57 protein-coding genes and 1 riboswitch (1 of these 58 running past the window's edge) are annotated in these 57,671 nt (G+C 53.5%); of the genes, 12 read left to right on the top strand and 45 right to left on the bottom strand.

Features of this window, described 5'->3' with window-relative positions; genetic code table 11:
• Together RC73_RS00325 and RC73_RS00320 are read left to right on the top strand one after the other, a co-directional pair.
• Positions 1-821 carry the 3' portion of an alpha/beta hydrolase gene (locus RC73_RS00325; protein WP_052247893.1) on the top strand. The gene continues 250 nt to the left of window position 1, outside the view, so only the last 821 of its 1,071 coding nucleotides appear in the window; the start codon falls outside the window, past its left edge; the stop codon is at positions 819-821.
• A 562-nt stretch (positions 822-1,383) separates the two neighbouring features.
• Positions 1,384-1,608, top strand: a complete 225-nt coding sequence (locus RC73_RS00320; protein ID WP_039032764.1) for a hypothetical protein — start codon at positions 1,384-1,386, stop codon at positions 1,606-1,608.
• On the opposite strand, the gene RC73_RS00315 is transcribed toward RC73_RS00320, so the two are convergent.
• Complete coding sequence (locus RC73_RS00315) at positions 1,602-2,528, bottom strand: class I SAM-dependent methyltransferase (RefSeq protein WP_039032763.1); 927 nt, start codon at positions 2,526-2,528, stop codon at positions 1,602-1,604. The two genes, RC73_RS00320 and RC73_RS00315, sit on opposite strands and share 7 nt — an antisense overlap.
• A gap of 27 nt (positions 2,529-2,555) precedes the next feature.
• The gene (locus tag RC73_RS00310) at positions 2,556-3,635 is read right to left on the bottom strand and encodes an AI-2E family transporter (RefSeq protein ID WP_039032762.1); all 1,080 of its coding nucleotides are present in this window, start codon (positions 3,633-3,635) and stop codon (positions 2,556-2,558) included.
• A 67-nt stretch (positions 3,636-3,702) separates the two neighbouring features.
• Between RC73_RS00310 and folX the strand changes: the two genes are divergently transcribed.
• Both folX and RC73_RS00300 read left to right on the top strand, forming a co-directional pair.
• Positions 3,703-4,071 (top strand): dihydroneopterin triphosphate 2'-epimerase, encoded by a 369-nt coding sequence (gene folX, locus RC73_RS00305; protein WP_039032879.1) that lies wholly within the window; start codon positions 3,703-3,705, stop codon positions 4,069-4,071.
• Positions 4,072-4,117: 46 nt separating this feature from the next.
• Positions 4,118-5,011, top strand: coding sequence for a TIGR01777 family oxidoreductase (locus RC73_RS00300; RefSeq protein ID WP_039032761.1), 894 nt, complete (start codon positions 4,118-4,120; stop codon positions 5,009-5,011).
• Between the two features lie 90 nt (positions 5,012-5,101).
• On the opposite strand, the gene RC73_RS00295 is transcribed toward RC73_RS00300, so the two are convergent.
• From RC73_RS00295 to RC73_RS00235, 13 genes are all read right to left on the bottom strand, one after another.
• The gene (locus tag RC73_RS00295; protein WP_039032760.1) at positions 5,102-7,939 is read right to left on the bottom strand and encodes an ExeM/NucH family extracellular endonuclease; all 2,838 of its coding nucleotides are present in this window, start codon (positions 7,937-7,939) and stop codon (positions 5,102-5,104) included.
• Positions 7,940-8,193: 254 nt separating this feature from the next.
• Entirely contained in the window at positions 8,194-8,712 is a 519-nt protein-coding gene (locus RC73_RS00290; RefSeq protein ID WP_071475967.1) for a GDYXXLXY domain-containing protein, read from the bottom strand.
• Positions 8,709-10,925, bottom strand: a complete 2,217-nt coding sequence (locus RC73_RS19755; RefSeq protein WP_052247892.1) for a DUF2157 domain-containing protein — start codon at positions 10,923-10,925, stop codon at positions 8,709-8,711. Before RC73_RS19755 ends, RC73_RS00290 begins: the two co-directional genes overlap by 4 nt.
• A 232-nt stretch (positions 10,926-11,157) precedes the next feature.
• A complete protein-coding gene (locus RC73_RS00280; protein WP_039032758.1) occupies positions 11,158-12,405 on the bottom strand; it encodes an ABC transporter permease in 1,248 nt (415 codons plus the stop codon).
• Positions 12,402-13,622, bottom strand: a complete 1,221-nt coding sequence (locus tag RC73_RS00275; RefSeq protein ID WP_039032757.1) for an efflux RND transporter periplasmic adaptor subunit — start codon at positions 13,620-13,622, stop codon at positions 12,402-12,404. Before RC73_RS00275 ends, RC73_RS00280 begins: the two co-directional genes overlap by 4 nt.
• Entirely contained in the window at positions 13,619-14,782 is a 1,164-nt protein-coding gene (locus RC73_RS00270) for an efflux RND transporter periplasmic adaptor subunit (RefSeq protein WP_039032756.1), read from the bottom strand. Before RC73_RS00270 ends, RC73_RS00275 begins: the two co-directional genes overlap by 4 nt.
• On the bottom strand, positions 14,769-15,845 hold the full coding sequence (locus RC73_RS00265) for an HlyD family secretion protein (RefSeq protein ID WP_082014192.1): 1,077 nt from the start codon (positions 15,843-15,845) through the stop codon (positions 14,769-14,771). The genes RC73_RS00270 and RC73_RS00265 overlap by 14 nt, the downstream gene beginning before the upstream one ends.
• On the bottom strand, positions 15,835-16,515 hold the full coding sequence (locus RC73_RS00260; protein WP_025887136.1) for an ABC transporter ATP-binding protein: 681 nt from the start codon (positions 16,513-16,515) through the stop codon (positions 15,835-15,837). The genes RC73_RS00265 and RC73_RS00260 overlap by 11 nt, the downstream gene beginning before the upstream one ends.
• Before the next feature lie 271 nt (positions 16,516-16,786).
• Complete coding sequence (locus tag RC73_RS00255) at positions 16,787-17,194, bottom strand: hypothetical protein (RefSeq protein WP_039032755.1); 408 nt, start codon at positions 17,192-17,194, stop codon at positions 16,787-16,789.
• Between the two features lie 52 nt (positions 17,195-17,246).
• Positions 17,247-17,651 carry a hypothetical protein gene (locus RC73_RS00250; RefSeq protein WP_052247891.1) on the bottom strand — a complete coding sequence of 135 codons (405 nt, stop codon included), beginning with the start codon at positions 17,649-17,651 and terminating at the stop codon, positions 17,247-17,249.
• 55 nt (positions 17,652-17,706) lie between these two features.
• Complete coding sequence (locus tag RC73_RS00245; RefSeq protein WP_039032754.1) at positions 17,707-18,162, bottom strand: GNAT family N-acetyltransferase; 456 nt, start codon at positions 18,160-18,162, stop codon at positions 17,707-17,709.
• A 44-nt stretch (positions 18,163-18,206) separates the two neighbouring features.
• Positions 18,207-18,821, bottom strand: coding sequence for a GNAT family N-acetyltransferase (locus RC73_RS00240; RefSeq protein ID WP_039032753.1), 615 nt, complete (start codon positions 18,819-18,821; stop codon positions 18,207-18,209).
• Positions 18,822-19,137: 316 nt separating this feature from the next.
• On the bottom strand, positions 19,138-20,394 hold the full coding sequence (locus tag RC73_RS00235) for an adenylosuccinate synthetase (RefSeq protein ID WP_039032752.1): 1,257 nt from the start codon (positions 20,392-20,394) through the stop codon (positions 19,138-19,140).
• Between the two features lie 216 nt (positions 20,395-20,610).
• On the opposite strand from RC73_RS00235, the gene RC73_RS00230 reads away from it, so the two are divergent.
• Positions 20,611-21,498, top strand: a complete 888-nt coding sequence (locus RC73_RS00230; protein ID WP_039032751.1) for a LysR family transcriptional regulator — start codon at positions 20,611-20,613, stop codon at positions 21,496-21,498.
• A gap of 81 nt (positions 21,499-21,579) precedes the next feature.
• Here RC73_RS00230 and RC73_RS00225 read toward each other — a convergent pair whose 3' ends face one another.
• The gene (locus RC73_RS00225; RefSeq protein ID WP_039032750.1) at positions 21,580-22,203 is read right to left on the bottom strand and encodes a 2OG-Fe(II) oxygenase; all 624 of its coding nucleotides are present in this window, start codon (positions 22,201-22,203) and stop codon (positions 21,580-21,582) included.
• Between the two features lie 339 nt (positions 22,204-22,542).
• Between RC73_RS00225 and RC73_RS00220 the strand changes: the two genes are divergently transcribed.
• Together RC73_RS00220 and RC73_RS00215 are read left to right on the top strand one after the other, a co-directional pair.
• Positions 22,543-23,151: a hypothetical protein gene (locus RC73_RS00220; protein WP_039032749.1), complete on the top strand. Its 609-nt coding sequence runs from the start codon at positions 22,543-22,545 to the stop codon at positions 23,149-23,151.
• Positions 23,152-23,163: 12 nt separating this feature from the next.
• A complete protein-coding gene (locus RC73_RS00215; RefSeq protein WP_039032748.1) occupies positions 23,164-23,904 on the top strand; it encodes an MBL fold metallo-hydrolase in 741 nt (246 codons plus the stop codon).
• 67 nt (positions 23,905-23,971) lie between these two features.
• Here the strand turns inward: RC73_RS00215 and RC73_RS00210 are convergent, their stop codons facing one another.
• The 11 genes from RC73_RS00210 to hinT all read right to left on the bottom strand — a co-directional run bounded on the left by RC73_RS00210 (position 23,972) and on the right by hinT (position 32,595).
• Complete coding sequence (locus RC73_RS00210) at positions 23,972-24,520, bottom strand: NAD(P)H nitroreductase (protein WP_039032747.1); 549 nt, start codon at positions 24,518-24,520, stop codon at positions 23,972-23,974.
• A gap of 91 nt (positions 24,521-24,611) precedes the next feature.
• A complete protein-coding gene (locus tag RC73_RS00205) occupies positions 24,612-25,223 on the bottom strand; it encodes an HvfX family Cu-binding RiPP maturation protein (protein WP_052247890.1) in 612 nt (203 codons plus the stop codon).
• Between the two features lie 228 nt (positions 25,224-25,451).
• A complete protein-coding gene (locus tag RC73_RS00200) occupies positions 25,452-26,297 on the bottom strand; it encodes a DUF6279 family lipoprotein (RefSeq protein WP_039032746.1) in 846 nt (281 codons plus the stop codon).
• Between the two features lie 52 nt (positions 26,298-26,349).
• On the bottom strand, positions 26,350-27,444 hold the full coding sequence (locus RC73_RS00195; RefSeq protein WP_052247889.1) for a phosphotransferase: 1,095 nt from the start codon (positions 27,442-27,444) through the stop codon (positions 26,350-26,352).
• Complete coding sequence (pnuC, locus tag RC73_RS00190; protein ID WP_025011200.1) at positions 27,441-28,091, bottom strand: nicotinamide riboside transporter PnuC; 651 nt, start codon at positions 28,089-28,091, stop codon at positions 27,441-27,443. The genes RC73_RS00195 and pnuC overlap by 4 nt, the downstream gene beginning before the upstream one ends.
• Positions 28,092-28,094: 3 nt before the next feature.
• Positions 28,095-28,355, bottom strand: a complete 261-nt coding sequence (locus RC73_RS00185; protein ID WP_039032745.1) for a hypothetical protein — start codon at positions 28,353-28,355, stop codon at positions 28,095-28,097.
• Between the two features lie 63 nt (positions 28,356-28,418).
• The gene (locus tag RC73_RS00180; RefSeq protein WP_082014191.1) at positions 28,419-30,575 is read right to left on the bottom strand and encodes a TonB-dependent receptor; all 2,157 of its coding nucleotides are present in this window, start codon (positions 30,573-30,575) and stop codon (positions 28,419-28,421) included.
• 55 nt (positions 30,576-30,630) lie between these two features.
• A riboswitch (TPP riboswitch) is annotated at positions 30,631-30,740 on the bottom strand.
• 145 nt (positions 30,741-30,885) lie between these two features.
• Positions 30,886-31,275, bottom strand: a complete 390-nt coding sequence (locus RC73_RS00175; RefSeq protein ID WP_039032744.1) for a YcfL family protein — start codon at positions 31,273-31,275, stop codon at positions 30,886-30,888.
• A 17-nt stretch (positions 31,276-31,292) separates the two neighbouring features.
• Positions 31,293-31,745, bottom strand: coding sequence for a PaaI family thioesterase (locus RC73_RS00170; RefSeq protein ID WP_039032743.1), 453 nt, complete (start codon positions 31,743-31,745; stop codon positions 31,293-31,295).
• The gene (locus tag RC73_RS00165) at positions 31,742-32,242 is read right to left on the bottom strand and encodes a PaaI family thioesterase (protein ID WP_039032742.1); all 501 of its coding nucleotides are present in this window, start codon (positions 32,240-32,242) and stop codon (positions 31,742-31,744) included. Before RC73_RS00165 ends, RC73_RS00170 begins: the two co-directional genes overlap by 4 nt.
• Positions 32,239-32,595, bottom strand: coding sequence for a purine nucleoside phosphoramidase (hinT, locus tag RC73_RS00160; RefSeq protein ID WP_039032741.1), 357 nt, complete (start codon positions 32,593-32,595; stop codon positions 32,239-32,241). Before hinT ends, RC73_RS00165 begins: the two co-directional genes overlap by 4 nt.
• A gap of 241 nt (positions 32,596-32,836) precedes the next feature.
• Between hinT and RC73_RS00155 the strand changes: the two genes are divergently transcribed.
• On the top strand, positions 32,837-34,591 hold the full coding sequence (locus RC73_RS00155) for a M61 family metallopeptidase (RefSeq protein ID WP_039032740.1): 1,755 nt from the start codon (positions 32,837-32,839) through the stop codon (positions 34,589-34,591).
• A 513-nt stretch (positions 34,592-35,104) separates the two neighbouring features.
• Here the strand turns inward: RC73_RS00155 and RC73_RS21340 are convergent.
• Positions 35,105-35,236 carry a hypothetical protein gene (locus tag RC73_RS21340; RefSeq protein WP_260853010.1) on the bottom strand — a complete coding sequence of 44 codons (132 nt, stop codon included), beginning with the start codon at positions 35,234-35,236 and terminating at the stop codon, positions 35,105-35,107.
• A 183-nt stretch (positions 35,237-35,419) separates the two neighbouring features.
• Here RC73_RS21340 and RC73_RS00150 point away from each other — a divergent pair, with 183 nt between their 5' ends.
• Positions 35,420-36,160 carry a cytochrome b/b6 domain-containing protein gene (locus RC73_RS00150; protein ID WP_039032739.1) on the top strand — a complete coding sequence of 247 codons (741 nt, stop codon included), beginning with the start codon at positions 35,420-35,422 and terminating at the stop codon, positions 36,158-36,160.
• 97 nt (positions 36,161-36,257) lie between these two features.
• Here RC73_RS00150 and cctA read toward each other — a convergent pair whose 3' ends face one another.
• Both cctA and htpX read right to left on the bottom strand, forming a co-directional pair.
• Entirely contained in the window at positions 36,258-36,605 is a 348-nt protein-coding gene (gene cctA / locus RC73_RS00145) for a tetraheme c-type cytochrome CctA (RefSeq protein WP_039032738.1), read from the bottom strand.
• Between the two features lie 304 nt (positions 36,606-36,909).
• Positions 36,910-37,776, bottom strand: coding sequence for a protease HtpX (htpX, locus tag RC73_RS00140; RefSeq protein WP_039032737.1), 867 nt, complete (start codon positions 37,774-37,776; stop codon positions 36,910-36,912).
• Between the two features lie 286 nt (positions 37,777-38,062).
• Between htpX and pepE the strand changes: the two genes are divergently transcribed.
• Positions 38,063-38,773, top strand: a complete 711-nt coding sequence (pepE, locus tag RC73_RS00135) for a dipeptidase PepE (protein ID WP_039032736.1) — start codon at positions 38,063-38,065, stop codon at positions 38,771-38,773.
• Positions 38,774-38,819: 46 nt separating this feature from the next.
• Here pepE and bioD read toward each other — a convergent pair whose 3' ends face one another.
• From bioD to bioB, 4 genes are read right to left on the bottom strand one after another with little or no spacing between them, the layout of a single operon-like run.
• Positions 38,820-39,509 (bottom strand): dethiobiotin synthase, encoded by a 690-nt coding sequence (gene bioD / locus RC73_RS00130; RefSeq protein ID WP_039032872.1) that lies wholly within the window; start codon positions 39,507-39,509, stop codon positions 38,820-38,822.
• A gap of 37 nt (positions 39,510-39,546) precedes the next feature.
• Entirely contained in the window at positions 39,547-40,338 is a 792-nt protein-coding gene (locus RC73_RS00125) for a methyltransferase domain-containing protein (protein WP_039032735.1), read from the bottom strand.
• Positions 40,335-41,459, bottom strand: a complete 1,125-nt coding sequence (locus RC73_RS00120) for an aminotransferase class I/II-fold pyridoxal phosphate-dependent enzyme (RefSeq protein WP_082014204.1) — start codon at positions 41,457-41,459, stop codon at positions 40,335-40,337. The genes RC73_RS00125 and RC73_RS00120 overlap by 4 nt, the downstream gene beginning before the upstream one ends.
• Positions 41,460-41,481: 22 nt before the next feature.
• Positions 41,482-42,546 (bottom strand): biotin synthase BioB, encoded by a 1,065-nt coding sequence (gene bioB, locus RC73_RS00115; RefSeq protein WP_039032871.1) that lies wholly within the window; start codon positions 42,544-42,546, stop codon positions 41,482-41,484.
• A gap of 174 nt (positions 42,547-42,720) precedes the next feature.
• Between bioB and bioA the strand changes: the two genes are divergently transcribed.
• Entirely contained in the window at positions 42,721-44,037 is a 1,317-nt protein-coding gene (gene bioA, locus RC73_RS00110) for an adenosylmethionine--8-amino-7-oxononanoate transaminase (RefSeq protein ID WP_039032733.1), read from the top strand.
• Positions 44,038-44,149: 112 nt separating this feature from the next.
• Here bioA and RC73_RS00105 read toward each other — a convergent pair whose 3' ends face one another.
• The 3 genes from RC73_RS00105 to cobB form a co-directional block, all read right to left on the bottom strand.
• Positions 44,150-46,183: a multiheme c-type cytochrome gene (locus RC73_RS00105; protein WP_039032732.1), complete on the bottom strand. Its 2,034-nt coding sequence runs from the start codon at positions 46,181-46,183 to the stop codon at positions 44,150-44,152.
• A gap of 352 nt (positions 46,184-46,535) precedes the next feature.
• Positions 46,536-47,015 carry an AAA family ATPase gene (locus RC73_RS00100; protein ID WP_039032731.1) on the bottom strand — a complete coding sequence of 160 codons (480 nt, stop codon included), beginning with the start codon at positions 47,013-47,015 and terminating at the stop codon, positions 46,536-46,538.
• On the bottom strand, positions 47,015-47,749 hold the full coding sequence (gene cobB / locus RC73_RS00095; protein ID WP_039032730.1) for a Sir2 family NAD+-dependent deacetylase: 735 nt from the start codon (positions 47,747-47,749) through the stop codon (positions 47,015-47,017). The genes RC73_RS00100 and cobB overlap by 1 nt, the downstream gene beginning before the upstream one ends.
• A 260-nt stretch (positions 47,750-48,009) precedes the next feature.
• Here cobB and fur point away from each other — a divergent pair, with 260 nt between their 5' ends.
• Positions 48,010-48,441, top strand: coding sequence for a ferric iron uptake transcriptional regulator (fur, locus tag RC73_RS00090; RefSeq protein ID WP_025011008.1), 432 nt, complete (start codon positions 48,010-48,012; stop codon positions 48,439-48,441).
• Positions 48,442-48,495: 54 nt separating this feature from the next.
• On the opposite strand, the gene RC73_RS00085 is transcribed toward fur, so the two are convergent.
• The 8 genes from RC73_RS00085 to RC73_RS00050 all read right to left on the bottom strand — a co-directional run.
• A complete protein-coding gene (locus tag RC73_RS00085) occupies positions 48,496-48,777 on the bottom strand; it encodes a hypothetical protein (RefSeq protein ID WP_039032729.1) in 282 nt (93 codons plus the stop codon).
• A 91-nt stretch (positions 48,778-48,868) separates the two neighbouring features.
• Positions 48,869-49,282: a nucleoside diphosphate kinase regulator gene (gene rnk, locus RC73_RS00080; protein ID WP_039032728.1), complete on the bottom strand. Its 414-nt coding sequence runs from the start codon at positions 49,280-49,282 to the stop codon at positions 48,869-48,871.
• 505 nt (positions 49,283-49,787) lie between these two features.
• On the bottom strand, positions 49,788-50,660 hold the full coding sequence (gene sucD / locus RC73_RS00075) for a succinate--CoA ligase subunit alpha (protein ID WP_025011011.1): 873 nt from the start codon (positions 50,658-50,660) through the stop codon (positions 49,788-49,790).
• A complete protein-coding gene (sucC, locus tag RC73_RS00070; protein WP_039032727.1) occupies positions 50,660-51,826 on the bottom strand; it encodes an ADP-forming succinate--CoA ligase subunit beta in 1,167 nt (388 codons plus the stop codon). Before sucC ends, sucD begins: the two co-directional genes overlap by 1 nt.
• 77 nt (positions 51,827-51,903) lie before the next feature.
• Positions 51,904-53,100, bottom strand: coding sequence for a 2-oxoglutarate dehydrogenase complex dihydrolipoyllysine-residue succinyltransferase (gene odhB, locus RC73_RS00065; RefSeq protein ID WP_039032726.1), 1,197 nt, complete (start codon positions 53,098-53,100; stop codon positions 51,904-51,906).
• Between the two features lie 30 nt (positions 53,101-53,130).
• Positions 53,131-55,953, bottom strand: coding sequence for a 2-oxoglutarate dehydrogenase E1 component (gene sucA / locus RC73_RS00060; RefSeq protein WP_039032725.1), 2,823 nt, complete (start codon positions 55,951-55,953; stop codon positions 53,131-53,133).
• Positions 55,954-56,147: 194 nt separating this feature from the next.
• Entirely contained in the window at positions 56,148-56,855 is a 708-nt protein-coding gene (locus RC73_RS00055) for a succinate dehydrogenase iron-sulfur subunit (RefSeq protein ID WP_039032724.1), read from the bottom strand.
• A gap of 12 nt (positions 56,856-56,867) precedes the next feature.
• Positions 56,868-57,671: FAD-binding protein (locus RC73_RS00050; protein WP_039032723.1), on the bottom strand; the 804-nt coding region annotated here is incomplete at its 5' end.

Genomic DNA, 57,671 nt, shown 5'->3' with positions numbered 1-57,671 from the left:
ATTATCTGGCTTCGGGGGTAAATCCTGCGATACCTGAAGGCGTCATAGTTGGCATCATCAACCGTAACCGTATTCGGGACTTCACTGCGGTGAAACTGGAAACACTACCCGGTGGTAGACCCGCAGGATCGCTTTATCAGCAATCGGGCAATGCCGGCGCTTTTCTCGACTTTCTCGACCAGGAACTTAACCCCTGGCTGAATGCCAGACTTGGGCAACCCGGCCCTACTGTGCTTATTGGTCACTCTTTTGGAGGCTTGTTGGCACTGGAGGCGCTGCGCCGACAACAGCCTATGTTCAATGCTTACCTGGTGCTGGATGCCAGTCTCTGGTACGACAGCCCAACTTATGCCGATGAGCTCGAGCAGGCACTCACTCAGGGCAAGCTAACAGGCAAGCCCCTGTACATGGCGATAAGTAACCAGGCCACCACCCCCGGACTTGGCCGCAATGACTACCACAAACAGCGAAATCTGGCGCTGGCCAAACATCTGTCGGCGCAGCCGTCTCAGCAACTTATATTTCACAGCGAGTTCTTCAGTGACGAAGATCATCACTCCCTGCCTCACATAGGTGTCTATCAAGGTATTCGCTGGCTGATGCACTCGCAACAGTTGGATATTTACGCCGAGGATTTCAGCGTGACGGAAGTGGTCAGTCGCTTCACGCACTTGAGCGAGAGCCAGGGAATTGAAATCAAGCCTCAGTATCATGCACTCAAAGGCTTGCTGCGCCAGACACAAAGACAAAAGCTTGCTCAACAGCAGCGGATATTGACCCAGCTTGTCGAGCATTATTACCCCGGCTCCACCCTCGAATGACTCATACGTAATTCAATGGCAACAAAAAAAGCGGCAACCCTGAGGTTGCCGCTTTTTCAAGATTTGAGCTGCCTGGCTGAGGCCTAATCCAAAAACGCTTCTTCGTCTTTCTCTACCGGAAGTGATTCAATCACTTCATCCTGCAGTTGGTAGTAAGCATCTTGGTACTCATGAATTTCCATAACAACTCCAGTCTATTCTGTAGGGTACAGGGCGTATCTTTTTCTTGGATTCCTGTTAAGTTCAGGTTCCGACGACACTTTATGCCCGATTCCGGCTTTTCGGAGCCTTAGGTGTTTCCCCTAAGGCGGTGCCAGTATAACAGGGCTAGAGAAGGAGTTACAGAAAACTTTCACTTTCGTTACCCCAAACTGGTAAAACCACCTTCAAAAGCTCAGATACCCACCAGTTATGTAGGAAGCACTGAAAGACTTTCAGTTTTTTATGCCCCTGGGTTTTGAGGCGAAATTTTTTAAACACATTGGGTCTAGCGGCGGGCGCTGCAACTGCTATAGCTTAAAGGAGGCCTCCCCGGCCCGTAAATCAGCAAGAGGACGACGCCATGAATCATATTGTCGACTTTGAAGCACGAACTCTCGCCACCCTGCTGGCCAGTGGCGATATATTGGGAATGCGCATGTTTATGGAAAGGATGCAGATGCCCTTGGATGTCCAGGACAGGCTACTGCATCAGGCATCCTGCTTGAGCAGTTTTGATGTCGAAGGCATAGCCGCCCTGTTGGAAGAAGGCGGCCAATCCCTGATCTCTGAACGGCTCGGTTATTGAGTGTTAGAGCCCGGTTCTCCCTCATAGCGATACAGCAACACCTTCAATGCCCTGTCAGGATCCCGGTCTGCAAAGGCCGGTGGGTTATCCAGCTGTTTAACAAACTCAAGTTCTGGTGCGGCGTCACTGACCTGGTTCTGTAAAAAAGCTCTGTCCAGCTCAGGTGCATTAAGACAAAGCAACAGCTCGGCCCCCGGGTTCAAGAGTTGCGGCAGATGACGCAGCAATCGCAGATAGTCTTTGGTTGCCACAAAGCTGCCCTTTTGATTGCTGGGCGGATCGACAATCAGCAAGTCATAGGGCCCGAGTTTTTTAAGTTTGCCCCAGGACTTGAAGATATCATGCCCCAGAAAGCGGGCACCGGCAGTAAGGCCATTGAGCAAATGGTTTTGCTTGCCGATGGCCAGCGCCCCTTTACTCATATCCATATTGACCACCTCATCGGCGCCGCCCTTGAGGGCCGCCACCGAGAACGCACAGGTATAGGCAAACAGATTCAATACTTTCCGCTGAGCACTGTTGGCCATCACCCACTCGCGGCCGTTTCGCATATCCAGAAATAAACCATGATTCTGGCCACGCAGCAGATGCAACTGATAACGGCAACCAAGCTCGCTGGCCAGATGTAGCTCGGGGATCTCGCCGGCAATGAGCTCGGTGCGGGTCTGCCCGGCGGCGCGGTATTGATAGACCAGATTCAGTGCCAATCCCAAAGCTTGCCAGCGTAATTGCAGACGCTCGGTAACCAAGGCCAGTTCTTCCGGCGTCAGGGGTTTAAAGGTGGTCAGCAACACCACAGGCTCAAACCAATCCAGGCATAAGTGCTCGGCGCCGGGATAACGGCCGCCGCGACCATGAAACAAACGGCCACACTCATCGCCTGGAGTCAGGTCGGTGATGGCTTCCAAAAATAACTGCATGAAATCCTCAACTTCTTATTTCTGCCTTTATTCGGCATCGGCTGCCGCTTCATTATCGGCATTTTCCCGCACGGCAATACTGGCCTCGTCCGAGAGCAAGATTGCCAACCAGTTGCCACTCTGGCTCGATTCCAGAGCTATCTTGACTATCATGGTAAGCGGCACGGACAGCAACATGCCGACCGAGCCCAGGAGCCAGCCCCAGAAGATCAACGACAGGAAAACCACCAGAGTAGATAACCCGAGGCCACGTCCCATAAATCTGGGCTCTACCAGATTGCCCATCACCATGTTGGTCGCCAGATACAGGGCGGCAACCCCACCGGCACCCGCGGTGCCCAGCTGCACAAAGGCCAGCAGTACGGCAGGAATGGCGGCGATGATAGAGCCGATATTGGGAATATAGTTAAACAAAAAGGCCACTACGCCCCAGAGCAGCGCATAATCCACCCCCATCAGTGCCAGACCGACACCGACAATAATACCGGTTGCCAGGCTGACCAGGGTCTTGATCACCATATATTGGTTCACCGAGTGCAAGAAACGCTCAATCTGGGACAAACGCATATCAGGGTCATCCAGCGCCAGATGCACCTTACGCGGCAAAGATTGTGCCTCAAACAGCATAAAGACTATGGTGAGCACTATCAGAAACAGGTTGGCCATCACATTGCCCACGCCGGAGAGCGTATTGGTGGTCAAAGACAAGGCCATGCCGGGGTCCAAATAGGTCAACACCTTGTCTTTGGAGATATGGATATTCAGCTCCTTGAGCTTGTCCAATATCCAGGCAAATTGCTCCACCAGCTGTGAGCGGTATTGCGGCAATTGCTGGGAAAACTCATTGATGGAACTGCCCACTACAGAAGCCAGCCAGAGCCCGAGCAACAAAATAATCGCCACCAGCACAAATACAGCCAGGGCGCGGGGCACGCGATAACGGCTCAAGGCATTGATCGCCGGGCTGCAGATAACCGCAATAAAAGCCGACAACACAAAGGGCACCACTATGGCGCTGGCGGCCTTAATTCCAGCCAGTACTATGACCAGGCAAGCCATGATAGCGAATCCTTTCAGCGCCATGGACGGACGGTAGGCTGATGACATAATTGAAATTCCTTGTTGTTCTCTGTCACAATCAGCCGTTGCATCAACAACAAAAAGTAGTGACATGATGAAACCCGAACTAGCTATTATACGCATTAAAAACCTGCGCCTGCGCACTTTTATCGGTATCAAGGAAGAGGAGATCAACAACCGTCAGGATGTGATCATCAATGTTTGCATCCATTACTGCGCCGACAAGGCGCGCAGGAGTGATGATATGGAGCACGCGCTCAATTATCGCACCATCACCAAGGCGATCATTAACCTGGTGGAGGACAACCGTTTCTCCTTGCTGGAGCACCTCACTGGTAAAGTGCTGGAAATAGCCAGCGAACATGAATGGGTAGAGTACGCCAGCGTTGAAATCGACAAGCCTCACGCCTTGAGGTACGCCGACTCGGTTTCACTGCAGCTGAACTACCGTAAACCGGCGTAAGCCAGTCTATACTCTGGAGAAACATTCAATAAGTCAGGGAGAAGGCATGAATATTTTGCTCACAGGTGCAACCGGATTTGTCGGTTCAGAACTGGCGCAGCGGCTGGCAAAACGTCATAGGCTGACTATTTTGAGCCGCAACCCCGCGGCGGCAGAGCAAAAGCTGGCGCTGGCACAGACCCGGTACATAGATTCGCTGCAAACACCAGGACTGCTTGAGGAGATAGATGCCATCATCAACCTCGCCGGTGAACCCATAGTTTCTAAACGCTGGAGCGATAAGCAGAAACAGCGGATCTGCCACAGCCGCTGGGACATCACAGAGCAGTTGGCTAGGCTTGTCCGCAACAGCCAAAAGAAACCCCAAGTTTTTCTCAGCGCCTCGGCGGTGGGTTTTTACGGCCGTCAGGGGCCGGAGCCCATAGACGAAAACGCCACGCCCCATGATGAGTTCAGCCACAGGGTCTGTGCCCAATGGGAGCAAAAAGCCCTGGCGGTTGCCGATCTCACTCGGGTCTGTATCTTTCGCATCGGCATAGTACTTGGCAAAGATGGCGGCGCCTTGGCCAAGATGCTGCCGGCCTTCAAACTGGGCCTGGGCGGCCCGATTGGCCATGGTCGTCAGGGAATGAGCTGGATCATGCGCGAAGACTTGCTGCGCCTTATTGAATTTCTGCTGGAAAATGAAGCCTGCCGCGGCATATACAATGCCACCGCGCCGCAGCCTGTCAGCAATCGCGACTTCAGCAAGGCTCTCGGCAAAGCGCTGCACCGCCCCGCTTGTCTGCCGGCACCGGCATTGGCCCTGCAACTGGCAATGGGTGAAATGTCGACCCTGCTGACCGAAGGCCAGTTTGTATTACCGGTTCATGCCCAGGCCGATGGTTTCGAATTCAACTACCCGGAAATCAACCACGCGATGAAGAACTTATTCGATTAGCACTGACAAGGACTAAGGTCAACGTATCCTCAACCTTTGAATTCACCAACAAAAACGCCCGCTGCTGCGGGCGTTTTTCATCTTAAGCGGTTAAAAGCTCAGGCTGGTGCTGGCCTTTTGTTTATCATTGTCGGTCACGGTCAAGGTCACTTCATTGGCACGACCGCCAATACGCATGGCAACCGGGCCGTTGAATCTTCGCCCATCGTTGAAGCGCCACTGCTGCTTTTTGATATAACCGTCAGGATCATAGCTCTCGGAGATAAACACCTGCAGCAACCAAAGATCCAGATGGCGGATAACCGCCACAGGCTCGGTCGGCTCAGGGGCTATCTCAACGGTCACCTCACGGCTGACACTGTGCTGGGCACCTTTGTCGTCAGTCACGGTCAAAGTGATGAGGTAGACGCCGCTTTGCTGGTATTCATGACTCACCTGCTCGCCAAAGGCTTGAGTACCATCCCCCAGATCCCACTCCTGGCTCACCAACTCACCGTCGCTATCACTCGACGTGCTAGAGAGCGCCACCGCAGCACCATTTTGCTGCACTGAAAACTCGGCAACCGGTGCCTGATTGGCCGCGGCAAAGTCCAGGGCGATGATCACAGGGTCGTGATCCGATGAACGGAAGGCATCGTTGCTGTAGAAACTTTGCAGTTGCTCCGGCGTCTTGAACTCAGTGTTATAGTCCAGCACTCTGGGTTCATCGGTATTGATATGCCAATCGGTAACATCACGAACATTGGTCAGCATGGCTTCATTGGCCAGTGCATGATCTAACTGTCCCGACTCACCTGAGAACACATAGGAGTATGCTGAAGGCTTACCAAGCTCGCCAAACAACTCGGCGTAACCGGCATTGGCCAGGGTTGTCAGTGGATCTTCCTTGGCATAGGCATTGAGATCCCCTATCACCAGTACCTTGTCACCCTGATATTCAGTCTGCAGGAACTGGCCTATCGCCATGGCAGCGCGGGTTCGGGTCAAATTACAGTTACCCTGGCCGTCGTTCATGTCGGGATCGCCCAGCGCATTACAATCACTGCCCTTGGACTTGAGGTGGTTGACCGCCACCACAAAGTTATCCTCACTGTCGTTGACGCTAAACTTCTGGGTCAGCATGGGACGGTTCTTGCCATCGTTGAACAGCACCTGACCATTGTCATCCAGCGCCGAATTACTGCTGTCCAGAATCGCCGCTACCCCTTCCGGGGTGACTCTGTCCTGACGATACAGAATACCGACGCTGATCTCATCGTTGCCAATGCGATTAACCTGTGGCGCCAGATAGCGATAGCTGTCAGTGCCAATGGCGTCGTTGAGACCGCGGGCCAGATCGGCAATTGCCGAGTTACTGTCGAAACCATCGTTCTCGATTTCCATCAAACCGAAGACATCGGCGTTAATGGTTTTCATCGCCGCGATTATCTTGGCTCGTTGGCGCTCAAACTCCGCTTGAGTATCGGCGCCACGGGAGGTGGGGAAACCGCCGCCCTGGCCATCGCCGTTAAAATAGTTGAGCACGTTGAAACTGGCAACTGTCAAGGCATCGAGACGATTCAACTCAGGCTCGGACGCTCTGGGATTGGCGGCAACAAAGTTGACGGTATCGACCGGCATCAAACGGTAAATACCAAAACCGTAATGCATCACCGCGGTGAGGTTTGTGACAGTATCACCGACTCTGAGCGGGTTAGCGGCGCTCAGACCCGGGGCCGGATAAATAACAGGATCCGGATTTTGTGCCGTCAGGCCATCGTCAAGCACTATGGAATCCAGGGCATTGGCTGCCGTAACCGCCAAGGCATCGGCGCCGGGATTGGCTACCTGAGTACCGATAAAGTGACGGCTTGAACCCAACAACACCTCACCATAACGGCCAAGGTTGTAGACTTCGTTTACCGTAAGATGCTGCTCAAAGCTGACCAGCATGCCTTCGAAGGCTTCAAGTGCACTGCTGTCATTGACCGGCAGGCTCACTCTGGCTGCACTCGGCAGAGGTTGTGATGTGGCACACAAGGCCTTGGCACTGACATTGGTCAGTTCGGTCAAGCCTTGATATTCAGTGACCTGAGCCCGCACCCGAATTCGGTCGCCTGCCTGATAACCACTGGCGCTATTGCCTGTGTACAGGAACACCCCTTCCGAGGTTAAAGGATCGGCATCCGCTTCGGCATCGGCCATCTGCAGGAACAATCCCTTGAGACCCGCTTCCTGGTTACTGGTGACTATTGCTTCCACTTCCAGGGTTTCACCAGCCAATGGACTGGCCTCGCCGCTACCCTGCAATGCATGAATGGGTGTAGCCGCATCGCCGCAAACCAGGGCGCCATTACCGGGATCTGTCGGCTCACCCGGCTCGCCGGCATTACCGCCAAAGGCCCCCAGATCGTCGATATTATCGATGGCAAAGCCGTCCCAACCACTGAGGTCGACCGCATCGAAGGGGTCGAGATCCGCACTCAAGTTGTCCAGCTTACGCCTTATGGTATTGTTTTGAGTGGAAACATCACCGCTGCCCCACTCGGAGCCTGGATCCACCCCAACCTGGCCCAGGCTGTCGACCACCTCACCATTACGGCTCAGCACCAGGGCATCATCACCGTTGAAGAAACTGGCGCTGCTGGTTTGCTGCGCCAACGCCAGGATTGCAGCGTCGGCATCATTGTCGGCCAATACATGAGTGCCACCGGCGGCCAGCATGCCGCTCAGGGCAATGCTGCTGCCTGCACTGCTACTGCCATTGAAGAAGATATCCAGCTGATACTGGCTGAGATCGACAGCTTGACTGCCGGTGTTAAAGAGCTCGATGGCCTTATTATTGCCTGAACCTTCAACGTATTCGGAAATGATCACTTGCTCACTCGCCTGAGCCTGGGCAGCAATACTGCCCACGGCCAGGGCAAGCAGACTTGCCTTGGTTAACATATTGACCCCTGAAATATATCCTGATTATAGTGATTTTCTTATTTATCAATAAGTAATGTTATTTCCACATCTCCGCATCCGGAGAAGCAGCCACTATAAAGGCCACAGGTTACAATCAAGTTGCAATATGTAAAATATTTATCAAACTTTAGTGTTAGTTAATTAGTCTTATCAATGAGTTAGCTTGGAGTAAACCGTAAAAAAACCTAAGTCACTCTAGTGGTCTAATGAACACGGCCTTACCACTCTTAGGTTCAAAGCGGTTTAAGTTGGCCGTCACGCAGGCCCACTAACATCAGCTCCCCGTCAGTGCCCAATCTAAGCTCGCCATAACGTCCCTGACTGAAATGCTCCGCCTGGCCCTCCTCAAAGAAAAAAGCCTGGCTCGCCAATTGCACATCTCCCTGACGGACTTTAAACGGCAAGCGTCTTTGCTGCTGCAACAAAGGAGCCTCTGGGTCACTCTCCAGCGCCACAAAAGCGGCGCGCTGCTGCTCATCGAGACTCACTCTGAGCCAGCCCTGCATATTGTCCTGAAACTGCCCTTTTGCGCGCAGCTCATTGGCCAATTGCCGGGCCAATTTATAGTCGAGTTGCATATAGTCCCCCTGCATCAGCGAACGGGGATCCACCGGGGCCAGCTCAAGTAAGATGGGCTCACCGTGCTGCCAGAGTTGCTCTTTCTGCCACACGGAAATGTTGATGACCAGCAAACAAAGCAGCCCCCACACGAGGCACAACCCCATGATTTTGGGCGTCAATTTGGGTTTCACCACTGCTCACCCCCATTCTGCGCCGCCAGCCACTCAGGCCTGTCGCTCAAAGGCTTCAGCGCAAACCAAAGCAGTAGCAGGCTCACGCCAAGCAGCATCAGCAGCAAGGATTTTTCCAACAAGGTTTGCTGCAACGAGTAATAGTAATAACCGCAGTAAACCGGCATCGCCAGTACCCCGAGCCAGAGCAGCAAGCGCTCGGCCAGCACAAAGCCGAAAACCGCCACCAATGCGCCGGCGATAAGCCCGGGGATCCACCAAAACCAAACCAAGGCCGACAGCAGTCCCAGTAGCAACAGCATCTGCGAACGCCCATCCAATTGATGCCGGATTGCGTTCATTCGACTGCCGAAAAGACGCCAAAGTTGCCACAGCAGCAAAGCTTCAAGTAACCATTGCGCGCCCTGCAACATAGCCGGGCTCATACCGGGATCCTTTAACTCCCAGACGCCTTCCAGCCAAACCAATTGCGGCGTTTGACAAAAGAGCAGTGCCAAGGTCATGGCCATGGCAAGGGAGCGCCAGCGAAGCGGCGCCTTGCCCCAGTCGGCCTCATGGCGCCAGAGCAGCACAAAGCCCAGTAGCAGTGCCGGCGTCACCAAGGGTAATAATAAAAGTGTCTGCAGCAGCGCAATCAAGGCCAATAATGCCAGCAGCGCGCAACTGGACCGGGTCAAATAAGGTGGCAGCAGATACCAATGAAGCGAGGCCGCCAGAGCCAGCATCAACCACCAGCGCCAGGAAGCCACTTCAAACAGCAGCTCATCAAAGGCGATGCCATAGAGCACCAAGGCGGCCACGGCAAAGCTCAAGGCAAACTGAGAGATAAACAGTCCACTTTGACCTCGGCTCAAACCAAAGGCCACTGCAGATGCCGCCAGCGCGAGGCTCAGCAGCAACCCAGGCTGAATATCGTCCAACAATAACGCCAGGCCGGTGCCGATGAAACCCAGCAAACAGATCCCGGCTAACCAGCCAAACAGGATAAGCATCGCCTTGAGATACCAGGGACTTTGCAACTCTGGAGTCTCTTGTGCCACATCCCCCGAGACAATGCCTGCCTGCTGCAGCCGTTGCCAGAAAAGGCTGTCCGCATTAGGGACGATTTGCTCATCCTCCCTAGGCTCTGTGTCGGCAGTCGCATCTTTGTGTTTTTGGGCCTGTTGCTCCGGTACCGCGGCCAGATAGTCAGCCTGCAAGCGCTTTAGCAGCAAGGCGGCGACTGAGGCACTGAGCAGCACGCAAAGCGTCATCAGGGCAAACAGCAGTACCACGGCATCACCGTCAAACACTTCAGACAGCAAGCGCAGCAACCAGAGATCAAACAGCGCTGCCGTGCTGAAAAGCCCGAGCGCCATGCCGTAGAGTTTACGCCTTGTGTGGTAGCCTCGTATCTGCGCCGCGGCAACCACCCCGTAGAGAACCACAGCAATAAACTGCTCTGCGCTCAAGGAGTCGAACAGTGTCCAACAACTCGCCAGCAACAAAAAGCCCCAACCGAGCAACCCGCTGGTTACCTCGCTGAGGGGGATGCCTTGCTTGTCTGTCAGCGCAAAACGAAGCAGGCATTGATGCAGCAGCCAATTAAGCGCAAACAGTGACCAAGGGATGGCGAGCCTGTCATCCCCCAGCAAGCTAAACAGGTCTGCAAACGGCAATGAGGTTATCTGCAATAACAAGTACAGGGTCAGGTTCAACAGCAAGATAAGCAGCAGATAACCGGCTTCCAGTTTCAAAAATACCACCCAGGGCAGAATAAGCAGTGCCCACACGGCAAACAACTGCCAGTTGTCGGCCTCTTGCTGATAGCTCTGGCCGATAAAGGCCAGCAAGACGCCGACAAACACACAGGCCACAAACAGGAGCCAGGGCAAAGCGGCTTGTGCCTTGTCGGCAAGGGGTGACTTTAACCATCGGCTCAATGCAAAGGCCAGCAACAAACAGCCCAGCAAACCGGTTTCCAATAACGCCAACTTGCCCATGCGCGGCAAAGCGGCCCAGTTGTAGGCAAAAAAGCAGATAAGCGCCGAAGCAAAACAGAGCGCAGCACACCCCAGCAGCAGAGGGTTAAAAAAGCTCAGACTCTGCTTGGCCCCTGGTGATGGCAGCAATCCCAAAGCTTTGCGCCACGCCGTCCCCGAGACAAGATGTTGCGAATGCCATAAATAGAGTCGCTGCTTGGCCTGGGCTCTGTGTTGTTGCAAAGCATCCATGAAATGACCTGCCCACTTTCCTTGAAAGAATTAGGTTCCTATATTTAATCACAAGATCAAACAGATCAGCACAGTTGTAGGCAGAGCCTGTGTGCCGACAGTTTCTATCCAGAGGAACATCGACACAATGACAATAAAGCGCCTGTCTAACCGTTGCCGCTTTTGCAGAACACGCCCTTGCGAGCGCCGGCCATGGCGCCAAAACCTCTGACAGCGAAGAAAGAAACCTCTGTCAGTCCCGTTGCAAGGCAATTATGGGATCCAGTTTGGCCGCCTTCTGCGCCGGATAGAGGCCGAAGCCGACCCCGATACTCATACAAACCCCGAGCGCCAGCAGTATCGCAAAGGGAGACCAAGCCACAGGCCAACCGGCCGCTGTTGAAATAAGCAGCGCCAGTCCCAGCCCCACAACTATGCCAAACAGACCGCCGGTAGCAGAAATAGCGATACTTTCAATCAAAAACTGCCGGGCGATATCCTTGCGCCTGGCCCCCAGCGCCCGCAGCAAACCTATCTCGGCGGTACGCTCCAAAATGGTGGCCAGCATAATGTTCATAATGCCAATCCCGCCCACCAGAAGCGAGATCCCGGCGACACAGGCCATGACGATATTGAAGATCTGTTGGGTCTTCTGATGTTGGGCCAAAAGGTCGGCCGGCACCACTATGTCATAGTCCTTCTCACCGCCATGACGGCGCTGCAACAAATGATTCAGGCTCTTGGCCGCCAGCGAAGGCTCAACCTCTTCCCTGAGCGACAGCTTGATCATGTCCAGCTCATCTTCAAGCGCCTTGAACTGCATCTTTTTCAGGGCGCTCGACAGTGGAATGAACACCTGATTGCGCTCGCCCCCAAGCTTGACGCCCTGGATTTTAGACTTACCGCGATTGGCATCGGCCAAGATACCCACCACGGTAAACCATTGATGATTAATCTTGATGTGCTTGCCAAGGGCGTTGCCCTTGGGAAACAGGCTGCGAGCCGCCTCTGGTCCCAACACGGCGACCTGGCGGTAGTAGACCTCATCCTGCTCGGTAAAAATCTGCCCTTCATTGAGCTTTAGCGACGTCAACCCAAAATAGCTGGGAGTCACCCCCATCACACTGGCATCGCTACGCCCTTCGGCGGAAAACAGACTGAAGACTTTTACTTCCTTGGCGGCGCCCCAATCCTGAATAAAAGGCAAGGTGTCTCTGGCACTGTCGATATCACGCAGGCTCAGGCCGACACTATGTTCACGAATCGATTTCAGCGCCTCGCCGTCATTGCTGCGGCTGTTGACCACCAGATTGCGAACCCCCATGGATTCAATCATCTTCAAGGCTTCACGCTCGGCACCTTCACCGACGCTGAGCATGGCTATAACGGCGCCGACACCGAATATCATCCCCAGCAGTGTCAAGGCGGTACGCAGTTTGTGGTGGCGCATCTCATCGAACGCCTGGGTAAATCCTTGCCATAGTCCTATTATCGAACTCATAGCTGACTCCTCTTGGGTGGAGTTGTCAGGGCTATTACATCACCGGGATTGAGCCCGGCGATAATTTCGGTGCGGTTAAGGGATCTGTGCCCCGGAGTCACATCCCGGCGCATAAAGCCGCCGCCCTGCTTAAGATACACCCAGTAGCGGCCGTCTTTTTGAAACAGGGCCTGATTGGGCACAGTCAATACATCATTGAGATCCAGCACCTGCACCTTGGCATTCACTTGCCTTCCCGGCTGCATAATGGCCGGCAGAGTTTGCTCCAGGCTGATGGTGAACTGGAAATAGTTCACCGGGCTATCTCTGTCTTTGGGCTTGGCCAGCGCATCGACCTGGGTCACAGTGCCGCTAAAGGGTCGCTCAGGATAGGCATCCAGAGTCACTGTGGCCTGCTTGCCGATGGCCAGCCCCACAGCTTCCGATTCAAGCACATAGACTCTTGCCTGCATCACGGAAGTATCCGGCAATATGCCTATGGGGAATCCGGACCAGATCATGTCCCCCACCACGGGAAAGGCGCCATCCCAGCCTGCCTGATAGACAAACAGCCCGTCGTGCGGCGCGATAATCTCCATCTGTGTCAGATTACCCTGATACCTGTCAATCTTGGCCTGATGGCCTTTCTGTTTCAGCTTGATAAGCGCCTGCTCGGCATCGGCCTGCGCCTGGTGCTGAGTGCCGCCCCACTGGAAATAATCCAGCTTGGCATCCAAATATTCCTTGTTGCGCATCTGATCTATGATGTTGATTTTGGTGTAAACCCGCTCATCCGCACTGAAAAAGCGCTCGGCCAACTGCCGCTCATTACCTGTGACCTTGCTTCCCAAAGTCAAACTCTGGCTCAAGGTGAGATCTTTCTCTGTCTGGATCTTGGCATCCTGCGCCAGGCGCTCAAAGTCGAAGGCTTCCATCTGCAAGCGAAACGACTCCCTTGTATCATCGAGCCTGGCCACCACATCACCGGCCTTGACCTGGGTAAAGTTGTTCTGGATCCAGGCCAGGGACTGAGGCCCACGTAACCCCGTGGGCACCACAACGGGAGTGGACTGCGCCGCTTCCAGCTCACCGCTGGCGGGGATATTAACCTGAAACTCGCCACGGCTGACTGTCATGGTGAGCACACCATCATTACTGCTCGGTTGGCAGCCACTCAAGGCCAAGGCTATCAAGGCCTGCATTATCAAGGCAAAGGTGATTAGCAAATGATTCTTCATGGCAGCAATACCTCATCGCCCACTTGCAAGCCGGTGAGTATTTCAACCTGATCGCCCCCCATGGCACCGACCCGCACCGACTGTTTGCGAGCCCCCAAGAGCCCGTCCAGCAGCACATAAGGATGACCGGCCTCGTAATGCACCGCATCCTGAGCCACCAGAGTACGCTGACTGTCATCGGCAATTTCTATGCTGATCTTGGCGGTCATTCCCGGGCGCATCAACTCGGTATCCGGCTCGTCTATACTGGCAACCGCATCGAACACCACCAGAGGAACCTCCTGGCTTTTGTTACGAAAAACTGCACCCAACTCTTTGATTTTTCCTGTAAAGACTTTATCAGGATTGGCATCCAGACGGATCTTGAGTTGCTGGCCCAGTTTGACTCTGCGGGCTTCTACCTCAGGGATCGCCATATTGACCTGCATGCTGTCGAGATCAGGAATGGACAACATCACATCACCGGCAAACACAGATTGGCCCTCTTTGAGCTTGTTGCCCTGAGGATCGTTGCCATAGACCACCATACCGGCACGGGGCGCCACCAAGGTCATCGAGGCGATACCCTTTTTCAGCGCCGCCACTTCGGCGGCGAACTTCTGCCTGTCTCCGTCGAGCATGGCTTCCCGTTGCCTGGCGCTCTGGGCCTCCAGTACCAGTTGCTGCTGCACCAGAGCCACCTTGTCACGGGCGATCACCGCGTCACGCTGGTACTTTTCTTTATCCAGCGCCGCAACAGTGTCATCAGAGAGGGCAAACTTACGCTCGGCCTTGTCCAAACCCATTTTGGCCTCAGCCAGTTGCAACTTGAGCTCCTCCATCTTCTTGGCATTACGCAGCTTGGAGGTCTGCAAGTCCTGCACCGTAGCCTCAAGCTCGGCCGATTTGACCGACAGCCTTTGAGTCAGTTCCGAGGTATCCAACTGAGCCACCATCTCGCCACTTTCCACCTCGCTGCCTTCCGGCGCCAGCTGCTTGACCTGGTATTGCCAGATCCGCCGCATTACAGGCGGCATTAAAGACACGGTATCGGCCGCCACCAGCTCGCCGGTGACTTCTATTTTTTGACTCAAAGGCCCCTGCACTACCTGAGTGCTCACCCCATCACTGCACGCGCTCAGCGCAAGCAGTGCCAGCCAGGCCAAACTAAAGCGCTTCATGTTTGCCTCCGGTTTCCACCAGTACACTCATGCCGGGGATCATGGCGATATCATCAGGCGCCTTGAAACGGATCCCCACTTCAAACCAGTTACTGCGGCCCCAGGCCGGTAGATTGATGGCCTGGCGACCGATACTAGCAACTTGTCCGGGAAAGGCGCGCTCAATTTCCGCATCCAGACGCATGATCACGGCTTGCCCGGGTTTCAGGCGATCCACATCCACCTCATTGACCCAGGCGATCACTTCCAGATCTTCCATAGCAGGCACAGTGGCGATTTGTCGCCCCACTTGCACCGTATCTCCCACCTCGAATTTTTTATTGCTCCAAGGCTCCCGTCCAAGCAGCAAAGGGCCGGCGATTTCGGCTTTCAGCTCCAGGCTGTCCAAGTCCTTGAAGGCCTGGGCCAACTCGAGCGCCGCCTTTTCCTTGTCAATCTTCAGCTGTGCCAGGGTCGCCTTCTCGGTATCCAGAGCTTCGGCCAGTGCCTGCTTGGCCTTGGTCACCTCGGCATTTAGCTGCAGCAGCTTGAACTGATTGTCGGCGTACTCCTTGGCAGCGATAAAATCTGCCGGCACGGCCGCCACCAGTTGCGCCTTTTCCTGCTCCAGTAACTGCTTTTTCAGCTCGAACCTGGCTTGCAATACCTTGGATTTGAGCTCTATGGTCTGGCTTTGCTCCTGCGCCGACACCCTGAGCATGCTGGCTTCCAACTGTTCTATCTGGTTGGCCACCTGACTCTTGTCAAACACCACCACCACTTGCCCGGGAGAGACCAAAGAGCCCTCGGGTAACATCCACTGAATTTGATAGCGCCAGGCATCACCGGCCTTGGGGACGCTGAAGGTCTGCGACTTGGCGGAACTGACTTTACCTGTCAGTAGCAGCTGCGCGGCAGGCGGCGACTTGGCATCCGCTCCCTTGTCCGTTAAAGGCTCCAATGGAGAAGCTATCGAAGAAGACGAGCCGGCCGCCGCCGGTATCGCGATTTCTGAAACAGCCAAGCTTGAAAAAGTCAGGCCAGAGACCGCCAGGCTCAAAAGTAAAAGAGAATCAGGCCGCATTAGCCCTCCTGTCACTTTGCAGGCAACCATCACGCATACGGATAACCCGCTGGGCGTAAGCGGCCACTTCCTCTTCGTGGGTCACCAAAATGATGGTTTGCCCTGCGGCATGCAGCTCGGTAAACAGCGCCATGATCTCAAGCGAAGTCTTGCTGTCCAGCGCCCCGGTGGGCTCATCGGCCAGTAAAATGGCCGGGCGATTGACCAGGGAGCGAGCTATCGCCACCCGCTGACGCTGACCGCCGGAGAGTTGGTTGGGCCTGTGATCCAGTCGCTCTCCCAGTCCGACACGCCTCAGCAATTCTATGGCGTGGGTTTCATCGCCCTGCCCTTCTGGGCTGTATCGCAGCGGCAGCATCACATTTTGCAGCGCCGTGAGTCGCGGCAAGAGGTGAAAACTCTGGAATACGAAACCTATCTGGCGGTTACGCACCGCAGACAAGGCATCGTCATCCAGTTGTCCCACCTCTTCGCCATTGAGCAGGTAACTGCCACTGCTGGGTTTATCCAGGCAGCCGATGATATTCATCAGCGTCGACTTGCCTGAACCTGAAGGCCCCATAATGGCCACAAATTCATTGGCTTGAATGTCGAAACTGACTTCATCGAGCGCTCGCACACAGGCGTCGCCCATCTGATAGGTTTTGCAAAGTTGTTGAAGCTTTATCATTGCTCTTGTGGGTATTGCGACAGGCGCTCAACCACTCCTTGTTATTGTCTGCAGCTTTGAACCTTGGATAAAGGTGCAAGTTCCCTATTTAATGCCAAATTCCAGCGCCGGGCCGCAAGCTAATTGTAAGCTGACATTTCAGCGCCCGAGAACCAATGCTGTGATGCCCTCAAACAGCTTGAGGCCGATGCAACGCTTCTTGGTGTAATTCGGGCCGGGCTCATGAATTCTTGCCTAGGAATCGGGCTTAGGGCCTGACTTACGGCTTGACTTACGGCATAGCCCCTATCCAGGCAAACAGGGCCGCAAGGCCGTAAAGCAGCGGCGGCAACAGGCTCTGGCCACTTTTTTGCCCGCCAAGCAGTCTGGCATAGAGATGCCAGACCATCAACAGCAGTAGGTTGAGAACAATAAAGAGTATTAAACCAAATACATAAGTTTCCGGCATCAACTCAAATGCGCAGGCTATCAAGGCCAGACTGGCAGTAAGCAGGAAAGGTGTGAAACTGAGATCCGCAAAGCATCCTTGCTGTTCACGCCCGCTGGCGCGGCTATGGTTTTCCAGTGACCACAGGCCGCCTTGCCGGCGTTCGCGGGCAGAGGAGCGGATCCTGGGCCAGAACTCAATCGCGAGCGCGAGCAAGATGATAAAAGCGGCCAGTAACAGACTCAAAAGCATATTGCCTCCCTTCCTTGGACAAAGAGACAGGCGGCGGCCGCATTTTATTGCATCACATGTTAGCCATTATCCAGTAGTCGAGGCGCTTTTGCGGCTCGGCCAAGATGGTTTTACAGCTGTCTTTGTATTGGCTCATCAAACCGCCCAAACTCTTGCTGTTGCCCATGGTTTCCAGCATTTCGGCACGGGCTGCTGCCACGCCTTTCTCGGCATCTTGCGCCGAACTGTACTGGGCAGCTAAAGCTTCGGCATCCTTGGCGGATTGCTTGAGTCTATCTCCAACGGCGGCCATCTGAGGTGCATTCATTGCCCCTATGGCTTCAGAACTTATCTGATAATAGGCGGCGCATTGTTGCAACTCGGCGCTAAAGGCCTCCTCGGCGGGGCCGGCGAGCACATTGGCACTGGAAAACAAGCCGATGGTGGCAAAGACAGACAAAGCAGTTTTTTGGGACATCTTGGTGATCCTCTTGATATCGATGAAGGCAAGCTACTTTAGTGCCTAATGAATTTCAAGGTTTTAGAGTCAGACTGTAATGGAAAAATTCATTGTCCCGGACAAAACCAATGGACTCATAGAGCGCCTGCGCCCTGACGTTATTACGCAGGGTTTCGAGGATCAACTCATCAATGCCCTGCGCTTTGGCATAATTCAGCGCGGCATCGAGCAGCGCACGACCTATGCCGACACACCTGGCATGTTGAGTAACATAAATATCATTGAGGATCAGCAGCGGCGCCGCCCGCAGCGAAGAAAAGCCGGGATAGAGCTGCACAAACCCCAAAGCCTGGTTTTGCTCATCCGGCAGATAAAAGATCACGGATTCATCCCGCTTAAGCCTTTGGCTGATAAAGCTTAACGCCAGTTCGGGCTCGCTGGGATAACCATAAAACTGACGATACTCATCAAACAGCGGTGAGATAATCTCGGCATCCTGTGACTGTGCCCGAATAACTTGCTTTAGCATGAATGGTTTCCCTTCGATTCAATATTGTCCTAAGTGGCGCTTACTCACTGTGCGAGTTCGACACGGTACTGATCACTGTAAAATGCCAGCCTGTCCTTGAGGCCTTGCTTCACCTCTGGCCATTCGCTGTCAATGATGGAATAAACCACTGTATCCCTGACGCTGCCGTCCTTGAGCAGTCTGTGATTGCGTAAGATGCCATCTTGCTTGGCCCCCAGGCGGGTGATGGCCTCCCGCGAAGCCTGGTTGTGAAAATGGGTTCTGAACTCCACCGCCATCACATCCAGGGTCTCGAAGGCGTACTCCAGCAACAACAGTTTGGTTTCGGTATTGATGGCGCTGCGCTGCACGCTCTTGGCATACCAGGTATACCCAATCTCCAGCCGTCGGTTGGCTTGATCCCAGTTGCAAATGCGGGTACATCCAACGATTGCACCGCTGTCTCGGCTACGTACTGCAAAGGCCAAGGCTTCACCGCGCTGCTCACTGTCCAAAGCCTGCTGGATATAGTCCTTCATCTCATCCGGATGCGGCACGTTGGTGTACCACAAGCGCCACAACTCACCATCGGCAACCGCCAACGACAGCGACGGCAGATGATCCTGACTCAAAGGTTCGAGGATCACATGTTCTCCGGTCAAGCATGCTTCCAGTCCCATGATTTGCCTCCCTAATAATGCAAGATAATGATTTAACGCTTGTTTAAATACCAGACTAACATGAATAAATCATTAAACCAGATTAAATGTTAACAAATGGTTTCTTTCAAAACGACTGTAAAAATCAAAGCCAATGATAACAGCAGGTCAGTTCAAAGGGCACGGCAATAAATTGAAATGCGGAGGGGAAATAGCTAACAGCAAAGAAAGCACAATGACCCAAATAAAGCTCGGTCAATTAACAAATACTATGATGCCCAAGCCTCCCTAAACTATGTCACACACGGAGAGACTTGGGCATAAACAGGCAACCTTGTTAACGCAGGATCATCTGCGCCCGCTCTGGGCCAACAGAGATCATTTTCACCGGAACACCCATCAGCTCTTCAACCCGCTGCACGTACTTTTGTGCCGCCAGTGGCAGGCTCTCAAAGGTGCGGCAAGCCGTGATGTCTTCGCTCCAGCCTTCCATCTGCTCATAAACAGGCGCCAAAGCAGAGGTTTGTGGCCAAATCGGGTTTTCGCTGTGATCGCCCTGATAATCGATGCAGATTTTCAGATCCTGCATCCCACTCAAACAATCCAGCTTGGTCAGCGCCACTTCGGTCGCCGCCTGCAGCTCGACACCGTTGCGGGTGGCCACAGCATCGAAATAGCCCATATCACGGGGACGCCCGGTTACCGCGCCGTACTCATTGGCGGCTTCGCGGAAGTTGTCCTGCTCTTCCATGGCGGTGATCAAGGTGCCGGTTCCAACGGAGGAGCTGAAGGACTTGGCTACCGCAATCACCCGCTCGGGGCGCAGTGCCGGTAAACCACTGCCAAGACCGGCATAAGCAGCGGTCACGTTGGAAGAAGTGGTCCAAGGGTATTCACCGTAAACCAGATCACGACCCGCGCCCAACTGGGCTTCAAACAGCAGGTTTTGATCTTTTGCCTGCAGCGCTTTCAGCGGCTCACTCACGTTGCAGATGGCATCACGCCAAGGGGCAGACACTTCCAGCAACCAGGCGGTCATCTCTTCTGCGGTTTGCGAAAATTCAAAAGAGGGATACAGCGCCTTAAGCTGCGGCAGTTTCCAGTCCAGCATAAACTGGATACGTTCACGCAGTACTTCAGGCTGCTTCAACCAACCCACCAGAATGCCTTTTTTCATTACCCGGTCACCGTAAGCCGGGGCAATGCCCTGGCGGGTAGAACCATAAGCGCCGTCACCGAGACGCTCTTCTTCCAGAGTATCTTCAATGGCGTGGATTGGCAGGCACAGAGTCGCCCGGTCGGAAATGCACAGATTGACATTGACGCCGGCGGCTTTCACCTCGGCAATCTCTTCGGAAAGTGGCGCCGGGCTTATCACCATGCCAGGGCCCAATACCGCCAAACAACTTGGATTGAATACGCCGCTAGGCAGTTGATGCAGTTTGAATGTACCAAAGTCATTCACAACTGTGTGGCCGGCATTGTTGCCGCCCTGAAAACGTATACTCGCCGCCGCGCTATCTGCCAGATAGTCCACGATACGGCCTTTACCTTCATCACCCCAGTTTGCACCAACTACAACAATAGACGACATTTCCAGTTCTCCTAAACAAAAACCTGTCTATCCTATGACCACGGCATGAATAAGAAAAATTAATAATCATTATAAGCTTGATAAGAAATCCATATCAGGATATTTTGCATCGGAATCGAAGATAGTGGGCAATTGCCATGACCAAGCCGCCAACCATAAAGCGCCTGCCCCTCAAACGTCAAAAGTACCGTTTAAAAAACCCTTAAAGAGGCTGCTATGCTCGAACTCCATTGGCTTAAGACCTTTGTCACCCTGGCCCGCCTGGAACACTTCGGCAAGGCAGCCAATGAACTGCATATGACCCAACCCAATGTCAGCTTGCATATCAAGCAGTTGGAGCAAACCACCCGGGTAAAGCTGATTGAGCGTAATCCATTTCGGCTGACCCAAGCCGGTGAGCGCTTGTTAAGGAGTGCACACAACACCCTGATGGAGCTGCAAAGCTGCCAGGCCGATCTCAACGCCATCAATGATCTGTGCCAGGGCACCATGACCATAGCCGCCAGCGATATCATTTCCAGATGGCTGCTGATAGGCCCTTTTCAGTCGTTCAAAACCGAATTCCCCGGCATCGACCTGACGTTGCTGAACACCACCTCCTCCCAGGCAGCAGACCTGGTAAAAAGTGCCAAGGCCGATCTCGGCTTTGTTATGGCGCAAAAAGAGAGTCAGCCGCTGCATTTTACCGAGCTGAAACAAGTAAAATGGTACGCCTTGGGCAATGATCTCAAGACCTGGCAGAAGGGTAAAGTCCCAAGCCCGCAGGAAGCACCTACCTTGATACTGCTGGGACATGATACCCGCACCCGGGATCTGATTGACCCGGCGCTTCCCGAGCTCAAACTACCGGAATATCGCATCATGGAAGTGGGCAGCGTGGATGCCCAAATAGACTGGGCCGAAGCCGGTTTCGGTATTGCCATAGTGCCGGACTTTGCCCTGCATCCCAAACTCAATTTGCAGTCCTGCATGACGCCACTGCCCAGTTTCCCCTCGGCCAGCCTGGGATATATAGTGCGCCAGAACCAAGTGCTATCCAAAGCCATCAAAAAACTGCTCCATTGGGTAGATGAAGAGATTCTGCGCTCACCGAGTGTTAGCTGAAGCTACTGCATAAGCCTGATGCCCCTGGATTTAGCTTGTGCTCAAAAATACCGCCCAGAGGCAACATGCCAGTAGTGTTATTTATGGTAGTTCATAGCTACCGGCTACCCGAAACCAACCGGCTATGCTGGCGCGATCTTTATGGGTTGGCAGTACTTCATGGGGGAAACGCTCGCTCAGGAAGATCACCAGAGTGCCCATTCTCGGCGGGATCTGCTCAAGCAAAGCGTCGTCCTCTTCATAGAGCATCAGCTCACCGCCATCACCCTGTTGCCAATCGGGGTTCAAAAAAAATACCGTGGTCAGGATCCGGTTGCGACTGCCCCGCAGCGCATCTAAGTGTTTACGGTAAAAAGTACCAGGGCGATAAAAGGCGTAATGGCTTTCATAATCGAATAGCCCCATAAACAGGCGCTGGTTAAGCCCATGACGCAAGCAGGCCATGTATTCCAAATAGTCGGCATCCGGTTGCTGTGCTTCATGCAACCAGCGGATCCTGTCTGAACGTATCTCCTGTTCGCGAACACGCTCATTGCCACGGCCGATTTCAGCCCAGCGAAAACTCTCTACCGGCGAGTGGTTAACCTTATCCAGCAACGCGCGGCTCAATGTCTCCGGCAGCACATCCTCAAGCACTATGTATCCCTTGTCCGTAAGTGCATCGGCAATCCTGTCCAATAGTTCATCATTTAACAGCGAAACCAAATGGGTATCCTCTCTGAAATGCTGCGGCTGTTGTTGCCTGCGTACTGACAAAGCCACAACCTAAAAAGCCCCCACTAGAATAAAGCAGGGGCTGGTTCTGATAGTTGCGGATACTAGAGCATTCGATTTAGGCTGACAATCAAAATAAAACCTTTAATTCATATAGTTACAACACTAAGCATCTATTCTCAAAGCGGTTCTTCAAGCTAAACAAGGTGCAAATTCAAGCGCTTGAGTTGTAGCTTGAATCCATTGACGGGAAAAATCGGCTCGCGCCGGTTGGGAAGTGAATTATCTTCTATACTCTCAAACAGGATTATGACTGTAAAACAGTGAATTATGGGATCAGAACGTCAACCAACGCGTCAGTTCTATGTTCGTGCCGCCATCATAGCCGCCGAACTGGAAAAGACTCAGGGCCACTGTAAAGAGATCAATATTATCGCCAGCAATGCCCAGGCGGCATCGATTCGTGCCGGCAGCATGGCACTGGGCTTCAAGGCGCTGACCCACTCCATCGACGAACTGGCGCATTTCACCACCCACTCAGCCGCGAAAATCAATCATCTGGCGCAGACCATCAGCCGCCTGACCAGCGAGCAGACCAGAGTCCGCAAGGCGATGCTGCAATTTGCCCGCGCCAGGGAGAAAGCCCGCAAAGCCCGTTATGGCGACAGCATCATGCCGGCGCTGGAGAAGAACAGCCAACACTTTACGGCCCTTGAGCAGCAGTGCAAACGCCTGAGCCTGGACATTGAATTGCAATTGGAAGAACTCTGCCAGCAGCTGAAAACCGCTAAAGTGCTGGCCTCGCTGTGCCGCATCGAAGCCTGCCGGATAAAACCCGCCGATCAGGCCACTTTCAACCATGTTGCCAACCGGGTCGATGCTGCTGCCGGCGCGATCCGCACTCAGGTAGATAAGGCGATTCAATTACTTGAACAATAAGGGAGTACAGGGATGAAGAGCCAACTCTTGTTGGAAACCCATAGCCACAAATGGATCTATTTTGGCCGGGATCCGGATAAACCCGACGGCATCATAGACACCAATCAATATATGTTGGTCACTGCCGAGCAGGCTTTGCTGATGGACCCGGGTGGTATAGAGCTATTTGCCCCCATGCTGGCCAATGTGGTTTGTCACATCCCCATAGAGCAACTCACCCATCTATTCGCCTCCCACCAGGATCCCGATATCATCTCCTCCCTGGGGCTGTGGGATCAGACGCTGGAGCAGGCCCAGCTGCACGCACCCTGGATTTGGGAAGGTTTCATCCGCCATTTCGGGATGGAGCATATCCAATACCAGGCCATTAAAGATCAAGGTGGCAAGCTGACGCTTGATGGCGTAGAGGTGCAGTTTATCCCGGCCCATTATCTGCACGCTTCCGGCAATTTTCATGTCTACGACCCTGTCGGCAAGATACTTATGTCAGGCGATATAGGTGCGGCACTGGAAGACACGGATGCCGGGCTGTTTGTCGATGACTTTGGCCGTCATACCGAGAAGATGCGCTTTTTCCATCAAAGATGGATGCCCTCCAACCGCGCCAAGCAGGACTGGATAGCCAGAGTGAGAGAGCTGGAGCTGGACTATTTATGTCCGCAGCACGGACGGATATTCAGGGGCGAGCAGATACCTGAGTTTCTCGACTGGTTCGAGCGCCTGGAAGTGGGGGTTGCGGTCACAGGCAACTGAATACAATAGCTTGATGCCATGAGCTTAGCCCATGGCAAGTTTTTCACCATTGAGTGTCCTGCAGCAATCAGAGATAGCGGGCAAAGGCGCTGCCCTCTTTGGTGGCTTTGAGCGGCGCTTCAACCACAGGGGTGCCCAGATAGAGAAAGCCCACTATCTGATCGCTGCTATCAAGCCCCAACGCCGTATTGACAGTAGAGTCAAAGGCAAAGGCACCTGTGCGCCATATTCCGCCAAGTCCCTGGGCAAATGCGGCCTGTTGCATCGCCATTACGGCGCAGCCGGCTGCCAATTGCTGCTCCAGCTCAGGCACCTTGGGATGATCTTTGGTCTTGGCAACCACGGTTATCACCATAGGCGCCCTGAGCGGCATACCGGCAGCCTTGTTGATAAATCCCTCGTCGGCACCATCTGCTGTGGCAGCCGCCACAAAAATATCCGCCAGGCGATTGAGTCCTTCACCGGTAGCAATAATAAACTCCCAAGGCGCCAAGCCACCGTGATCCGGTACTCTGGCCGCGGCATCCAGGATAATTTTCAGTTGCGCCTCATTCGGCGCCGGAGCCTGCAGTCGTGGACATGATTGTCGGGTAAGAAGAAGAGTAAGTGCGTCCAATGCGCGATCCTCAGCTGAGATATCAATGACTTCACAGGATACCAAATCCGCCCCGGATCGCCAGAGTTAAAAAACCGGGACTCAGCAACAATCAGCCGACGTTAGCGGTTTTGGGCAGCCATTTACGGCCAATAAAATAGTCCACACTGGTGTAACGGCCGCCGCCCATAAACAGCAATACCAACAGCATAATGAAATAGGTGGCCGCAAACTCAATGCCGTTGTTGAGGATCACCAGGTTACCCGAACTGGTCAGCCAGTCGTAATTGCCGTGTTGCTGCAGTATCCCCTTGGCCCGCTCAAGCTTCTCCACCGAAGCCATCACCCTGTCGTTTGCGAGCCAGGATGAGGGGTCGGCAATCGCCAGCCAGCCGTTGGACCAGTGCACACTGAAGGCCGCCACCAACATGGTAATACTCATGGGGATAGCCACCAGCCGAGTGGCCAACCCGAGCAGAAGCAGCAAGCCACCAAAAAATTCGGTCCCGGCGGCCAGCGCCACCATCACTTCAGGCATGGGCAAGCCCAGCCCCCAGTCCGGATTACCGAACCAGGCCGCAGTGTCACTGAAGTGGCTGAGTTTGTTGTAACCGGCCTGCACCAGCACCGGCGCCAGATAGAGCCGCAGCGCCAAAGGTGCCAGGCCATCGAAGTGGCGCAGGGATTTGAAAAATGCCGCATAGGTTTGAATGATGGCTTGCATGAAAACCTCCTTATTCGGGGGAGTATTCCTGTCATGTTGCAGTTGACCCGACAATAAACGATTTTATTTCAGTCTTTACTTTAGGAAGCTGCAAACAAGTCCCATGCCTGCTCTGCGTCCGCTTACGGGCCTGGATGCAAGGCGTGGTTCGCGGGCAAATGCCCCTTCTACAGACCAAAGACTCGCTTTACGACCCCATAAGCTCAGGGCTATGTCTGCCTCATAAGCTCAGGGCTGTGCCTGACTCAGTTCATCCAGATCGTCAATCAAGTTGCCCAGCTTACGCTTGAAGTGTTTTTGCTGGCGCTCACTCAGGCTCTGGTGCAGTTGCAATAACAGCATGCCGAAGTTTTCCGTGTTCTGCGCCAATTTCTGCTTGTGCACATCTGACTTGAGCTCATCGGGCGTTGTTATCAGCAGCCGCAAGCGCTGCGCCAACAAGTCAGAATCACTGCGTTGCAGCAAGGCTTGTTTGAACTGCCGGAGCCACTCGTGACGATACTCGAGCCACATATCCAGGGTCGCCAGTCGGCGGCTGTTGTGCTCATGGATCAGGGCCTTTTGCTGCTCACTCAAACGCCCCAGCCAATCGGCAAACAGCTCCTCCAGCCGTTCATCCGCATCTTCAATCAGTTGTTCCTGGTTCTTGTCCTTGTATTCATCCACCAGCTCCTGCTCATCGGCCTCCAGTTTGGCAATCACCTGGGCGACCTGTTGGTCACTCAAAGAAGCGATAAGGGGCAAAAGATCGTCAAACACCTGGGCAAACAGCCGAAACCAGTGATCTCTTGCCGTATCCACATGACGACGCCAACTCTGTGGCGTTAAAGTGCCATCGGCAAGCTCGGTTTGCAGCGTTTTTAACTGGGCACTGTATCTGGGTAACTCCTGGCTGCGATGCCAGGCGAGAAAAGGGTCGAGAATAGCGTCAAACGCCTGCTCCTGTTGCCGGTCGAGAGTGACATAATCTTCCAGCTGCCACTCTATGGCCCAATCGAGGAAATAATAGCTGACCTTGGTGGAGCAGGCACTGAGCGCAATAAGCAGCGCCAGGGCAATAACAATGCGTTTCATCCATTAAATACTTTAAGTTGGCTAAGGCCAGGCGACCGCTTCCCTGCCTGACTCATTGATGCTTTACAAGATGCCAGAAGTCATCAAACCAGTCGAGATAAGACTGCTGCTGATTGTCCCAGGCCATCTGCAAGGCCCAGCAGCAGGCAAACAGCCAGTAGACATCGACGGCTGCAGCCACGGCCAGGTGGGCATCGTCGGTTAAATGCGGATGCTGCTCAAGATAGTGATAAATGAGCCACTGCTGCCCCTCGGCGCTCAGTTGATGGGATGACAGCACCCCGGCCAACTCAAACAGCGGGTGGGAAGCGCAGGCATATTCAAAATCGACGCACTTGAGTCCATTCTCGGCCAGCAGCAAATTATGAGGATTGAGATCCCTGTGACAATACTGCGGCCTCAGCAGACAGGCCTCCAGCCGAGTGTTGCACTGCTCGAATAACCCTTGGGCCGAATGAAGTTGCATGAGCCGTTGTTGCCAGCTTGAAGGCTGCCCCCGGCTCAGTGCCATGTCATCGAGCCGCTCCAGATAGATGCGCCACTGCTCGGCAACACTGATTTCGAGCTTGGGGGCCGGCAATGCCCTCAGCCCCAGCAGCAACTCCAGCAGTAAGGCCTGAGGTGATTTGCCTTGCCTGGCTCCCAATACAGCGCCTGAGCCAACTTCATGTTTAGGCTCATGTTTAGACTCATGTTTAGAATCATATTTAGGCTCAGGCAGGTCAGAGAAGCTGTTGCGATTAACAAAGGCATTATGAGCCGCGCTTGCGATCTCGGCCGCGCCTTTGGATGCGAGTAACTGCTGCCAGTTGGCTTGCGGCGCTTGTTCGATAAAGCGGCTCAGATATAACCCCTTGTCAGCGCTGACCCAAATCAGCCCTGGTGCCAAATTCGCCTTCTCGGCAACCCGCCAACATGCCAGTTCGTTGTTTCTGTCGCAGATACGGTCTGAGCCCGGGGAATTGACTCTCAGCACCATTGACTCGCTACCGGCTTGCAAGAGCCAGTTTTGGTTGCTTAGCCCAAGGGTGAGCGGCTTGGCCCCCTCAAGCGGCCACAACTGTAGCCGCTTGAGGGCGGCGTTGAGCTCGCAGCTTAAACCTTCACCCAGACTGGCCTCAAGTTCTGTCAGCGGTTTGCCTTTCATGCCGCGCCGCTTTCAAGCTGTGAGGAGTCGCGACCGCGGGATTCCTGGGCTCTGGCGCGCCAGATAAAGTATCCGGCTACCGCCATCCCCACGTAGAGCACAAACAAGAGTGAGGTCAACATCAAACCCTTGCTTAAATAGAGATAGATGGACACCAGATCGATAACCACCCAATAGAGCCAGTTTTCCAGCACTTTGCGCGCCACCAGAAAAGTCGTCATCACAGCAAAACAGCTGGTTGCCGCATCCAGGTAGGGGAAGGCTGCCTGAGTGAAAGTCGCCATCATATGACCGACAAACAGAGACACCAACCCAGTCAACAGAATCAGTACCAGGTGCCGCTGCCAGGGCCAGGAGGTCACGGCCACTCCTTGATGGTTTTCCCCACCCCGGCGCCAGAGCCAGTATCCGTACAGCGCCATCGCCATGTAATAGACGTTGAGCACTGACTCCATCAGCAGCGCGACTTTCCAGAACAGCACAGTGTAGATGGCGGTGCTGGCAAAGGCTGCCGCCCAACACCAGATATTGGCTTTCATGGCCAGCAGCAGATAGGCCAAGGCCAATACCACGGCTACCGCTTCCCAGGCGCCCATGCCCTGGGCCTGAGAGCCGGCCTCGGCGAGCCAGTGCCAGAATTCACTCATGGGTTATTCCCTGTGGCCCAAGTTCAGCTCACCGCCGATAAATTTACAGACAAACACCGCCTTGCCAAATTTCTCGTGCGCTGCCTGCATCTCAGTGGCCAGCATGGTCATCACCTCGGCATAATCTCCGCACACCTGAGTCGCCATGGCATTGGTGGTTCTCTCAATGTTGGCATAACTGTCCAGGCGCTTGATAAACCATTGAATAGGTTCCAGATACTCATCGTGGAGCGGATACATGCTGATTTCGGCAGTTAACTTCATTCTACATCTCCTGTAATGAACCGGGGCGCTGCAACACGCCCCGGCCGACAACGGCTTATGCCATCAGATAAATTTGACCTTGAAGGTCACACCAATCTGGCGTGGGTCCCCGTAGCGGATATATTGCTTCTCGGCCCAGTTTTGATCCGGCTCATTGCCGAAGTAGAAACCGCGCACGCCGTATTTTTCATCGAACAGGTTGCGGCCCCAGAGGTAAACCGACCACTTGTCTGCCTCATAGCCCAGCTTGGCGTTGACCACTTGATAGTCTTCAGAGCGAGAGTCATTGCTGTCTGAGTAGTAGAACGCACTCTTGCCACTGCTGTTGAGGTTGGCAAACCAGCCCATGTCATTGCGCCAGGTCATGCCGAGACTATAGGTCCATCTCGGCGAGTGGGCCAGTTCCCGGCCGCTGAGATCCACAGGGTTGCCATATTTATCCTGATACAGGTAATCACCATATTCTGTCTGCAGATACCCAAGGCTGGTGTAGAACTGCAGTGAATCTGTGGGATACCAGTTGGCTTCCAGCTCGGCGCCATAGTTATTGGAGCTGCCGGCGTTTTCGGTGAACAGAATAAAGCGCTGGGGGTCGACAGGATCCTGCAGCGAGGCCGCTACCTGCTGATCTTCCCTGTCCATAAAGAACAGTGCCAGACGAGTATCCAGCAAGCCATCGGCCCAGCTGGATTTCAGCCCCAGTTCATAGTTGTAGAGGATTTCGGTATCGAACTCTTTCTTGTCGGCCAGCTCCTGGGGCAGCGTCATATTAAAACCACCGGCCTTGTAGCCTCTGGCTATCCGAACATAGGCTTCATGGTGTTCAGCCAGCGCCTTGGATAGGGCGATATGGCCGCCCCACATGTTTTCCGATGGGCTAAAGGCATCACCATTGCTGTCGCTGTAGTCACTCTCACGTCGCTCGATACGAGCACCGATAGACAGGCTGTAGCCCGCCCCCAGATCTGAGTCCAACTGGGCAAACACCGCATAGTTACTGGCGCTGTAGCGGGAAGTCAGCACTTCATCCGGCCCGCCGTTGTATTCAGAGTAGAGATCATTGTCCTCATCGAGATCCATAAAATAGAGCCCGGCCAGCCAGTCGGTGCTGCCGCCGAAAATCCGCCCGGCCTCGTTGGAGCTGAATCTGAACTCCTGTGACAGAGTGCGCCGCTCGCCACGCTTATCCCAGGTGTAATCGTACTCACAGGGTGCGCCGCCGCACTCTTTTCCGGCCCAGTAATCCGGGTTGGCCCAGTCACCGTCGTAACCGTGGTGATGATCTGTGGCGGCATAGCTTGACAGGGACACCAGCTCAAAAGCCTCAAAGCCGGTATAACTCAGCTTGAGGCTGGAACCCGTGGTGCGCTGTTTGTCGACGCCCGGCGCATCGGTAATGGTATCGAAGCCGTTATTGTCCAGAGTCCAGGCATCATAACCATTGTCAAAATCGGCGTGCAGTAGAGTGAAGTCTGCCTGCAACTTGTCGGTGGCGTACCAGCGCAGCTTGATACGGCCGCTGAATTCATCACGCTCATTGGTATCGTCACGGCCCAGATACAGGTTGTCGCGATAACCGCTCTGCTTGTGTTGCTGCAGCGCCACACGATAGAGCAGCTTGCCGGAATCTGTCACTGGGCCGGAACTGAAGCCGCTGAAGGTTTGCAGATTATCATTACCGAGCGAGACTTCGGCGCCGTGCTCGAATACGTCTGTGGGATCATTGCTCTTGAGATAGATAAGACCGGCCAGGGCATTGGCACCATAGCGGGTGCCCTGAGGGCCGCGCAGCACTTCAAACTGCTGCAGATCGTACAGGCTGGAAACGCTGCCCAGCCCGGAGAGATCGATATCATCGATAATAAAGCCCACAGAGGAGTTGGGCGCTCCCTGGTATTGCTCCTGCTCACCGACCCCGCGGATCTGGAAGTATCTTGGCCGGGAGCTGGCACCTGACCAGTTGAAGTTGGCTACGTTACCCAGCATATCTTCGAAATGCTCGGCGCCTTGATCTTCAATGCGCTGCTCATCGATAACAGTCACGCTGGAGGGCATCTTCTCCAGCGTCAGGCCACGAAAGTCGCCGCTGACGACTATCACTTCCATGGCTTGTTGCTCATCTTGCTTTTCAACGCCGGGATTATCGGCGGCATGAACGGGTGCCCACAGCAGCATCTGAATGGTACTGGCGAGCAGAGTAGGTACGGTAAACTTGGACATAGGACCTCAAATATTCACAGTTTGAGATCCGGCAATAAGAAAGCGAGTTGAAAGTGCACGAATTGTGGCCCATTCCTACGCCGGTACTAGCCGGATCAGGTTCTAAGGGTTCGTCATACGACATCTCAGTCAACCGCAATGCGGTAAACACCCCTTGGCGAGGGCCAGTATACACGAGTTACCAACAAAAGTGAGCCAGGTTGCCAAATTGTATCTGAGGGGATAAAAAACCGCCCACTCCATTAGTCCCATTCGTTGAGCATCAACTGGAATAATGGTTCGGGCGGCAGTGGTGCCGAGGTTGCAACTTTTAGTTTGAAAAGGCCTCGCGCACATAGATCTCAAAACGACTGGCAGTCGGATTCGGCGCCACGGCGCTCACCTGCAACTGCTGTTTGCCATGTAGTTTGACCGACTTCCAGGACACACCTTCATCATCCAGGGTATAACCGCTGGCGTCATACCAGGTGAATTTGTACTGAACACGCATATCGGTAGCGACTTTGCTGCTGATGGTGGCAGTACCTCTGAGCAAACCGCCCTCACCTCTGGCCATAAGATCACCCACACTCACCGAGCGGGCAAAGCTGCTGTTGTCGATGCGACTTTCACCGGTCGAGCTGGCATACACCCCGGCCGTATGGTTGGCGCAGCCTGCCAGAGCCAGCAGGGTTGCTGCTATTACCAAGACTTTTTTCATCTGCCAATCCCTTATTCTCAATCAATCAAAAAGTGTGCCCGGGCGGTTGCAATCAGCTGCTTGCGGTTGGTTTGCCAGCAGTCGATATTGACATTGGCCACTCGCCGTCCCTGACGGGTTATTCGGCACTCGGCGAAACTATCCTTATGATAACCGGCACGTAAGTAGTCGATGGAAAAATCAACCACCTTAGGCACCTTACTGGTTTGCATAAACACCATAAGCTGGATGATGGCCGACATCTCCATAAACCCGGCTATCACGCCGCCATGAATGGCCGGCAGTACCGGGTTACCTATGTTGTCATCTTTGGCCGGCAAGCGAAATACCAGCTCATCGCCAAACCGTTCTACCAACATGCCAATAAAGCGGGCGTAGGGAACATGCTCAAGTAAATGACTGAAATCATTGGTTTCTGTCACTTTGGCAACTATGCTTTTTACATCCAGGGATGCCTTGGGATCTGTCATTTCGTCTCCTCACCCATCAGTGCCTTACGGAAAGTGTCCCCAATCATTTCAGGGCTTATCCGCATAAAGGAGCCAACCGCATGGGCGATGGGGTCGTCTATGCTGTCCTGATAGGCGATGGCCCGGGTAAACGCGACGCTGGATGACAACTTATAACACTCGGCAAAACCATACACCGGCTTGTGGGGCTCGGCGGGCTTCATATAGTCGACCCGCAGATCCAGAGTCGGCGAGATCTCCAGCGAACCGTATTTGTCCTTGATGGCACAAACCACGGCGCAGCCACTGGCAGTATCCATCAAAGTGGTGATAACCCCACCATGGATAACTCCGGTTTCAGGGTAACCCACCAGCTCAGTGCTGTAAGGCAACTCTATCAGTACATGGTGTTCACTGCCCTCATGCACCTTGAGCCCGAGGCGACGACACTGGGCCAACTGGTTGACAAAACGGCTCGCCAGGGTCGTCAGCGGGAAAAACTCCGGATTGACTTTCATGACGCTGAACTCACCATAGGCCCCAAGGCTTTACCGCCAAGCAGATGCATGTGGATGTGGAACACTTCCTGGCCGCCATGCTCATTACAATTAATGATTAAACGATAGCCATCCTTAGCGATCCCGGCTTCGGCGGCCAACTTGGCGGCCACTGTCACCATACGGCCTATGGCCTGCTCGTCGGAAGCCTTGGCGTCATTGACTGTGGGGATCAGATGATTGGGCACTATCAGCACATGGGTGGGAGCCTTGGGATTGATATCCCGAAAGGCAGTCACCAACTCGTCCTGATACAGTATGTCCGTGGGTATTTCACGGCGAATAATTTTGCTGAATATGGTTTCTTCGGCCATTTTGCCACTCTCCGGTGTATCGGTTCAGACTCGGCCCAAGGGCCAAATCACTGTGTTCTTGGCAGTATAATACCATTCGGCCCAGAGATGTAATCGGCCGCGGCGATTTGCCCCCCAAGCCTGTTAAAACTCGGCAAGTAATTGCCGCGGCCTGGCTTTTTTGGCAGCATTGTCGCCATGCTCAGCCGGAGATGAACCAATTTGGCTCCCGGCACTCGCCAACGATTCATACGGATATCAGATGATCAGTTATCAGATTTGCCCCATAGATCCACACGCTCACCTGTTCGAGGTCAAAATCACCATTCAGGCTCCGGCCCCGAGACAGGAACTTTGGTTGCCATCCTGGATCCCAGGCAGCTACATGGTTCGCGATTTTTGTCGCAATATCATAGATATTCAAGCCTTTGATGAGCTGGAGCGTCCACTCAGCATTACTCAGCTCGACAAGCAGCGCTGGCAGATAAATTCCAATGCCGAATCACTGCAACTGCGCTACTCGGTTTATGCCTGGGATATGTCGGTGCGCAGCGCCCACCTGGATCAGACCCACGGCTTTTTCAACGGCAGCAGCGTCTTTCTTGCGGTGGCCGGCAAAGAGCTTGAGCCGCTGGAGCTGGAAATTCTGCCTCCCAAAGAGGAAGCCAACTGGCAACTGGCAACAACCCTGAGTCGAATCGAAGGTGAAGAGTGGCAGTTCGGCCGTTTCAGCGCCGCCAACTATGATGAGCTTATCGACCATCCGGTGGAGATGGGCACTTTTACCCACGGCAGCTTTGAGGCCTGTGGCGTGCGCCATGATGTGATACTGACCGGGCGTCACCGCTGCCACATGCCCAGGCTGCTTGACGATCTCAAGGCTATTTGCGAGAGCCAAATCCGCCTCTTCGGTGAAGCGCCGTTTGAGCGCTACCTGTTTATGACTCAGGTATTGGGCAATGGCTTTGGAGGGCTGGAACACAGAGCCTCCACCGCCCTGCACTGCTCCCGCAAAGATCTGCCGCTGAGTATGGAGATGCCGGTCAATAAGGATTACCGCACTTATCTGTCGCTCTGCAGTCACGAATACTTCCACAGCTGGAACGTCAAACGCATTAAGCCGGCCAGCTTTATTCCCTACGCGCTGGAAGCCGAGAGCTACACCCGTCAGCTGTGGGCTTATGAAGGCATCACTTCCTACTATGATGACCTGATGACACTCAGAGCCAACAGGGTTTCCAGTGAGCAATATCTGGAGATGCTATCCCAGACTATGACCCGGGTGTATCGCATGCCGGGCAGGCAGTTGCAGAGCCTGACAGAATCAAGCTTCAACGCCTGGACCAAGTTCTACAAACAGGATGAAAACGCCGCCAACGCCATCGTCAGCTATTACACCAAGGGAGCTTTGTTTGCCCTGTATCTGGACTTGACTCTGAGACTGGAAACCCAGGGAAAATACACACTGGATAACCTGATGCAAAAGCTGTGGCAGGCCTTTGGCAGCCAGGGGATAGGCACTGAAGATGACTCCCATCGCCGCCTCTATGAGGAGCTGCTTGGCCGGGATGCCAGCGCAGAATTTGCCTTTCTGGATAATACCCAAGAGTTGCCACTGGCGCCCCTGCTGGCGCAATTCGGAATCGAGATGCAGCTTCGCAGTGCCCAAGGCGCTCAGGATCAGGGCGGCGGGGATGTTGAGGGGCAAAAAATCGGCTTGGGAGCCCGCTACAAGGCTGAAGCCCTGGGATTAAGGATTGTAAGTGTGACCAACGGCAGCGCGGCTCACAGCGCCGGGCTCGCGGCTCAGGATTTGCTAATCGCCGCCAATGGTCTGCAGGTCGGCGCTCAATTTGAAAATGAACTGCAACAATATGAGCCCGGCGATAGTCTGGAGTTGCACTTCTTCCGCCGTGATGAGCTGATGACAGGCCTGCTGCCTATCAAACCGGCGGCAATAGATACTGTGTCACTCAAGCTCACCGAACCAGCCAAAGCCAAGGCCTGGCTGGGTTAAGGAAGGTGCGAACAAGTCCCATGCGTGCTCTGCGTCGGCTTACAGGCCTGGATGCAAGGCGTGGTTCGCAGCAAATGGCCCTAGTCCTTTGCAAGAAGCATAACACAGCAGGCAGGCCTGTAAGCCACGCCCTTTGGGGCTTTCACAGCAACCGGCTCTCTACGTTATCCGACTTCGACAGGCCCCGGCATGCCTTCAGTCAGATGCCTTGAACGCCAATTGCTGTGTAAGCCAGAGTGCCGCGAGGACTTATTCGCACCTTCCCTAACTCTCGGCCACAGCGGCCATCAAGTGACGCTGGGCCCAGGTCATCACCTGGGCCCGGTTGCTTAAATTCAGTTTGCGAAATACCCGCTAAAGATGGTTCTTGACCGCAGACGGCAACAGCAGGCATTCATACTCCACCCTTTTGGGGATACCACTTTGCGACCGCGACTCCTGGCGACCTGTTTAAGAATCTTATAGCCCAAGGCCAACGCCACTGTAACCAAATCCAGCAACAGAGTGTCGACATCACATCAGTGTCCATCTATCGGGAGATAAGCAGGACAAGCGTATCAGAAACTCCTGCGGCCAAGGGATATTCATCAGCTCGGTCAACAGAGCAGTTCTGGAAACCACCAGCCACTGCATCACCTTGAACATAGGTTGCCCTCAGCTAAACACCCGCGAAATTTGCATTAACGAAACATAAGCATCAAATCAGACAGCTGCTTGAAACGGAAGTACAGATCTCTGCCAAAAAACTCAAAATGAATAAGAGTTAACTGAACAAGCGCCGCCCCAGGCATTAACATAAAGGGGTAAAACAGATCTGGGGGATCAAACATGGAAACAAATACTGCGGGCGAAGTGCGCCTGTCTCGCTATAAGGCCTGGGATCTTCCCACTCGCCTTTTTCATTGGATAAACCTACTTTTGGTGCTGCTGATGATGACCATCGGCGGGATAATGATGTTCAAATCTAACTTTGGGATCAGTGGTCTCGACGCGAAAATCGGCTTAAAGACACTGCACGTCTGGATAGGTTATGCCTTTGCCATCAACCTGGCATTCAGATTGTTGTGGGGATTATTCGGCCCCATCAAGGCGCGTCTAGGTAAACTACTCCCAAAGAAAGGGGAATTGGCAGGCTATCGCGCAGCCCTCAAGAAAGGCGAAAATCCACAATATCTCGGCCATAATCCGGCGGGCAAACTGGCGGTTATCGCTCTGTTTGGTCTGCTGACCCTGATCATGGTGACAGGTTTAGTGCGAGCCGGTACTGACATCTTCTATCCACCACTGGGCGGCATGGTTCAGGAATATATCGCCGCGGATGGGGTTGAACCTGCCAGTCTCAAACCCTACGATGACACAGGCGTTAATCCAGACAAGGCTGCAGCGATTAAGGGCGCCAAAGGCTTGGCAGGGAAAGTCCATGTCTACAGCGTATATCTGTTACTTCTCTTGGTATTGCTGCATATAGCCGCGGTGATCCACGCCGAGCGTAAGCGTCAGCCCGGTATTATTTCAGCTATGTTTTCCGGCAATAAATATCTGCCAACAACGCCGCTGGATAAAGACTGACAGTGATATGGGCTCACCACACAGAGCCAGAGATAAGCACAAGCCAGAAACAATAACGCCGGCATCAAGCCGGCGTTGTCATTCGTGCGATATGCGCTTACTTCAGAGTGCTTTCCGAAGTACGGCCGTCATCGTGGCAGCTATCGCAGGTAGGCTTCTGACCTACGTTCATGTCATGGGGAGCGTGGCAGTCAGCACACATCAAAGCGCCATCGTGTGGCTTGTGTACCGCGTCCATTTCTGCCAGCGAACCGTGACAGCTCTGACACTGTTCAAATTCATAGGCGCCATCAGCTGAAGGGGAACCATCGGCATGACAGCTTTCACAACCACCCATATCCGCGTGGAAATCTGACAGTTTCTGATCTTCTGCAAAAGCAGATGGTGACATGGCCAGCGCGGCCAAACCGGCACCGAACAACACACTTAAGAGTTTCTTGCTCACAATAATATCCTCCGATGATGACAGTCGAGCAAAGGTTCTTATGTCAGGTATGACCTTTGTCTCACTATCAGTAAATAGCACGACTTGGATTAACTTAGCCAAGCTTTTGCCAATTGGCAAACTAATTCTGAGTCGCCGCCACTTTAACAACTTGCGCAAAAGCAAAATGTGCGCTGAATCATGTAACCATCGGTTAATTACGGAATTTTACATTTCGTTTACCTATAAACATCTGTATCAATAAGCGTTTCAAGCGCATAAAAAAGGAGACCAACAGGTCTCCTTTAGAGAAAGTATCGCTGAATTATCCGCGGTTTCTCAGCGCTTCAATACGCTTTTCAAGCGGTGGGTGACTCATAAAGAGTTCAGTCATTGAACGCTTGCCATTGATACCGAAGGCCGACATATTGGCCGGCATGGCACCGGTTTCCGGCCCGGTACGCAGACGTTCAAGGGCAGCAATCATCTTGTTCTTACCGGCAAGGCGAGCGGCACCTTCGTCGGCGCGGAACTCACGAATGCGGGAGAAGTATGCCACCACAATGGATGCCAGAATACCAAACAGCATATCCAGCACAAATACCACAGCCATGTAAGCGATAGTGCCCAGGCCTTCACCCTCTTCATCGTTGCTGGCAACAAAGTTGTTGACGATACCGGCAACCACGCGGGCGGCGAAGATAACAAAGGTGTTCACCACGCCCTGGATCAGGGTCAGTGTCACCATGTCACCGTTGGCCACGTGGCTGACTTCGTGCGCCAGTACGGCTTCGACTTCATCGGCGCTCATACCGTAAAGCAAACCTGTACTCACGGCTACCAGAGAGTTGTTTTTACTTGGGCCTGTAGCAAAGGCGTTCAGTTCAGGCGATTGGTAGATGGCCACTTCCGGCATCTTAATCCCGGCCTGCTGCGCCTGACGGGCTACGGTCTCGAGCAACCAACGCTCTGTGTTATCACGGGGCTGAGTGATCACCTCACAACCCATAGTTTTCTTGGCCATCCATTTGGAAATCGCCAAGCTGATAAAGGCGCCACCAAAACCGAAGATCGCCGCAAATACCAGCAAGCCACCCATGGTTTGAGTATTGACACCCAAAATAGACATGACAATCGATGCCACCAACAGAATGGCAAGGTTAGTCAAAATCAATAGAAATACACGCTTCATATCAGCTCCTGTAAGGTACCCTTGTACCGGAATTGCGTCATTGCAGACATAATATGTCCACTTGGCGGGAATTCAAGAGGAAAAAGGTAAATTATTGTTTAGCTTTCTGCCTAAACGCCCCGGCTACGCAGAGGAAGCAGTCTAGGTAGAGTTGATTAAATCAAACTTAATCAATTGCCGAGTGCGGCTTTTTAACGCGACCAAAAGCACCTGTGGCGATTGTTGAGTGTAAAGGCTTTTTGTTACCATCAAGCAACGCAAATCAATCTGAAGGACAGCGACGATTATGACAATAAATACCCTGCTGCTCAGCAGCTCCCGCGCTGGCGATACCCCCTACCTGGAACATGCCCTGCCCTATATTGAGCCCATGGCAGAAAAAGCCCGCAAGTGGATATTTATCCCTTATGCCGGTGTCAGCATGAGCTACGACAACTATCTGGAAGCCGTGGTTAATGGCCTGGCACCATTGAGGCTGGATATCTCCTCTATCCATCAACATGGCGACCCCAAGCAGGCCATTCGCGATGCTGACGGCATTCTGGTTGGCGGTGGCAACACCTTCCACCTGTTGCATGAGTTGTACCGCTACGACCTGCTGCATCTGATCAAAGAGGAAGTCGCCGCCGGCAAACCCTATATCGGCTGGAGTGCAGGCTCAAATATTGCCGGCCTCAGCATACGTACCACCAATGATATGCCTATTATAGAGCCGCCATCATTCAGTGCCCTTGGCCTGCTGCCACTGCAAATCAATCCGCATTACAGCAACTACAAAACGCCGGGGCACAATGGTGAAACCCGGGCCCAGCGCTTGCTTGAGTTTACTTGTGTCGATCCCAAGACGCCGGTACTGGCCATCCAGGAAGGCAGCGCCCTGTTGCTTAAGGACAATAAACTGAGTCTTTTGGGAGATAAGGAAGCTTATCTGTTCAGCGGTGTAGAGCAGGAGATCCCCGTGCCTGTAGGCAGTGATCTTTCCAATCTATTGAGCTAAAAAAACCTCGGCCCCACGGGGCCTTGCTGCTTTTTAACTCCAGGGCTCAAGCATGCGCTTTGGCCAGCAGAGGGCTCAAATCCAGGTGCTGAGACATGGCCTCGGCACTGGGATGAGCCAGATGCGGCACCACTCCCAACAGCGGCGCCTGCATCAAGTCTTTAAGGCTGGCCAGGTTTTCATCGAAGCGACTCATATCGGCTTCGGCGCGGTTGGCGACCCAACCGGCGATTTCAAGTCCATCGGCGCGGATCACCTCCTGGGTCAACACCGCATGATTAAGACAGCCAAGCTTCATTCCGACCACCAGAATCACGGGCAGAGCCAGTCCCTGCACCGCTTCCGATAAGAAACGCCCCTCCCCCAAAGGCAAACGCCAACCGCCGGCCCCTTCTATCAGGCAGAAATCAGCCATGGCAAACTGGGTAAAATCCAGCGCCGCCAGTACCGCCTCTGGGCTGATATCCAGGCCGAGATCGGCGGCAGCAATATGAGGGGCAATCGCCGGCTCAAAACTGAAAGGATTTACCTTGTCGTACTGCAGTTTCAGAGTGGATTCATCCATCAAGGCCAGGGCGTCCGGGTTTCTCAGCCCGTAAGGAGTGTTATGGCAACCCGAGGCCAGAGGTTTGACCCCCAAGGTTTTCAAGCCATGCTCGACTCGTGCCTTATGCAGCAGAGCGGCTCCGACCTGAGTCTTGCCACTGTCGGTATCTGTACCTGTTACAAAAAAAATCATCGCTGAACTACCCCTACAGCCAAAACATCAATGGTTATTTTCGAGCCTGAACCATTACTATCCTGTATGTCAGCGGCAATCCCTTGTCCGTTCTAAGGACCTCGGCCTGCCCGTTAAGTGTATGCCAAAAACCCTTTCCCTTGAGCCCGGCGCCTGAGTTTTTGTCGGCGCCGACTGAAGCGCCGACCCCCTTGATGGAGTAAAGCAATTCCCTGAGATTGGCAAAGTGGCACTGGAAGGTGCGGCTTTGCGTGTGCAAGCTCTGCCAGGGATGCTGGCCCAGCGCTTGCGCCAACATATCCTCGGCTGCAAACGCCTTGACTCGCAGCCCCAGCGTCTGTAATTCGGGCAAACTGCCGCGGGCTACTATGGCAAGGCGCGCCGAGCCGCCCGGGCGCATAACCCGAAAAATCTCTGCCAAGGCGGCCGGAATATCGCCGCACCACTGCAGCGCCAGATTGGAATAAACCGCATCAAAGCTGTTGTCGCCAAAGGGAAGCTGCTCGGCATCGCCACAAACAGCCTGATAATAGGGGAAGTTTCCCTTCAGCTGCTTGAGCATTCCGCTGGCGATATCCAGGGCGGTCACGCTTTGGGGGCCGAGCGTGGCAAAAGCCGTGCCCGGACCTGCACCTATATCCAGCAGTTTTCCTGAGTGTAGGCAATCGTTCCAGTCAAGTAAGGCTTCGGCCGTCAGACGCTGCACCTTATTGTGGCGCTCATAAGCGCTTGCCGCCTTGGAAAAGCGCCCGGCGACGTCACCAAGCGGCACGGATTGCACCAGGCCTGCGTGACTAGCCAGAGGCTCATGACTCATGTTGCTCATGCCATCAGCTCCGCCAGTGCCGAGGCCAAGGCCAGTATATCCTGCTCCCTGTGCTCGGCGCTCAGGGTAATACGCAGTCTGGCACTGCCTTGGGGGACTGTGGGGGGCCGAATCGCCCCCACCAGGAAGCCGCGTTCCAAAAGCCTTGCCGCAAGCGCCATACACCTGCCACTCTCTCCCACCAACAGAGGTTGAATTGGCGACTCAGATGGCATCAAGGAGATCCCCGCCGCTTGGCAGCTGCGGCGAAACAAAGCGATATTGGCGTTGAGGCGCTCGAGCAAGGGCTCTTGCAGGATCAGCTCCAGAGCCTCGAGTACGCCCATACAGCAGGCCGGTGACAGCGCGGTGGAATAGATGTATTCACGGGCATTGGCCACCAGATAGTCTATCAATTCCTGCGAGCCCACAATCGCCGCGCCCTGACCACCGAGCGCCTTGCCAAATGTCACCAAGCGGGCAAATACCGGCAAGGGTGAAGACTCAAATAGGCCGAAGCCGTGGGCATCATCGAGAATAAGCGGGCTGCAGTGCTCTTGGCACAAGTGGCTCAATTTACCAAGCGGCGCCCTGTCGCCATCCATGCTGAACACGGTTTCGGTGAGCACAGCGCTGCCGGGATGCCGGGCCAAAAGCGTTGTGGCGGCCGCCATATCGTTATGGGCAAAACGCCGTATTTTGGCCTTTGAGTCACGCAGGCCATCTATCATGGAGGCGTGCACCAATTTGTCGGCAATCACTGTATCTTCGGCGCTAAACAGGGTTTTCATCAGCGCAGTGTTGGCGGCAAAACCACAACTGAACAGTAACGCCGCTTCTGCACCGAGTGCCCGGCACAGACCTTGTTCCAGCTTGAGATGCGCCTCGCTGTAACCTGAAACCAGAGGTGAAGCGCCGCTGCCGCAGCCATAGAGAGTTGCCCCCTTGGCAAGCGCAGAGATGACCTTGGGATGACGGGCCAGGCCCAGATAATCATTGGCGGCAAAATCCAGCAATGGTTTGCCACTATCTGTTGCATGGGCAACAGGATGCAATAGTCGCTCACGGCCAGGCGCTGCAGCGAAGCAGCGCCTTTGCCTGAGCAAGCCGCCGCGCGCAAGCTCCTCACGGCGGTGGGCCATTTTGTCCAGCAATGAGGTCAAGTTACAGGGCTCCGGCGTCGTAAAACTGTCCCTGAGCCTTGTTATTGATAGCCTCTGCCTTGGCCGCAACGCGGGCTATTTCGGCGCCCTCTTCCTCGACCGTGGCGGCCTTGCCTTGCTCCGGGGTCAATCCCAGACGGCGGAACAGGCTCATATCGTCATTTTCTTCCGGGTTGGCGGTGGTCAACAGCTTGCACCCATAGAAAATCGAGTTGGCCCCGGCAAAGAAACACATGGCCTGCAGCTCATCTGTCATATTTTCACGCCCGGCCGACAAGCGAACCCGCGACAAAGGCATCATGATTCTGGCCACGGCTATGGTGCGCACAAACTCCAGTGGATCCAGGTCGTCCAGGCTATCCAGCGGCGTACCGGCCACCTTGACCAACATATTGATAGGCACAGAGTCGGGATGTTGCTCCAGATTGGCCAATTGCTGCAGCAAACCCGCCCTGTCGGTGGCCTGCTCGCCCATGCCGACAATCCCGCCGGAGCACACCTTCATACCGGCGGCGCGCACATTGGCCAGGGTGTCCAACCGCTGCTGATAGGTGCGGGTGGTGATGATGTCACCATAGTATTCCGGCGAGGTATCCAAGTTATGGTTGTAGTAATCCAGCCCGGCTTCGGCCAGCTCGTTGGCCTGGTTTTCGCTGAGCATACCCAGAGTCATACAGGTTTCCATTCCCAGGGATTTAACCTCCTGCACCATCTGCTTGAGATAAGGCATATCGCGCTCATGGGGGTTACGCCAGGCGGCTCCCATGCAGAAGCGGGTCGCCCCGGCTGCCTTGGCACTTCTGGCCTCTGTCAGTACCTTTTCCATCTCCAGCAGACGCTCTTTTTCCAACCCTGTGTCGTAGCGGGCGCTCTGGGGACAATATTTACAGTCTTCCGGACAGGCCCCCGTCTTGATTGACAACAGACGACTGACCTGAACTTCATTGGGATTGAAATGGGTTCTGTGCACGCTGTGGGCACGAAACAACAAATCATTCATCGGCAGGGCAAAGAGGGCTTCAACCTCTTCGCGGCGCCAGTCATGGCGCAGCTCTGTATTGGACATATTCTGTGTTACCTGAGTCTGATCTATTTGTTGCTGAAGCCGATTTTGCCGATTAATCCATCGGGCTCCGGGTTCAGTTGGCTGCTTGAAGGCCTGAATTATTTTCGTTAGCATACCCGCGACACTCTCACTGTCAACGCCAACCAGTTGCACAGGTTTACCTTTGGTTAATATATGAGCATAGATTATCGTTTTGACCGTCAGCATATCTGGCATCCTTACACTTCCATGAGCCACACCCTACCCGTTTATGGGGTCAAAGCCGCCAAGGGCGTACGCCTGACGCTGGAGGATGGTCGCGAGCTCATCGACGGCACCAGTTCCTGGTGGGCCTGCGTCCATGGTTACAGCCACCCGGCAATTCTCAGCGCCATGGAAGAGCAACTCAAACGCCTGAGCCATGTGATGTTCGGAGGGATCACCCATGAGAGCGCCATAGAACTGTGTCGCCAACTCATCACTATTACCCCGGAGCCATTGACCAAGGTGTTCCTGGCTGACTCAGGCTCCATTGCGGTGGAGGTGGCGCTGAAGATGGCACTGCAATACTGGCAAGGACAAAACAAGACAGAAAAAAACCGCATCATGACGGTCAAGCAGGGCTACCATGGCGACACATTCGCCGCCATGAGCGTCTGCGACCCGGAGGGCGGCATGCACACCATGTTTGGTGACAATGTGGCCCGGCAACTGTTTGCCCCGGCGCCGAGTACACCCTTCGGTGAAGCCGCTAAAGCAGATGACATCGCCGGACTCGAGGCCATGCTGGCCGAACACGGCAAACAAACCGCCGCGCTGATCCTCGAACCCATAATGCAAGGTGCCGGTGGCATGTGGTTTTACAGCGCCGACTATCTCAAGGCAGCAAGAGCCCTGTGCGACAAGTACGATGTACTGCTGATCCTGGATGAAATCGCCACAGGTTTTGGCCGCACCGGTAAGCTGTTTGCCTGCGAACACGCCGACATAGCGCCGGACATCATGTGTGTCGGTAAGGCGCTCACCGGCGGCTATATCAGTCTGGCGGCGACGCTGTGCAGCGATAAAGTGGCGGCCGGCATAGACAGCTCCCCTGCCGGCGTATTTATGCATGGGCCGACCTTTATGGCCAATCCTCTGGCCTGTAGTGCTGCCCGCGCCAGCCTGGCCCTGCTGGCAAACGGTGAGTGGCAAGCTCAGGTCAAGGCCATTGAAACTCAGCTTAAACAGGAACTGGCACCGGCAGCAGCACTGCCGGAAGTCAAAGCAGTACGGGTGCTTGGCGCCGTCGGCGTACTGGAGATGCACAGACAGGTCAATACCGCCGCGCTGCAGGCCGAATTTGTTGCCCGCGGCGTGTGGATCCGCCCCTTTGGTAAACTCATCTATATCATGCCGCCCTATGGTATCAGCGCAGAAGAGCTGAGCTGCCTGAGCCGGGCCATGCTGGAAGTGGCCGCACTGACGAGCAAGCAAAATCAAGATGACAGCGCCTTCGTCAGTCACGGCTGAGCCCGCTACACCTCAACTCTACTCTGGACAGCAAAAAAAGCGGCTCAAATGAGCCGCTTTGTCTTGAGGTAAACCAAGCCTTGCAGGGAATGTTTACTCAATAAAACGCTAATTAGAACTTATGGTACTTATCGATACCAAAGGTTCTGCCTGTGTCATGACAAGTCGCACAGGATTCGGCACTTGGCTGCTTGAACCACTCAACCGCCGGAATATCCACGCTGATATCACCGCCGTTCTGGCTCATGTGTGCCTTGGCTGAATCACTGGTGTGGCAGGCATAACAGTTTGCGGTGACCGGGCTGGTCATCTTGCTGCCGGGCTCCAGAATATACTGGTTGGGCACAGCGGCCAGCGACAGGCCATCCTGGTGACAGGCCACACAACTGCTGGCCGGTGCAATCGCTGCGGCGCCGTTGGCTTTTCCTGTCTGACTCCAGTTACCATCGGCATCCTGAGCCACTTCACCGACGGTTGCCCCCTTACCCCAGTGCCAGCTGTGGATCATGGGACCGAAGCCGGCACCATAATCGGCACTGGTACGGGCCATTCCGTTGCCGTGACAAGCAATACAACCCTTACCACCGTTATCGAACTCACCGTTCTTGTGGAAGGCAGTCACATCGTTATGACAGGTAATGCAGCTGCTGTCGGCCACCACCTGACGCCGATCAAAGCCGGAGATCTTGCTGCCATCGGCCGGATTGACGACATCTGAGTAAGCTGTGAAGGAGACCCCCATGGAGCCGTCATAGCCATTGGCACGAATGCGATCGCGAGTTTGACCACGTACCTTGCCATCATAGTACTGCCAACCTTCGCTGGAGAAAGTCACCCGCGCCGAGAACATATAACCGGCATTCTCATAACCTGCGGCTATGTTGGCCGCCGCATAACACACAGTGCGGGTACCATCGGCATTGTCCGTCTTGGTTTCTGAGTTACGGGCGCCCGGGCGGCCCACCAGGCCATGGTTGTCATAGGCATGCAGATATGCGCCGGCATAGACTATCGGCTTGGCGGCAACATAACCGGCGTCGGCAGGGTCGGCATTATAGTTGTTGCCGATATTGACCAGATTACCCTCTTTATCCTTGACACTGATGGTAGAACACCAACCACCGGCACCATCGGATTCAGGAGTAGAAAGTTCAACTGTGTAAGCCGCTCGCAGCGCTTGCAACTTGGTGATCCCCACCTTCTGCTCATGCAGCTCACGGAAATCCAGGCCATTTGAAGGCACTATATCGCCTATCGGGGTTCCTTCTTTACCATGGCAATCGATACAACCAGGGCCGGTAAAGTTGCTGTTAATAGGCGCATCTGTATGACAACTGCTGCAGTTGAGCACGCTGAAGTCTTTGCTGAACTCCCTGTGATTGATATGACCTATCCTGGATAAGGTATTGCTGGCATAACCACCGATAGAGAATCCCTCATCGTTGGTCACTGTTTTGCTGACTGAGCCATGACAAACCAAACAGCCGGCAATAAAATCTACTTCACCGTCCATGCCTTCAGCCACATAGCCGGCGTGACGACGTGGGCTCTGGGAGTAGTCCACGTGACAGGCATAACAGGCTTCTGTGGTAGTACTGAATTGACCCTCCGGCTTATTGACAACCAATGCCTTTGAACGGGCAATGGCATCATTACCGCCAACACGCAGCCAAACAATGCCTTCAGTGGCAGCATTAACACCTGCCATCGGCGCTTCAAATATATAATGTCCATCATCTACTTGAGTTAACTTGGCACCTTCTGTTGCCTGAGTTACCGCGCCGCCGACATGAACATTGTCCTCTACATTATTAATTGGATTTTCATCCCGATTGAGAATAAAACCTTTGGCAGTCAAAGCAGCCACTTTGGCCTGAACATTGGTAAGGTCATTAATTAAATTACCATTTTCATCCGTCACTTCAAACTCGTAGGTAATTGTCCCCTCACCCAAAGTATAATTAATCACTTTAACTTGGGTTTCAACCGATTGGGTTACTGGAGGATTCGTCCCGGGTTTTCCCGGTTCCCCCGGTTTACCTGGCTCACCAGGCGCACCATCTCGGCCATCATCACCATCACTGCAGCCTGCAAGCAGTATTGCCATCACCATCAAAGCAACTCTTTTCTTTTTAAATATGGTCATCTTTCTCTCCTACCCAAGCACAGGCATACTGTTTGCTCAGCCTTTGTTTTATGGCGAACAACCTCGACTCCCGAAACTCAAGCGAAAGTTATAATAATGATTAATGGGTCTATCCTGACCCGTGAAGATATTATGACCAAAAATAAAATAAAAGAGTGAGCAAAGACACAAGATATAACAAGGAAACAAATTAACACTAATACTATTATTAAAATAACCTTAAAAATAAAAACAATATTAACGACTGTCTTTGTTTTAAATAAAAGTCAACTCGGCTATTTCTTTAGTAGAACCATTTTATACCGATATATTGCAATTTCTGAAACCAGATATTTTAATTCCCGCCAAGAAGTTATTTTTCAATTGTCTGAAATTGGCTGGCCATTCTTTGAATGGATTTAAGACTGACACCATGTTTATTTCGCTCGGCACACTCTTGCAGATGTGTTTTGCAACGCACATCACCAATCTGCTGAATATGCACTCGGTAACCCAAAGCCTTCGCAGCCGCTTGATAGGCAGCGAACTCCCACAGCGCCATGTTGGTATTATCACAGATAACCACAGGCACCCCGGTTGCCAATGCCTCGATGAAACGACTCAGATTGAGTTGATGAAATTCCGCCAAACGCGCAGCATCGAAACAATAACGGTCATTTCGATAAAAGAAACGGTCGGTTGAGCAAAGGCCCTTCTCAGTAATACACTGTACAAGCTCTACAGATAGTTCCTGGATAAACTGACGAACCCAGTAGGATTTGCCGCTACCCGGCAGACCGCGCATTATGATCGCCAAGCGACTGTTACCATCGATAGTACGTGGCTCAGGCATCAGTTATGCCCGGTTTGGTTACAGATAGACTGACCCGCAAGAATACGCTCCACCAGTGGCGCTACCATCTCACTGGCCTTTCCTTGTAAATGGATCTGAAACTGGCTGTGTCTGTCTGCCGGCATCAGATTGACCTCAACGGTGAGCGCACCATGGTGATTGGCGCTATCGACAAAACCGGCAGCGGGATAGACAGTGCCAGAGGTGCCAATGGCAATGAAGAGATCGCAGTGATCCAGCGCATCGTGAATTCTATCCATTCCCAGAGGCATTTCACCGAACCAAACCACGTGAGGCCGCAAACGCTGAGCTGGAATACAGCAAGTGCAGGTATTCTCAGGCCCGAAGGGTTCGTGCAATGTAAAAGTTTGCCGGGAGCGCGGACAACGCCCTTTGGAAAGCTCGCCGTGCATATGCAGCAAGCGCCTGGAGCCTGCTCTCTCGTGCAGATCGTCTATGTTTTGGGTGACAATAAGCAGCTCCCCCTCAAACTCTTGCTCAAGGCGAGAGAGCGCCGTATGAGCAGCGTTGGGTTCTATATTGCCCGAATGCAGTTGTTGCCAACGACCATTGTAAAAACGTTCAACCAGCTCAGGGTCACGTTCATAACCTTCAGGAGTCGCCACATCCTCGATATGATGTTCTTCCCACAGGCCATCTTGATCCCTGAAGGTACGTAAACCGGACTCGGCAGAGATCCCGGCGCCGGTTAAAATCACGATTCGACGATGCATCTGGTATCCTTTTGTTTTTCTGCCATCCTGCCAATAGCGACTCAACAGCGCAATTATGCCTTGGTATAACCATACAAAATGTATGCTTAAATTGCTTGTTTTTATTCAAAATTATGCCGATTATAGCTAAGTTACCCCACAGAAGTACCAAAAGCCGGATCAGAGGTTTAAGTTTTAGAACAGTACACATATAATGGGGTCTATTATCCACGGACGAACCTATGTGTAATACCAAGGGTTCTGCAATCAAGAGATTAGCCATGACAGATGGAAATCAAGCGCTGAAGAAAGCGGGTTTGAAAATCACCCTGCCACGAGTCAAAATCCTGGAGCTGATGCAAGAACCGGAAAACCAGCATATCAGTGCCGAAGACTTATATAAGAAATTGCTGGATATCGGCGAAGAGATAGGTTTGGCTACTGTTTATCGGGTATTAAATCAGTTTGACGATGCCGGCATTGTCAGCCGCCACCACTTCGAAAGTGGCAAAGCCGTATTTGAACTCTCCACCCAACATCATCATGATCACCTGGTGTGCCTGAGCTGTGGCAAAGTGATCGAGTTTTCTGATGACCTTATCGAGCGTCGTCAGCATGAAATTGCCATGCGACACAATATCAAGCTCACCAATCACAGCCTCTACCTCTATGGCGTCTGCACCAACGACAAGTGCGATCACGGCCAAGAGTGATAATTAAAAAAACCAGCGCCAAGCGCTGGTTTTTTATTGTCGGTAATCTTGAAATTACCAATTCAAAGCCAAAGGCTCACCCTTCTTCCTTGGGCAGGCATGACTGAAAAGCATCGGGTCCGCATAACAAAGAAAACGGTTATTGGCGAAAAGCCGAAATAACCAATCTCCCTCTTCGGCGAACTGCGCCGGAGGCGTCAGATTACCCACATGCTTGGGCTCCAGACCGGCAAACTGCATCAGCTTGTCGGCATCATGTTCACTGATCAACTGTGGATCCGCCGGTAATTTACCGCTGCCGGCAGAAAAACCATTGTGGACAAAGTACTGCTTCATCTTTATCTCCTTTCCCTGTCGTTGGTACATTCCGAGTGACCTGAAGAACAATCACTCTCGTATCCGTCCAAAGCCTTACCGGCTCCGGTGCCTAGCGGTGAAAATCACCAGAACGTTCCGGTTGATAGATGATCTCTTCAATCCGCACTTTCACCATGCCACCACCGGGACCCGGCCATTCGATTTCATCTCCCTGGGCCAAGCCCAACAAGGCGCCGCCAACAGGTGCCAGAATCGAAATTTTACCGGCGCTGCCATCGGCATCTTTTGGATAAACCAGGCGCAAGGTGAACTCTTCATTTGAAGAGGACATACGAAAACGGACTTCAGAGTTCATGGTTACTACATTATCCGGCATCTCCTTGGATGGCCTGATTTCTGCCCGCTCCAGTTCAGCCTCGAGTGCTTGATGGCCGGGAAAGGCATTCGCCGGCAATGACTCCAGCAAACGCTCCAGGCGATCCATATCCACTTCAGAAATTACTATATTAGGTTGTGTACTCACAGCAATCCTCTACTTTTCAGAAAAGCCGCCTGAGCGGCCCCACATCGGGTCATCCCTTCCCCCATTGAGGGTTGACGCCAATACCCAATCGCTGAAAATCGCCTGACAGGCGTTTCAGACAAATTCAGCTTGATCTTCGAACGCTTTCGCCCCCGAATTGCACTTCAGCGCCGCATCGGGCGAACCAATACGGCGCTGAAATGGTGTTAACACTAAATCAAACCCTCTGAGTTGGCTCGGATACCCGCGTCAGTGGCTGTCTTGGCGCAGCCCACTACTCGGCTCCGGATAACAACAAAGCGACAACCCCAAGAGAGATGATTAATAACAATTTGAATTTTTTATATTTTTAGCACATTAATGCACCAAGACTCCCCGAAGGAATAACCAAGCCCCAATCTAACCTTTTCCCAATCAAATATCCAGCCGGAGGCATCAGAGCTTCATCACAGCAGCCAATAAAAAAGGCGCCTCGCGGCGCCTTTTGTGAGCTTAACGACTGTGCTTACCAGCCGGTTTTCTCACGCAGCGCGCTGCCGATTTCGGCCAGCGAGCGTACGGTAGTCACGCCCGCTGCTTCCAGAGCGGCGAACTTGTCGGCAGCAGTACCCTTACCACCGGCAATGATGGCGCCTGCATGGCCCATACGCTTACCTGCTGGCGCAGTCACACCGGCAATATAAGAGACCACTGGCTTGGTAACGTTGGCCTTGATGTAAGCCGCCGCTTCTTCTTCGGCAGTACCGCCGATTTCACCTATCATCACTATGGCCTCGGTCTGAGGATCGTTCTGGAACATTTCCAGTACGTCGATGAAGTTGGTACCAGGGATCGGGTCACCACCAATGCCCACACAGGTAGACTGGCCGAAACCTTCGTCAGTAGTCTGCTTAACGGCTTCGTAAGTCAGAGTACCGCTGCGGGAAACGATACCCACTTTACCTGGCTTGTGGATGTGACCTGGCATGATGCCTATTTTACATTCGCCGGGGGTGATAACACCTGGGCAGTTAGGACCTATCATGCGCACGCCGGTTTCTTCCAGCTTCACTTTTACCTGCAGCATATCCAGCGTCGGAATACCTTCGGTAATACAAACGATAAGCTCGATACCGCCATCTATGGCTTCCAGGATAGCATCTTTACAGAAAGGCGCAGGAACATAGATAACAGATGCAGTGGCGCCGGTGGCGGCAACAGCGTCTTTCACTGTGTTGAATACTGGCAAGCCCAAGTGAGTGGTGCCGCCTTTACCAGGAGACACACCGCCGACCATCTGAGTACCGTAGGCAATCGCCTGCTCAGAATGGAAAGTACCCTGACCACCGGTGAAACCCTGGCAGATAACCTTGGTATCTTTGTTGATTAAAACAGACATTATTTGCCCTCCGCAGCTTTAACTACTTGCTGAGCAGCGTCGGTCAGACTTGTCGCAGCAATGATATCCAAACCTGATTCGGCCAGTACTTTAGAGCCCAGCTCGGCGTTGGTACCTTCCAGACGCACAACAACAGGCACTTTCACACCGACTTCTTTCACTGCACCGATAATACCTTCAGCGATCATGTCACAACGCACGATACCACCGAAAATGTTCACCAGAACCGCCTTCACATTGCTGTCAGACAGAATGATCTTGAAGGCTTCGGCAACACGTTCTTTGGTCGCGCCGCCACCTACGTCGAGGAAGTTGGCTGGCTTGCCGCCGTGCAGGTTAACGATATCCATGGTACCCATGGCCAGGCCGGCACCGTTTACCATGCAACCTACGTTACCGTCCAGAGCCACATAGTTCAGTTCAAACTTGGCTGCGTGGGCTTCACGTGGGTCGTCTTGTGAAGGATCATGCATGTCTTTGATCTTTGGCTGACGGAACAGAGCGTTACCATCTACGCCAATCTTGCCGTCCAGGCAGTGCAGGTTGCCTTCTGTGGTGATCACCAGAGGGTTGATCTCCAGCAGGGCAAAGTCATGCTCCAGGAACATGGTCGCCAGACCCATAAAGATCTTGGTGAACTGCTTGATTTGAGTTGGGTTCAGACCCAGCTTAAAGCCAAGGTCACGCGCCTGGAAAGGCTGAGGACCTGTGATAGGGTCGATAATGGCTTTGTGGATCAGCTCAGGGGTCTCTTCGGCCACCTTTTCGATTTCCACACCACCTTCGGTAGAAGCCATAAACACGACGCGGCGAGTGCCACGGTCGACAACGGCACCCAGATAGAGTTCGTTGGCGATATCAGTGCAGCTTTCAACCAGGATCTTGGCAACCGGCTGACCTTTTTCATCAGTCTGATAAGTAACCAGATTCTTGCCCAGCCAATGTTCGGCAAAGGCTCTGATCTCTTCTTTGTCGCCAGTGACTTTAACGCCACCTGCTTTACCGCGGCCACCAGCGTGCACCTGGCACTTGACTACCCACATGTTTCCGCCAATGCGACCGGCTGCTTCAACAGCTTCCTGAGCTGTGTCACAAGCATAGCCTTCTGACACTGGTAAACCATATTCGGCAAATAGGGCTTTTGCCTGATACTCATGCAAATTCATGATGATCTATCCGTATACTACGTTTTAAATCCAACCGGCCCCGAGGGGCCAGTCACGAGGTTATTGTCTGGCGGCGCTTACAAGTCCAGCAGCAGACGAGTTGGGTCTTCCAGCAGATCCTTAATAGTCACCAGGAAGCCAACTGACTCACGACCATCAATGATGCGATGGTCATATGAGAGAGCAAGGTACATCATGGGCAGGATTTCCACCTGCCCATTGACTGCCATTGGGCGGTCCTTGATGGCATGCATGCCGAGGATTGCGCTCTGTGGCAGGTTCAGAATAGGCGTCGACATCAAAGAGCCAAACACACCGCCGTTGGTCACAGTGAAGTTACCACCTGTCATATCTTCCACTGTCAGCTTGCCGTCACGACCTTTAATAGCCAGTTCGCGAACCGCTTTCTCGATATCGGCCAGGCTCATGGTATCTGTGTCGCGCAGCACAGGCGTTACCAGGCCACGAGGCGTGGAAACGGCGATGCTGACATCGAAGTAGTTGTGGTACAGGATGTCGCTGCCATCGATAGAAGCGTTGACTTCTGGATAACGCTTCAGCGCTTCGGTCACTGCTTTCACGTAGAAAGACATAAAGCCAAGACGGATGCCGTGCTTCTTCTCAAAGACTTCCTGATACTTCTTACGGATGTCCATGATAGGCTTCATGTTGACCTCGTTGAAGGTGGTCAGCATGGCGGTGGAGTTCTTGGCTTCCAGCAGACGAGTGGCGATAGTCTTGCGCAGACGCGTCATAGGTACGCGTTTCTCGCTGCGATCGCCCGCCAGGGTCACAGGTGCTGTGGCAGCAGCTGCAGCCGGCTTGGCAGAGCCTGACTTAACAAAGGCTTCCACGTCTTCTTTGGTGATACGGCCACCCACACCTGTGCCCTTGATTTTAGCGGCATCCAGGTTGTGTTCGGCTATCAGGCGACGTACTGATGGGCTCAGGGCATCGTTGTTTTCTGCCGCGGCTTCTTCAGCCTTAGGGGCTGCGGCTTCAGCCTGCTCTTTGCTCACTTCCTGACCGGCAACAGCGCCGGCGACGAAGTTGGCGATAACCTGTTCGGCCAGGACGGTATCCCCTTCCTGGAACAGCAGTTCGCTGATCTGACCATCTTCGGGTGCTACAACTTCCAACACCACTTTATCTGTTTCAATATCAACCAGGTTCTGATCACGGGAAACCGGCTCACCAGGCTTAACGTGCCAAGTGGCGATAGTCGCGTCGGCAACAGATTCGGGCAGTACAGGTACCTTGATTTCGATACTCATGGAAAGCTTTCCTTTTTGTATAAATTTCTATTACTTCAGTTTTAATGCGCTAGTGATCAGTGATTCCTGCTGATGCGTATGCAACTCAGGATAGCCACAAGCCGGCGCTGCAGAGGCGTCACGGCCAGCGTAGCTGAGCTGGGCACCTTTTGGAATGGCTGCCCAGAAATGATGCTGGCTGCAATACCAGGCACCTTGGTTCTGAGGCTCTTCCTGACACCAAACAAAGTCGGTCACATGCTGATAATCTTTCAGGGCGACTGCCATCTCTTCGTGTGGGAAGGGATACAACTGCTCTACCCGCACCAAAGCGACATTATCGATATTCTCTTTGCGGCGACGCTCCAGCAGCTCGTAGTAAACCTTACCGCTACAGAACACTACGCGATCAACCTTGGCGGCATCCAGAGTATCGATTTCACCGATAACGTTCTGGAATTGACCGTTGGCCAGCTCGTCCAGGGAAGACACTGCCAGCGGATGACGCAGCAGCGACTTGGGAGACATAACCACCAGCGGACGACGCATTGGACGCACCACCTGACGACGCAGCATGTGGTAGACCTGAGCCGGAGTCGAAGGCACACAAACCTGCATATTGTGGTTGGCGCACAGCTGCAAGAAACGCTCCAGACGAGCACTTGAGTGCTCAGGCCCCTGACCTTCATAGCCGTGTGGCAGCAACATGGTCAAACCGCACAGACGGCCCCACTTCTGCTCACCAGATGACAGGAACTGGTCAATAACCACCTGGGCACAGTTGGCAAAGTCACCGAATTGGGCTTCCCAGATAGTCAGGCCACCCGGCTCAGCTGTGGCATAACCGTACTCGAACGCCAGCACTGAGGCTTCAGACAACACTGAGTCGGTGATGTCGATAGGGCCCTGCTCTTTCGCCACATGGCGCAGCGGCAGGTACGTCGTGCCATCGTTCTGGTTGTGCAGCACGGCGTGGCGATGGAAGAAGGTGCCACGACCCGAGTCCTGCCCGGTGATCCTGACTCTTTGCTTGTCCTCGAGGATGCTGGCATAGGCCAGAGTCTCGGCAAAGCCCCAGTCCATCAGCTTCTCGCCTTTGGCCATCGCAACGCGGTCGTTGTATATCTTGGCAACCCGTGAGTGCAGCTTATGACTCTCAGGCACATAGCTTATCTTGTCGGCCAGATTCTGCAGACGCTCCAGCGTCATACCGGATTCAAACGACTCATCCCATTCGCGGTTCAAATAAGGAGTCCAGTCCACAGTGTGCAGCGTCATTGGACGCCACTCTTTGACCACACAATCCCCTTGATCCAGCGCATCACGATAGTTATTGATCATGGCGGTAACATCGTCGGCCGCAATGCTGTTCTCGGCAATCAGCTTGTCGGCGTAGATCTTACGTGGCGTTGGGTGCTTCTTGATCTTGGCGTACATCAGTGGCTGAGTCGCACTGGGCTCATCGGCCTCGTTGTGGCCGTGACGGCGATAACATACCAATTCGATAACCACATCACGCTTAAAGGTGTTGCGGTAATCCACGGCCAACTGAGAGACAAAAGCTACGGCCTCAGGATCGTCGGCATTAACATGAAAAATTGGCGCCTGCACCATCTTGGCGATATCGGTACAGTATTCGGTAGAACGCACATCCTGGTGGTTGGAGGTGGTAAAGCCCACCTGGTTGTTGACCACGATGCGGATAGAGCCGCCGACTTTAAAGCCGCGGGTCTGAGACATGTTAAATGTCTCTTGCACAATACCCTGTCCGGCAATGGCCGAGTCACCATGAATGGTAATTGGCATTACCTGCAAGCCATCTTCACTGCCGCGGCGATCCAGTCTGGCGCGCACCGAGCCCATCACGACCGGGTTAACGATTTCCAGATGTGAGGGGTTAAACGCCAATGCCAGGTGAACATTGCCACCGGGTGTTTCAAAATCGGAAGAGAAGCCCTGATGGTACTTAACGTCCCCTGAACCCAGCGTCTCATGATGCTTGCCGGCAAACTCGTCAAAGAGTTCGGCAGGACGCTTGCCAAGAATGTTAACCAAAACGTTAAGACGGCCTCGGTGAGCCATGCCCACGACTATCTCTTTGGTACCCGCTTCACCGGCACGATAGATAATTTCGCGCATCATAGGCACCAGTGCATCACCCCCTTCGAGGGAGAAGCGCTTGGCGCCGGGGAATTTGGCACCCAAATACTTTTCCATGCCTTCGGCGGCATTCAATCCTTCAAGGATCCGGGTCTTGACTGCCTTATCATAGCTGCCCTTACCCAGTGAAGGTTCGAGACGTTGCTGGATCCAACGTTTCTCTTCGGTGTCGGTGATATGCATATATTCGGCGCCGATAGAGCCGCAATAGGTCGCCTTGAGCGCCTTCACCAGCTCACCCAGTTTCAGGGTGTCACCGCCATAAGCAAAAGAACCTGTGTTGAATTCCCGCTCCATGTCCTCACTGGTCAAGCCGTGGAACGCCGGATCCAATTCGGCAACTGTGTCGCGCTTCCACAGTTCCAACGGGTCCAGATTGGCACTCTGGTGACCACGGAAACGGTAGGCATTGATCAATTGCAGAACTTTTACCTGCTTGGCATCGACATCAGGATCGGACACGCGGCTGGTACCTTTACTGCGGCCTTCCTGTGCGAGGGAGCGAAAATAGTCACGGATCTTGGAGTGAGAAGCTTCGGGTACATCAGCAGAGGCACCGTTCACGGGAGGGAGTTGCTCAAACACCGCACGCCAGTCGTCAGATACCGAGGTGGGGTCTTCTTGGTAGGCTTCATACATCTCTTCAACGTAGGTCGAGTTCGCCCCACTCAAGTGAGATGATTCGAGCCAGGCTTTCATGCTGCCTTGGTGCATTTCTTATCCTTTCAAACTTGATACACGTGCTTAGCCATATTTTCCCTGCCTTGGCAGGGTCTCAGCCGCCCCTGGGACATCCGGATGTTACGGCCTTTTGTAGTCCTTTACACACAAAAGAGCCACTTTCTGCCCAGAGAAAGTGACTCCCCACGAGCCTATGTAATTATTGGATTAAGCTCGTCGTCTTGCATTTATACAGCCCGCTTCAGCAACATGGACTTGATGTGTCCGATGGCCTTGGTTGGGTTCAAGCCTTTCGGACAAACATCCACACAGTTCATAATGCCGTGGCAACGGAAGACGCTGTATGCATCATCCAGCTCGCTCAGACGCTCCTCGGTCGCAGTATCTCGGCTGTCTATCAAGAAACGATAGGCATGCAGCAGACCACTGGGGCCAACAAACTTATCCGGGTTCCACCAGAATGACGGGCAAGCCGTAGAACAACAAGCACACATGATACATTCATACAGACCATCCAGGTGAGCACGCTCCTCCGGTGACTGCAGATGTTCACGGGCCGGCTTCTTCTCATCATTGATGAGGTACGGCTTGATCTTCTCGTATTGCTTGTAAAACTGACTCAGGTCAACCACCAAATCACGCACCACAGGCATACCGGGCAGAGGACGGATTTCAATCTTCTTGCCCTTGAATGCAGATACAGGCGTGATACAGGCCAGACCGTTTTTACCGTTCATATTCATGCCGTCGGAACCACAAACCCCTTCGCGACAAGAGCGACGGAAAGACAGGCTTGGGTCCTGCTCTTTAAGCTTGAGCAGGGCATCCAATACCATCATATCGGTGCCTTCGGCCACTTCCAGGCTGTAATCCTGCATGTAGGGTTTAGTGTCTACATCAGGATTGTAGCGATAAACTGCAATATCCAATTTCATCTTCGCAACTCCTTAGTAGGTACGCTTCTTCGGCGGGAAGGCTTCACGTGTCTTGGGCGCCATGTTCACTTCACGGGTGGACATGGTTTCGTTGACTGGGTCAAACAGGCTGTGACACAGCCAGTTGGCGTCATCACGCTCAGGGAAGTCTTCACGGCTGTGAGCACCACGGCTCTCGGTACGGAAGTTGGCTGCGTAAGCAGATGCGATAGCTGTTGCCATCAGGTTATCCAGTTCCAAACACTCGATACGCTGAGTGTTGAACTCTCTGGAGTTGTCAGATAGCTTGGCATTGGCCAGACGCTCACGAATTTTCTGCAGTTCTTTCAGGCCTTCGGCCATGGCATCACCGCTACGGAATACCGAAAAGTTCAGTTGCATGCACATCTGCAGATCTTTACGGATAACCGCTGGATCTTCACCGTCTTTATTGCTTTCCCAACGATTCAGACGCTCAAGAGACTTCTGAATGTCGGCTTCAGTCGCAGCTTTGGGATCTGCGGTTTCATCCAGCGCTTTACCCAGATGTTGACCGGCTGCACGACCGAACACTACCAAGTCGAGTAGTGAGTTACCACCCAAACGGTTAGCACCGTGAACCGATACACAAGCAATTTCGCCCACGGCGAACAGACCCTTGATATCTTCTTCAGTACCATCGGCGTTCTTATGGATCACCTGACCGGATACCTTGGTTGGCAAACCACCCATCATATAGTGACAAGTTGGGATAACCGGAATTGGGCCATCGGCGGGATCTATGTGAGCAAAGGGACGGGATAGTTCACATACACCAGGGAGACGCGCTTCCAGGGG

Origin of the sequence: Shewanella sp. ECSMB14102, assembly GCF_000813075.1 — a bacterium.
Taxonomy (GTDB): Bacteria; Pseudomonadota; Gammaproteobacteria; order Enterobacterales; family Shewanellaceae; genus Shewanella; species Shewanella indica.
This window is presented reverse-complemented; position numbering and strand designations above follow the sequence as displayed.

Coding starts and splice junctions, on each gene's coding strand:
- RC73_RS00320 (WP_039032764.1), top strand. CDS start 1,384: ATGAATCATATTGTCGACTTTGAAGCACGAACTCTCGCCACCCTGCTG.
- RC73_RS00315 (WP_039032763.1), bottom strand. CDS start 2,528: ATGCAGTTATTTTTGGAAGCCATCACCGACCTGACTCCAGGCGATGAG.
- RC73_RS00310 (WP_039032762.1), bottom strand. CDS start 3,635: ATGTCATCAGCCTACCGTCCGTCCATGGCGCTGAAAGGATTCGCTATC.
- folX (WP_039032879.1), top strand. CDS start 3,703: ATGAAACCCGAACTAGCTATTATACGCATTAAAAACCTGCGCCTGCGC.
- RC73_RS00300 (WP_039032761.1), top strand. CDS start 4,118: ATGAATATTTTGCTCACAGGTGCAACCGGATTTGTCGGTTCAGAACTG.
- RC73_RS00295 (WP_039032760.1), bottom strand. CDS start 7,939: ATGTTAACCAAGGCAAGTCTGCTTGCCCTGGCCGTGGGCAGTATTGCT.
- RC73_RS19755 (WP_052247892.1), bottom strand. CDS start 10,925: ATGGATGCTTTGCAACAACACAGAGCCCAGGCCAAGCAGCGACTCTAT.
- RC73_RS00280 (WP_039032758.1), bottom strand. CDS start 12,405: ATGAGTTCGATAATAGGACTATGGCAAGGATTTACCCAGGCGTTCGAT.
- RC73_RS00275 (WP_039032757.1), bottom strand. CDS start 13,622: ATGAAGAATCATTTGCTAATCACCTTTGCCTTGATAATGCAGGCCTTG.
- RC73_RS00270 (WP_039032756.1), bottom strand. CDS start 14,782: ATGAAGCGCTTTAGTTTGGCCTGGCTGGCACTGCTTGCGCTGAGCGCG.
- RC73_RS00265 (WP_082014192.1), bottom strand. CDS start 15,845: ATGCGGCCTGATTCTCTTTTACTTTTGAGCCTGGCGGTCTCTGGCCTG.
- RC73_RS00260 (WP_025887136.1), bottom strand. CDS start 16,515: ATGATAAAGCTTCAACAACTTTGCAAAACCTATCAGATGGGCGACGCC.
- RC73_RS00255 (WP_039032755.1), bottom strand. CDS start 17,194: ATGCTTTTGAGTCTGTTACTGGCCGCTTTTATCATCTTGCTCGCGCTC.
- RC73_RS00250 (WP_052247891.1), bottom strand. CDS start 17,651: ATGTCCCAAAAAACTGCTTTGTCTGTCTTTGCCACCATCGGCTTGTTT.
- RC73_RS00245 (WP_039032754.1), bottom strand. CDS start 18,162: ATGCTAAAGCAAGTTATTCGGGCACAGTCACAGGATGCCGAGATTATC.
- RC73_RS00240 (WP_039032753.1), bottom strand. CDS start 18,821: ATGGGACTGGAAGCATGCTTGACCGGAGAACATGTGATCCTCGAACCT.
- RC73_RS00235 (WP_039032752.1), bottom strand. CDS start 20,394: ATGTCGTCTATTGTTGTAGTTGGTGCAAACTGGGGTGATGAAGGTAAA.
- RC73_RS00230 (WP_039032751.1), top strand. CDS start 20,611: ATGCTCGAACTCCATTGGCTTAAGACCTTTGTCACCCTGGCCCGCCTG.
- RC73_RS00220 (WP_039032749.1), top strand. CDS start 22,543: ATGGGATCAGAACGTCAACCAACGCGTCAGTTCTATGTTCGTGCCGCC.
- RC73_RS00215 (WP_039032748.1), top strand. CDS start 23,164: ATGAAGAGCCAACTCTTGTTGGAAACCCATAGCCACAAATGGATCTAT.
- RC73_RS00205 (WP_052247890.1), bottom strand. CDS start 25,223: ATGCAAGCCATCATTCAAACCTATGCGGCATTTTTCAAATCCCTGCGC.
- RC73_RS00200 (WP_039032746.1), bottom strand. CDS start 26,297: ATGAAACGCATTGTTATTGCCCTGGCGCTGCTTATTGCGCTCAGTGCC.
- RC73_RS00195 (WP_052247889.1), bottom strand. CDS start 27,444: ATGAAAGGCAAACCGCTGACAGAACTTGAGGCCAGTCTGGGTGAAGGT.
- pnuC (WP_025011200.1), bottom strand. CDS start 28,091: ATGAGTGAATTCTGGCACTGGCTCGCCGAGGCCGGCTCTCAGGCCCAG.
- RC73_RS00185 (WP_039032745.1), bottom strand. CDS start 28,355: ATGAAGTTAACTGCCGAAATCAGCATGTATCCGCTCCACGATGAGTAT.
- RC73_RS00180 (WP_082014191.1), bottom strand. CDS start 30,575: ATGTCCAAGTTTACCGTACCTACTCTGCTCGCCAGTACCATTCAGATG.
- RC73_RS00175 (WP_039032744.1), bottom strand. CDS start 31,275: ATGAAAAAAGTCTTGGTAATAGCAGCAACCCTGCTGGCTCTGGCAGGC.
- RC73_RS00170 (WP_039032743.1), bottom strand. CDS start 31,745: ATGACAGATCCCAAGGCATCCCTGGATGTAAAAAGCATAGTTGCCAAA.
- RC73_RS00165 (WP_039032742.1), bottom strand. CDS start 32,242: ATGAAAGTCAATCCGGAGTTTTTCCCGCTGACGACCCTGGCGAGCCGT.
- hinT (WP_039032741.1), bottom strand. CDS start 32,595: ATGGCCGAAGAAACCATATTCAGCAAAATTATTCGCCGTGAAATACCC.
- RC73_RS00155 (WP_039032740.1), top strand. CDS start 32,837: ATGATCAGTTATCAGATTTGCCCCATAGATCCACACGCTCACCTGTTC.
- RC73_RS21340 (WP_260853010.1), bottom strand. CDS start 35,236: ATGTTCAAGGTGATGCAGTGGCTGGTGGTTTCCAGAACTGCTCTGTTG.
- RC73_RS00150 (WP_039032739.1), top strand. CDS start 35,420: ATGGAAACAAATACTGCGGGCGAAGTGCGCCTGTCTCGCTATAAGGCC.
- htpX (WP_039032737.1), bottom strand. CDS start 37,776: ATGAAGCGTGTATTTCTATTGATTTTGACTAACCTTGCCATTCTGTTG.
- pepE (WP_039032736.1), top strand. CDS start 38,063: ATGACAATAAATACCCTGCTGCTCAGCAGCTCCCGCGCTGGCGATACC.
- RC73_RS00125 (WP_039032735.1), bottom strand. CDS start 40,338: ATGAGCAACATGAGTCATGAGCCTCTGGCTAGTCACGCAGGCCTGGTG.
- RC73_RS00120 (WP_082014204.1), bottom strand. CDS start 41,459: ATGGCCCACCGCCGTGAGGAGCTTGCGCGCGGCGGCTTGCTCAGGCAA.
- bioB (WP_039032871.1), bottom strand. CDS start 42,546: ATGTCCAATACAGAGCTGCGCCATGACTGGCGCCGCGAAGAGGTTGAA.
- bioA (WP_039032733.1), top strand. CDS start 42,721: ATGAGCATAGATTATCGTTTTGACCGTCAGCATATCTGGCATCCTTAC.
- RC73_RS00105 (WP_039032732.1), bottom strand. CDS start 46,183: ATGACCATATTTAAAAAGAAAAGAGTTGCTTTGATGGTGATGGCAATA.
- RC73_RS00100 (WP_039032731.1), bottom strand. CDS start 47,015: ATGCCTGAGCCACGTACTATCGATGGTAACAGTCGCTTGGCGATCATA.
- cobB (WP_039032730.1), bottom strand. CDS start 47,749: ATGCATCGTCGAATCGTGATTTTAACCGGCGCCGGGATCTCTGCCGAG.
- fur (WP_025011008.1), top strand. CDS start 48,010: ATGACAGATGGAAATCAAGCGCTGAAGAAAGCGGGTTTGAAAATCACC.
- RC73_RS00085 (WP_039032729.1), bottom strand. CDS start 48,777: ATGAAGCAGTACTTTGTCCACAATGGTTTTTCTGCCGGCAGCGGTAAA.
- sucD (WP_025011011.1), bottom strand. CDS start 50,660: ATGTCTGTTTTAATCAACAAAGATACCAAGGTTATCTGCCAGGGTTTC.
- sucC (WP_039032727.1), bottom strand. CDS start 51,826: ATGAATTTGCATGAGTATCAGGCAAAAGCCCTATTTGCCGAATATGGT.
- odhB (WP_039032726.1), bottom strand. CDS start 53,100: ATGAGTATCGAAATCAAGGTACCTGTACTGCCCGAATCTGTTGCCGAC.
- sucA (WP_039032725.1), bottom strand. CDS start 55,953: ATGCACCAAGGCAGCATGAAAGCCTGGCTCGAATCATCTCACTTGAGT.
- RC73_RS00055 (WP_039032724.1), bottom strand. CDS start 56,855: ATGAAATTGGATATTGCAGTTTATCGCTACAATCCTGATGTAGACACT.